Genomic DNA, 57,671 nt, shown 5'->3' with positions numbered 1-57,671 from the left:
TTCCTGCGCGGCGCGCTGGAGTTCGGGTACGAAGCGCCGCACGGCCTCCGCCGGATTGATGGCCTGTTCCAGATAGATCACGTTCAGGCTCGCGAGCACGCGCCCATGCGCCTCGATAGCCGTTGCGAGCGCACCGATCTTGCGCTGGTCCGCCCAGTCGCCATGGTTCGAGCCAAAGCCGTCCGCGCGGGTCTGGCGCACGAGATTGCGGATAAAGGCCTTGTCGCCGGCGAGTTTTTGCTGCTGTTCGCCGCCGGCACCGGCGCGCAATAGTTCGAGAATGTCTTCGCGCTCCGCCTCGGGGCACATGGCGAAATACACGCGCCCCGCTGCCGTGAGCAGGATCGGCAGGCGGCGGCCCACCATCGCGCGGTGAAACGACAGCGGGCTGAAGCGGTGCGTGGTTTCGCGGATCACCATGGAGTCGCCATCCGGCGTCGTGAGGTCCGATGGCCACACGGTGCGCTGGAGCATTTGCGCCATGATCGGCGGCGCGATGGTCGCGATCAGCTCGTCGTCGGTGAAGCCTTCGCTCAGGCCGCGCACGTTCATCGTCAGACGAAAGCTGTCGTCGGAAGCGCTGCGGCGCACGAACTTCTCCTCTACCAGGGTTTCCAGCAGGCGCCTCACGGTCGTGCGGTGCAGACCGGTTGCCTCGCTCAGTTGCTGGCTCGTGGCGCGCCCGTTCTCCATGGCGTTGAGCGCCTGGAGCACCTGCAGGCCGCGCGCCAGACCCCGCACGTTTGCATACTTCGTCATCGAAAATGCCTTAAAAATCAACTGTGTGCATTCTATGCACATTTCTCTAAAAATGTTGAGCGCACATCGGGCGGAACCTAGACTCGCTTCCATTCACCGGACTGTGACAAAACGTCCAACCGGGTGATCCGTTTTCAGGCACCCCCTGTCAGCATCCGCAGCGGCCCCATAAGTCGCGCGAGAAGGAGACACATGAACACCCCCCTCGCCCACGCGGCGGATACCGTCCGCCCTCGCCAGATTGCCACCGACGTCGCCATCATCGGCGCGGGTCCGGTCGGCCTCATGATCGCCAACATTCTCGGCCTGCAAGGCGTGCGTGTCACGCTCGTCGAGAAGCTCGACCAGATCATCGACTACCCGCGCGCAATTGGTCTGGATGACGAAGCATTACGCGTGTTCCAGTCGATCGGTCTGGCCGACGCGCTGCTGCCGCACACCACGCCCGACCACTGGATGCGCTTCGTCACGAAGGACGGCCATTGCTTCGCGTCGATCGAACCGCGCACCGACGAGTTCGGCTGGCCGCGCCGTAACGCGTTCATTCAGCCGCTTGCAGACCGCGTGCTCTATGAAGGGCTCGCGCGCTTCGAGCATGTGAATGTGTTGTTCGGCCACGCCGTCGACGCATTCGAACAAGACACGCAGGGCGTGACGATCGACGTGAGCGATGCGAGCGGTGAGCGCCGCTCGATCCGCGCGGCGTACCTCGTGGGCGCGGACGGCGGCAACAGCTTCGTGCGCCGCGCGCTCAATGTGCCGTTCGAAGGCCGCACGAAGCCGAATCAATGGATCGTGGTGGACGTGCGCAACGACCCGATCGGCTCGCCGCATATCTACATGCATTGCGATCATCAGCGCCCGTATGTGTCGGCTGCGCTGCCGCATGGCATTCGCCGCTTCGAATTCATGGTGATGCCGGGCGAAACGGAAGAAGAACTCTCGAAGCCCGAGAACCTGGCCGCGCTGATCCGCAAGGTGGTGGCCGACCCCGACAAGGTCGACTACATCCGCAAGCGCGTGTACACGCACAACGCGCGTCTAGCCGAAACGTTCCGCGTGGACCGCGTTTTGCTCGCGGGCGACGCCGCGCACATCATGCCCGTGTGGCAGGGCCAGGGTTACAACAGCGGCATTCGCGACGCGAACAACCTGGGCTGGAAGCTCGCGATGGTCGCGAAGGGCCAGGCCGACGGCCGCCTGCTCGACAGCTATACCGTGGAGCGCCGCGCGCATGCGCGCTCGATGATCCACCTCTCCGAAGTGGCGGGCGATATCTTCGCGCCCACCACGCGCTTTGGCGCGCGCTTTCGCGACACGTTCGTGCGCTGGATGAATGTATTCCCCTCGGTCAAGCGCTATTTCGTGGAAATGCGCTTCAAGCCGATGCCGCGCTATGAAGCGGGCGTCGTGCTGCTGCCGCCGCCGCAGAAAACGGGTGGCTGGCTCGCAAGCCTGCTGGAGCGCTCGGGCAACTCGGCGCCGGGTCGCCTGCTCGGCTTGATGAGCCAGAAGCGCGACTCGCTGATCGGCCGTCTCGCGTATGGCCGCGATCCGCTCGCGGCTTCGCCCGTGGGCCGCATGTTCATTCAGCCGCGCGTGCGTCTTGCCGATGGCCGCGTGGTGCGCCTCGACGACGCGATCGGCAACGGCTTTGCGGTGCTCGCCTGGGGCGCGGACCCGACCTTCGGCCTTACGCCGCAGGCTCGCGCGCTGTGGGAGCGACTGGGTGCGCGCTTTATCTTCGCGAAGCCCGACGTGCAGCTCGAATACGCCGACGACGTGCCCGAGGGTGTGCTCGCGCTCGGCGACGCGCAGGGGCGCCTGAAGGAGTGGTTCAGCCGCCTGCCCGAGTCTGTGGTGCTGCTGCGTCCGGACCGCTTCGTCGCGGGCGTGTGCACGCCGCAACAGGTATCGGACTCGATCGTCGAACTCGCGGGCAAGCTCGGCATCACCGAAGCCGCCTTTCACGAGGCGAGCGCCGCTGCCCCGCAAAGCCGTCCCGTGCGCGGCGTAGCCGTAGCGCGCACAGCAGGAGCATGAGCATGCCGATTCACCTCGAATGTCTTTCGCACACGCCGTTGCACGGCTATTTCGATCCGCTGCCCGAAGTGGTGGAGGAAGTCGAACGCGTAGGCCGCGCCGCGCGCGAACGCGTGGAAGCGTTCAACCCCGACCTGATCGTTGCGTTCGCACCCGACCACTACAACGGCTTCTTCTATGACGTGATGCCGCCGTTCTGCATCGGCGCGCGTGCCGAGGCCATTGGCGACTTCAAGAGCATGGCCGGTACGCTCCCGGTGCCCGAAGACCTCGCGCACAAGCTCGCCGAAAACGTGCTCGAAGCCGATATCGACGTAGCGCTTTCGTACCGCATGCAGGTCGATCACGGCTGCGCGCAGGCGCTGGAAGTGCTCACCGGTGGCCTGGATCGCTACCCGGTCATTCCCGTGTTCATCAACTCCGTGGCGCCGCCCATGGCGACGCTGCGCCGCGCGCGTTTGCTCGGCGACGCGATTGGCCGCTTCTTCTCGCGCAGCGACAAGCGCGTGCTCGTGGTGGGCTCGGGCGGCATTTCGCATGAGCCGCCGGTGCCGGAACTGTGCAGCGCGACGCCCGAAGTGGCAGAGCGTTTGATCGCGGGCCGCAACCCGACGGCCGACTCGCGTGCCGCGCGCCAGGCGCGCACCGTGGCCGCGGCGAAGTCGTTCACCGCGGGCGACAGCCATTTGCATCCGCTGAACCCCGAATGGGACCGCGCGTTCCTCGCGCGCCTTGAATCGGGCGAGTTGACGTCCGTGGACGGCATGACGAACGCGGCCATTACGCGTGATGGCGGCAAGTCGGCCCATGAAATCCGCACGTGGGTTGCAGCGTTCGGCGCGTTGGCCGCCTACGGCCCGTATCGCGCGACGCTGGACTACTACCGCGAAATTCCCGAGTGGATCGCGGGTTTCGCCACCATGCACGCCACGCCCGACGCGGCTTGATCGATCAATACGGACTCCGGAGAATCAACATGTCAGATTCAAAACTCGCTGCGGCACTCGCTGCGCGCCTGCGCGAAGCGGAGACGTCGCGCAACGTGATCGAGCCGGTGCGCGGCGAAATCGCGATTGACGATATCGCCACCGCCTATGCCGTGCAGCAAGCCAACGTCGACCTGCGCGTGTCGGCCGGCGAGCGCATCGTCGGACGCAAGATCGGCCTCACGTCGCTGGCGGTGCAAAAGCAACTGGGCGTCGATCAGCCCGATTTCGGCGCGCTGTTCGCGTCGATGGCTTACGGCGACGCCGAAGCCATTCCCCTCTCGCAACTGATCCAGCCGAAGGTGGAAGCGGAAATCGCGCTCGTGCTGGAGCACGACCTCACGTTCGAAAAGCACACCTTCGTCGATATCCTGCGCGCGAGCGCCTATGCGCTGGCGGCTATCGAAGTGGTGGACAGCCGCATCCAGAACTGGGACATCCGCTTCGTCGATACGGTGGCCGACAACGCTTCGAGCGCGCGCTTCGTGGTGGGCAGCCGCCCGGTGCCGCTCTCGCAGGTCGACCTGACCGCTTGCGCGATGGAGCTTTCGCGCGAGGGCGTTGTGCTCTCGCGCGGCAACGGCGCCGCGTGTCTCGGCAATCCGCTCAACGCCGCCGTGTGGCTCGCGGACCGCATGGTCCAGCTCGGCACGCCGCTGCGTGCGGGCGATGTGGTGCTCACGGGTGCACTCGGGCCCATGGTCGCCGTGAAGGAACCCGGCACGTACACCGCGCAGATCGAAGGCCTCGGCAGCGTTCGCGCGACTTTCTCCGCCTGATACAGGAATTCATATGGCTTCCGAAAAACTCAAGGCCGCGATCATCGGCTCCGGCAATATCGGCACGGATCTGATGATCAAGATCATGCGCAACAGCAAGCATCTGGAGATGGCGGCGATGGTCGGCATCGACCCGAACTCCGATGGCCTCGCGCGCGCTGCACGGCTTGGCGTGGCCACCACGCACGAAGGCGTGGTCGGCCTCACGCGCCTGCCGGTGTTCGACGACATCGACTTCGTGTTCGATGCGACCAGCGCGGGCGCACACGTGAAGAACGACGCGCTGCTGCGCACGCTCAAGCCGTCGATTCGCGTGATCGACCTCACGCCTGCCGCGATTGGCCCGTACTGCGTGCCCGTCGTGAATATCGACGCCCACATTGAAGCGCTCAACGTCAACATGGTCACATGCGGCGGCCAGGCCACGATTCCGATGGTTGCAGCAGTGTCGCGCGTCGCGAAGGTCCATTACGCCGAGATCGTTGCCTCGATCAGCAGCAAGTCGGCGGGCCCCGGTACGCGCGCCAACATCGACGAGTTCACCGAAACGACTTCGAGAGCGATTGAAGTGGTGGGCGGCGCCGCGAAGGGCAAGGCCATCATCGTGCTGAATCCGGCCGAGCCGCCGGTCATGATGCGCGACACGGTTTATACGCTTTCCGAAATGGCCGACCGCGAGAAGGTCGAGCAGTCCATCGAAGAGATGGCCGCGAAGGTGCACGCCTACGTGCCGGGCTATCGCCTGAAGCAAAAGGTGCAGTTCGACGAGATTCCCGCGAGCGCGCCGCTCAACATTCCGGGCCTTGGCAAGTTCAGCGGCCTGAAGACCTCGGTTTTTCTCGAAGTGGAAGGCGCTGCGCATTATCTGCCCGCGTACGCAGGCAATCTCGACATCATGACTTCCGCCGCGCTCGCCACCGCCGAACGCATGGCGCAGACGCTCTTGAGCGTGCAAGGAGCGTAAAGCGATGAGCAAGAAACTCTATATCTCCGACGTGACGCTGCGCGACGGCAGCCATGCCATTCGCCACCAGTACTCGATCCAGAACGTGCAGGACATCGCCCGCGCGCTGGACAAGGCGAAAGTGGACAGCATCGAAGTCGCACACGGCGACGGCCTGCAAGGCTCGAGCTTCAACTACGGCTTCGGCGCGCACAGCGACCTCGAATGGATCGAAGCCGTGGCCGACGTGGTCACGCATGCAAAGATCGCGACGCTGCTCTTGCCCGGCATCGGCACGATTCACGACCTGACGGCCGCGTACAACGCGGGCGCGCGTGTGGTGCGCGTTGCCACGCATTGCACGGAAGCCGACATTTCGAAGCAGCATATCGAATACGCACGCGAACTGGGCATGGACACGGTGGGCTTCCTGATGATGAGCCACATGACCACGCCGGAAAACCTCGCTGTCGAAGCGAAGAAAATGGAAAGCTACGGCGCGACCTGCATTTACGTGGTCGATTCGGGCGGCGCGCTCACGATGAACGACGTGCGTGACCGCTTCCGCGCAGTGAAGGCCGTTTTGAAACCCGAAACGCAAACGGGCATGCACGCGCACCACAACCTCTCGCTGGGTGTGGCGAACTCGATCGTGGCCGTGGAAGAAGGTTGCGACCGCATCGATGCATCGCTTGCGGGCATGGGTGCGGGCGCGGGCAATGCGCCGCTCGAAGTGTTTATCGGCGCGGCGGAACGCATGGGCTGGAATCACGGCACCGATCTCTACACGTTGATGGATGCCGCCGACGACATCGTGCGCCCGCTGCAGGACCGCCCGGTCCGCGTAGACCGCGAAACGCTCGCGCTCGGCTATGCGGGTGTGTATTCGAGCTTCCTGCGCCACTCGGAAGTGGCCGCGAAGAAATATGGCCTGAAGACGGTCGACATTCTCGTCGAACTGGGCAAGCGCCGGATGGTGGGCGGTCAGGAGGACATGATCGTCGACGTGGCGCTCGATCTGAAGAAGCGCCAGGAAGCATTGCAATCCTGATCAAGCGCGCCGCGCATCGCCTTTCGGGTGATGTGCGGCGTTGCCACATATAGCCGCCGGAAAGAGTGGCTTGCTTATACATACGGAGACTTTTTATGACGTCGCGAAACAGTAGTGCTGGAGGAATTGCAACGAGCAGCAAGGCAACCATTGCCCTGTGTCTGGCGATTGCGCTGCTCGAAGGGCTGGACCTGCAATCGGCGGGTGTCGCGGGACCGCGCATGGCGAAGGAGTTTCATCTCGCCGTGGCGCAAATGGGCTGGGCGTTCAGCGCGGGTGCGATTGGCCTCTTGCCGGGCGCGGCGCTGGGCGGGCGGCTTGCCGACCGCTTCGGCCGCAAGCGCGTGCTCATGTGGTCGGTCACATTGTTCGGGCTGTTCTCGCTCGCCACGACCATGGTGTGGAATTTCGAAAGCCTGCTGGTCGCGCGTCTGCTCACGGGTCTCGGTCTCGGTGCGGCCATGCCGAACCTGATCGCCCTGTGCGCGGAGGCGGCGGGTGAGCAGCAGCGCAGCACGGCGGTGGGCGCGATGTACTGCGGCATGCCGTTCGGCGCGGCGATCGCCGCCGTGATCGGCATGCTCGGCACGGGGGACGCGAGTTGGCGCCACGTGTTCTACGTTGGCGGCCTCGGTCCGATCGTGATGGTGCCGTTGCTCGGCGCATTCCTGCGCGAGTCGCAGCAATTCGTGGCTACGCAGGCTTCGAAAATGGTAAAGGAAGGTGCGCCGAGCGTGGCGCAAGCGCTGTGGCGCGAGGGCCGCGCACGTACGACCATCGCGCTGTGGATCAGCTACCTCGGCACGCTGATCGTGCTGTACTTCCTGATGAACTGGCTGCCCTCGATGGTGCTGGCGCGCGGCCTCACGCGCGTGCAGTCGAACCTGGTGCTGATGCTGTTCAACATCGGCGGCGGTATTGGCGCTGTTGCGATCGCAACGATCATGGATCGCTTCGGCCGCCGCGGCACGGTGATCGGCATGTACATCGGCGTTGTGGTGGCGCTCACCGTGCTCGCGGGCGCGGGCGGTGCAGGCTCGACGGCCGTGGGCGGCCTGCTGTGCGGCTTCTTTATCGTGGGCGGCCAGTCGGTGCTTTACGCACTCGCAGGCCATGCCTATCCCACGGAAGTGCGCGGCACGGGCGTGGGCGCAGCCGTGGCCGTGGGACGTCTCGGTTCGATTCTCGGGCCGCTCGTGGCGGGCCAGTTGTTCGCACTCGGTCAGAGCCCGTCGATGCTGGTGGGCTCGAGCATTCCGCTCGTTGTGATCGCGGCGCTTGCCGCGCTGAGCGTGGTGGGCGCATTCAGGCAGCGCGACGCATTGGGCGCTCAGGGCGCATGAATTTGAAGGGGAGAAGGCATACGCTTTCTCCGGCATGGGTTATCACGTTTTAAAGGATGGTCAACATGACTGGTACGGCACAAGCAATCACCGAAGCCTCGACGAGCCAGTTCGCCCGCGTGAAGGACGGCGAGGTCGAGTTCCAGATTCACTACAACGACGCAGGCGTTGGCGCCGAAACCGTTGTGATGCTGCACGGCTCGGGTCCGGGCGCGAGCGGCTGGGCCAACTTCAACCGCAACGTCGAGCCACTCGTCGCGGCCGGCTACCGCGTGATCCTGATGGACTGCCCGGGCTGGAGCAAGAGCGACCCGATCGTTTGCACGAGCTCGCGCTCGGACCTGAACGGCCGCGTGCTCAAGGGGCTGCTCGACGTGCTCGACATCGAGCGCGTGCATATTCTCGGCAATTCGATGGGCGGTCACAGCGCCGTTGCCTTCGCGCTGGCGAACCCGCAACGCGTGGGCAAGCTCGTGCTGATGGGCGGCGGCACAGGCGGCCCGAGCAACTTCGTGCCGATGCCGACCGAAGGCATCAAGCTGCTGCAAGGTCTCTATCGCGATCCGACCATCGAGAACCTCAAGCGCATGATGAACGTGTTCGTGTACGACGCGAGCGCGCTTACCGACGAGCTGATGCAAACGCGCCTCGACAACATGCTCGCGCGCCGCGACCACCTGGAAAACTTCGTGAAGAGTCTCGCCGCGTTCCCGAAACAGTTCAGCGACTACGGCGCGCGCCTTGGCGAAATCGCCGCGCCCACGCTCGTGATCTGGGGCCGCGACGACCGCTTCGTGCCGATGGATATCGGCCTGCGGCTGCTGGCCGGCATGCAGAACGCGCAACTGCACGTGTTCAACCGTTGTGGCCACTGGGCGCAGTGGGAGCACGCTGAAGCGTTCAACCGTATGGTGATCGACTTTTTGAAGCACTGAAGCACGCGTAAGCAGTTGCAGCAACGAAGCGGCGCACCTCATGGTGCGCCGTTTTCATTGGGGGGCTCTGGCCTCCCGTGAGGAGCCATTTCAGCGCGGTTGTGTCTTTGACAGCATGCCGCACGTAGCCGAAGGTCTTTTCCTTTCTCGTCGAGCCTCAATTTGCCGGAGGGGCCTCGAAGCCAACGTCGATCTGTTGCGCTCACAACATCTTAACAATCATGTAACACAACTTACATATACTTTCCGCGACTTAAAAACTGTCGGGTATACCCGGCATATAACAAGGAGAAGTTGTGAAAAATGCACGGTTGCGCAGGGGCACGCTCACGATACTGGCAAGTATCGGTGTAATGGCAGGGTTGTCTGCCTGCGGAAGCAGCGACAGTGGCTCGAACGGGCCGAAGGTCACTGGCCAGGTGCTCGGCAGCTATATCCAGGGGGCGGCGGTCTGCCTCGATGTGAACAACAACGGCAAGTGCGACCAGGGCGAGCCTGTCGCGCGCTCGGATGCCCAAGGCAAGTTCTCGATCACCGATACGAGCAACGGTGCCTGGAAGTATGTCGTTGCTGACCTGAATGGTGCAGCGGAGAACGACGCATCGGGCAAGAACATGGGCACGACGTTCAACAGCACGGCTACGTTCCGTTCGCCGCGTGGTGTCAGTTCCGTGAGTGCGATCACCACGGAGCTTTCGCAACTGATTGACAGCGGCCTGTCGCAATCGGATGCTCAAACGCAACTGGCGAGCAAGATCGGCACGACGCCGGACGCCCTGCTGGGCGACTTCAACACCAACGGCAACACCGCGGTGAAGGCAGCGAGCGACCAGTACATTGCAACCGTCGCTTCGAGCAAGGCGATCAAGCACGTCTGGGTTATCGTGCTCGAAAACAAGAGCGCGGAATCGACGTACGGCACGACGGCCTCGGATTCGAATCAGGACCCGTATCTGAAATCGTTGATGCCGCAGGGCACGTTCCTCTCGAACTACTACGGCACCGGCCACGTTTCGCTGGACAATTACATCTCGATGGTCTCAGGTCAGCCGTCGACGCACGACACCGAAACGGACTGCTTCCAGTTGTGGTCCGATATCGTCGACGCCGGCAGCGACTCGGCGAACGCCAAAGTGCTCAAGGCAGGCACGGACGCAAACGGCCATCAAAGCGGCGGCTGCGTATTCCCGGCTCGCGTTCAGCATATTGGCAATCAGATGGAACAAGCCAAGCTCACGTGGCGCAGCTACAACGAGGACATGGGCAACGACCTGAACCGTGACGGCACGAGAACCTGTTCGTTCCCGCGCCGAACCGCCCAGCTCGCGGGCGCCGACCCAACGAAGGCTGTGGATGGCACGCAGGCCGCGCAGGCTCCTTCGGCCTCGGGTGACAAGCCGGGCGATGAGTACGCGACGCGTCACAATCCGTTCCCGTATTTCCATTCGACCATCGATGATCTGGCGAACTGCGACGCGCACGTGGTCAACCTGCAAGACGACCTGGCAACGGATCTTCAGTCGATCGACACCACGCCGAACTTCTCCTTCATCACGCCGAACCTGTGTGACGACGGTCATGATGGTGACGGTACGGGGACTGCGGGCAAGGGCTGCGCAAACGGTCAGCCTGGCGGTTTGGCTTCGATCGACGCGTTCCTGAAGAAGACGATCCCGATGATCCAGGCTTCGCCCGCCTACAAGCAGGACGGCCTGATCATCATCACCACGGATGAAGGCGTCGTGACCGGACTGACGCCGACAACGCAAGTCAGTGCTGATGGCAAGACGCTCTCCCTGCTGGAGCCGGAGATGGGCAACCAGTGCCCTGGCTGCAACCAGCAAACGGGTCCGAACGTGACGCGCCCGGAACAGGTCACGATGTCCACGCTGCCTGTGGCTGAAGCAAGCCTGCTCGGTATCAACCCGGCGACGCTGCCTGCATCCGTGCAGAACGTGTCGATTGCGTTGAACTACCTCGGTGTCGGTGGCGATCAGATTGGTACGCTTTTGCTGTCGCCATTCATCAAGGGTGGTCACGTGGACAGCACGGGCTACAACCACTACGCGCTGCTGCGATCGCTCGAAGACAACTTCGGCATGGGCTCGTATCTCGGCTACGCCGATGATGCGTCGCTCAAGCCGATCTTCACGTCGGCCAACATCGATAACCGCTAATCCCTGGCGGTCTCACAAGAACTCTGTTGTCTTTGCCCGGTTCTCTGTTCGAACCGGGCTGTTTTTTTATCCGTCATGCGCCAATTTCCTTCAAAGGCTGTTTTCGCAACGGCCCTTTGCATTTTCCTTCTGTCCGCCTGCGACAAACATGCAGCGGACGCTCAAGCCGCCCCGGTCAAGGCAGGTGCCCCTGATCTGGCAGCGATCGGCAAGGCAGCGTTCTTCGATCCGTCGCTGTCGGCTTCGGGCAAGCAGTCATGTGCCTCCTGTCACAGCCCCGCGAATGCCTATGGGCCGCCGAACGGTCTGCCTGTTCAGTTAGGCGGCCCAAACCTCGATCGAGCCGGACTGCGCGCGGTGCCGTCGCTGCGCTATCTGCGTGCGGTGCCTTACTGGACGTACACACAAGCAAATAGCCTGAAAGAGCGTCTCGAGGATGGAGATAATCAGCCCATCGGCGGATACACCTGGGACGGGCGCTACAACACCCCCGCGGATCAGGCTGCATTCCCCCTGCTCAATCCGGATGAAATGGCCAATAGCAGCGCGGATGACGTGGCGCAGAAGTTGAGCAAAAGCGCTTACGCACAGCCGTTCCGGGACGCATTCGGTCAGGACATTTTCTCGCGACCGGCCCAGGCGCTGGCGGACCTTGGAAAGGTATTGCAGGCGTTCCAGTTCAATGATCCGTCGTTCGCGCCGTACTCCAGCAAGTTCGACCGTGTGCTCGACGGCAAGGATCAATTCACGCCACAGGAAGCGCACGGATTGATGCTGTTCAGCGACCCGGACAAGGGCAACTGTGCAAGCTGTCATTTGATCAACAAAGGCGCTCACGGCTCGCATCCGGCACTGACGGATTACAACTTCCAGACGCTGGGCGTGCCGCGCAACATGGACATTCCGGCCAACCGCGATCCGAACTTCTTCGACATGGGGCTATGTGGGCCACTGCGTGAAGACCAGACGAAGCAGCAGAAGTGGTTCTGTGGAATGTTCCGCACACCTACGCTTCGCAACGTCGCCACGCGACGCGTGTTCTTCCACAATGGCATGTTCCATACACTTGAAGACTCGATGCGCTTCTATGTTGAGCGCGACACGAACCCGGAGAAGTGGTATTCGAAAGACGCCCACGGCCATGTCGTGAAGTTTGACGACCTGCCGAAGAATCTGCGCAGTAACGTGGATATCAAGACGGAGCCGCTGACGAATCACCGGGGCGGCAAACCGGTCTGGTCGGACTCGGATGTCCGCGACGTGGTGGCGTTCCTGAATACCCTGACCGACGCGGACGCAAAGACAGTGCCTCGCTAACGTTGCGCAGAGAAAAGAAAAACCCGGTCAGTTTTTGAACCGGGTTTTTTTATATGCGATTCGCTACGGCTTTTGTGTGACGAAAGAGTGCCCCGCAACTAAAGACAAACCCGCATTAGCGTAAAACGAAACGATTCGCCATTGACAAATTAAACCTGCCCCACCTATGATCGGCTCACTGCCTGGAGACGCGCGCACCGCAAGCGTCCCGGCGAGCCGCGCAAGGCGCGCAAGACGCCGCGCATCAACGGTTTGCCCGGTTCCGACCGGGTGAGCCGCAGTCATGTTTGGAGACAGGCAGATGCCCCAATCGATTGCCACGGACCGCGGGTCCGAAGCCGCGCGCACGTATGCCGCGCCCGCGCTGAATCCTTCGCAGCAAGACGACGCGCTGTATCGCAAAGTGTCGGCGCGCGTCATTCCGTTCCTGTTCGTTTGCTACGTCGTGTCGTTTCTCGACCGCATCAACATCGGCTTCGCGCAATTGCAGATGAAGCACGACCTGGGCTTCAGCGACGCGATGTACGGCCTTGGCGCCGCTGTGTTCTACGTGGGCTACGTGTTGTGCGAAGTGCCGAGCAACATGTTGCTCGCGCGCTTCGGCGCGCGCCGCACGTTCATGCGCATCATGCTGCTGTGGGGCATTACCTCGACCAGCATGATGTTCGTGGCGAGCCCCACGCAGTTCTACGCGCTGCGCTTCCTGCTGGGCGTGTTCGAGGCGGGCTTCTTTCCGGGCATCGTGCTCTATCTCACGTACTGGTATCCGGCGCGCCGCCGCGCGGCCGTGTTCTCGATCTTTTTCGCGGGCGTGGCGGTGGCGGGTGTACTGGGCGGCCTCATCTCGGGATGGATCATGCGCGACCTGGCCGGCGTGGCGGGTCTTGCGGGCTGGCGCTGGATGTTCCTGATCGAAGGTCTGCCGGCCGTGCTGCTTGGCCTCATGGCGGCGTTCTGGCTCGTGGACGGCCCCGAGAAGGCGAGGTGGCTGACCGATGCGGAGAAGGCCCACCTCCTCGCGCAACGCGACGGCGAAGGCGATCACGCGCATTCCACGCGCTCGTTTGGAGCGGCGCTGCGCAACCCGCGCGTGTATTTGTTCGCGTTCATCTACTTCTCGCTGACCTGTGCCTCGCTCACGCTGAACTTCTGGATGCCGCTCATGATTCGCGACTTCGGCGTGCATGACGTGCTGGCGATCAGCCTCTACACCGTCATTCCAAATGCGGTGGGCGCGGTGGGCCTCATGTGGATCGCGCGCCGCTCGGACCGGCGTGGCGAACGGCGCTGGCATTTCGCGGCGTGCACGATAGGCGGCGGCGTCGCATTGGCGCTGCTCACGCTGCATCTGGCGAGCTTCGCCGCGATGATGGCGATCCTCTCGATCGCAGCGGTGCTGATCTTCGCCGCGTTGCCGATCTTCTGGGCAGTGCCTTCGGCGTATCTCTCGGGCAAAGCCGCAGCAGCGGGGATCGCGCTCATCAGCAGCATTGGCATTACGAGCGGCATTGTGAGCCCGTGGGCGATCGGGCTCATCAAGACGCATACGGGCAGCATGGATTACGCGCTCTATCTGCTCGCGGCGCTGCTGGTGGTCAGTGGGGCGGCGTTGGTGGCGGGTGTGCCGGCGGTGAAGGCTGGCCGCTGAGGTGGGATGCCCTGCGTTGCGGGGCAGTTTGATTTGAGACGGCGGTATGGTCCGGGCAAACTCATTCATCGAGGATACCCGTGCCGTCCCCCATCAAACACACGCAGTCATATCTGGAAGGCGCCGATCGCGCCTACGCCGCAGGCGATTGGCAAAGCGCATTGGAGCTTGCCGACAAGGTCATCGAGGCGAATCCGCGCAACAGCGACGCGCTCCACAGGCGCGGGCTGCTCGCGCTCGCCATGGGCTCACCGGCCGAAGCACAACACTGGCTGAGGCGCGCCGTTCAGCTACTCCCGCACCCCGTGTACTGCAACAGCCTTTGCGTGACGCAAACGCGTCTGGGTGACTACGCGGCGGCGGCCGAAACGGCGCGTCTCGGCCTGCGGCGCGCCCGCGAACGCTTTCCGGCAGTCGATACATCGCTGCTTTCGTATAACCTCGGCGTCGCCCAGCAGCTCGACGATCAGCCCGCCGCGGCGGCGCAGAGCTACCGTCAAACCCTGGCGCGTCAACCCGATCACGCGGCGGCGCATAACAATCTCGGCACGGTCACGAAGGATCTTGGCGATCTCGCCACCGCCATCGCCCATTTCGAGCGTGCTATCGCACGCGATCCACGCAATGTCGAAGCCCACAGCAACCTGGGTCACGCGTTGCTTGCAGCGGGCCGTTACGAAGAAGCATGGCCATACTTCGAGCAGCGCTGGGCGAGTTTTCAGGTGGGAGAGCGTCCAGCGGCGCAGGGTGCCCCCACGCTGCCAATTCCGCGTTGGCGAAGCGGCCCGCTCCCAGGCGAGCGCCGTTTGCTCGTGCTGCACGAACAGGGCTTTGGCGACGCGCTGCAATTCTGCCGCTATCTGCCCATTGCGCTCTCGCGCGGCACGCGAGTTGGCTACGTCTGCCCCAAGCCGTTGCGGCCGTTGCTCGAACAGTCGCTTTGCACGCGTTGGCCGAATATCGTGCTGCTCGACGAAGTGCCGTCAGACCTTGGCGCGTGGGACGCCTATTGCTCACTGCTCTCGCTGCCGATGCTGCTCGGCACGCGCCTCGACAACATTCCCGCGCCTATACCGTATCTACACGCCGAACCGCAGCGCGCGCGCATGTGGGCCGATCGGCTCCGCGCGTGTGGCGACGACATGAAGCCGCGCATCGGCCTCGTTTGGGCGGGCGGTCATACGGGCACGGCGGCTGATCGCCGACGCAGCATCGCGCCCGATGCGTTTGCGAAGCTGCTGTCCTGGCGAGGCGCGCACTGGATCAGCCTGCAAAAAGCCGAAGACGCATCGAAGCTATTGCCATCGGTATATCGCGAGCAAATCACCGACTGGATGCATGAAGCCAGCGACTTCGCCGATACCGCGGCGTTGATCGACGGCCTCGATCTCGTCATCTCGGTCGATACGTCGGTGGCGCATCTGGCTGCTGCAATGGGCAAGCCGGTATGGCTGCTCAATCGCTTTGCCGGCTGCTGGCGTTGGCTGCGCGATCGCGACGAAAGCCCGTGGTATCCGGGCCTGCGTCTCTTCACGCAGAAAGAGCGAGGCAATTGGGACGACGTACTAAACCGCGTGCTCGACGCGCTCGCCACACGCTATCCGGTGAACGGCAACCCCATCACGAAGGCTTGAGCAGCGTGCGCCACTCCGGCAGCCTGCCTTTTTCGTCTAGCGCCGCGACGAGCGGCGCAGCACGTTCGGCCAGCGCCTGCTGAACGTTCGCAATGGCGTTGGCTAGTTCGCTCGACATGCCGAGGCCGTCGAGCATGGCCGCCGCCTCGCGCATTTCCTCGGAGCGCCGCTGGCCATGCTCGACCACGCGGCCAATCAAGTACGACTCATAGCCCGTGTCCCAGCCCATGCCTGGGAAGCTTGCCGCAAGCGAGGCAAGCACGCGGTCGTCCACGCCGAACTGCTTCGCGGCGAGCATCGATTGCACGCACATCGCTTCCATGCCTTTGATCATGATGCTGCGGCACAGCTTGATGGCGGAGGCGAGGCCTACCTCGGCGGCCACGCATTGTGCGCGCATGCCGAGCGCGTTGAGCACTTCGGCGGTGTGCCCGGCAACGCGTCCGCCCAGCAGCATCGGCACGCGTATGCCTTGCGGCGGCACGGGCGCCATGACTGCGGCCTCTACGTAATCGGCGCCCACGCGCTCCACGGCCTGGCTGTTGCGCTGCTTGACGGCGGGCGAGACGGAGTTCAGGTCGATAAATGTTTGACCGGCAAGCAAATACGCGGCGCATGCGCTCGCCACCGCTTCGGCCTGGCTCGCCGTGACGGCGGAAAACACGAGCTGTGCGCCCATTAGCGCCGATGCGAGATCGTCGGCGACGTGAGCGCCGCTCTCGCTCGCGCGTTTGAGGATCGTCTCGCGCGTGGCGCTGTCCTGTAGCTTGATGTCGTAAGTCGAAACGTGCAGTCCTGCTTGCGCGAGCGCGTGCGCAAAAATCGGCCCCACTTCGCCAAAGCCAATGATCGCAACGCGCGTTACCGGCTGTTGGGTTTGCTGTTCCATGCTTGACACTCTCTCGATGGCGTTGATGAAGAGACAAACGTTGCAGGCTCACACGCGAGGCTCGCTGGCCTGAACCGGCGGCGCCTCCACGTGGGCCGTGTGCCGCCGGTTCATGTGGGATTCGAACTTGTTCTTGTCGAACATCTTCTCCCATTTCGACAAGACGAGCACGGCTACCGAGTTGCCAATCACATTGGTCGTGGAAGTCGCAATGGCAAGCACGCGGTCGATGCCGAACAGCAAGCCCACGCCGGCAAGCGGCAGCGCGCGCGAGGTCTGGATGGTGGCCGCGAGCTTGACGAGCGCGCCGCCTGCAGCGCCCGCTCCGCCCTTGGACGTGAGCATCATCACCGCGAGCAGCGCGAGTTGTTGCGTGAGGCTCAAAGGCGTGTCGGTCGCCTGCGCGATGAAGCCGACGCCGCAGGCCATGTAGAGGCACGCGCCATCGATATTGAAGCTATACCCCGCCGGCAGCACGAAGCCCACCACGGCTTCGTCGCAGCCCGCCTGTTCGAGCTTGCTGACGAGGCGCGGCAGCGCGACTTCGCTCGCGGCCGTGCCCATCGCGAGAATGGCTTCTTCCTTGATGAGCGAAAGGATCCTGAAGATCGAGAATCCAGCCAGGCCAGCCACGACGCCGAGCACGACGAACACGAAGCACAGCGTGCTTGCGTAATAGGTGAGCACATAGCGCAGCAGGAAAAGCAGCGTGACGCTGCCGTAGCTGCCCACGGCCGCGGCCATTGCGCCGAATGCGCCAATTGGCGAGAGCCGCATGATGAAGCCGAGCATCTTGAAGACGACCGTTTGCGCTTCCTCGATCAAGCGGAACACGACCCAGTCGGGCTTCGCGCAAGTGGCGAGCGCGAAGCCCGTGAGCAGCGAAACGAACAGCACGGGAAGAATGTCACCGCTCACGAACGCCGAGACGAGCGTATGCGGAATGATGGAGGTGAGAAAGTGCGTGAACGAGAAGTCGCCGGTCGTGCCTGCCTTGATTGCTGCCGCGGCGCCTTCGCTTGCGCTGAGTGAGCGTGCATGGAGCCCGTCGCCGGGGCGCACGATATTGACGACCGCAAAGCCGGTCAGCATGGCGAGCGTGCTGACCACTTCGAAATAGAGCAGCGTCTTCACACCGAGCCGGCCAAGGCGCTTGAAGTCCTTGATGTGCCCCACGCCGTGCACGACCGTGCAGAAGATGATGGGCCCGAGCATCATCTTCAGTAGCGCGATGAAGCTCTCGCCCAACGGTTTCATTTTCACGGCCTCGTGCGGCGCGAGCAGGCCGAACGCAATGGCCAGCGCGATCGCAATCAGCACCTGGATGTACAGCTTGCGCAACAGCCTCACTGTCTCCTCCGTTGTGATTGTTCATACGGAATTATGGAGGGGGAGGCTGGTCTTCAGGCTTTGCGAAACGTTAATAAAGCCATCTGTTCTATTTATCGATATGGCTTAAAACATGCGTTGTGCGTGCAGCAAGATTCATTCCGCAGTCACTGCTGCCCGGCAAGCTCCTCCAGCAGCCAGTCGCGGAACGCAACCAGCACGGGGTGGCGCTGAGCACGCTCCGGGTAGACCAGGTAGTACGAACGCGAGCTTGGCACCGCCTCGAACGGGCTGAGAAGCCGGTTCTCATTCAATTCGTCTTCGACCAGCATGCGCGGCACGAGGCCCACGCCAATGCCGGCGACGACCGCCTGGATCAAATGCGAGGTCAGCTCGAAACTCGGGCCCGGGCGCAGCGCGTCGTGAGGCAAGCCGAAATGCGCGCACCATTCGCGCCATGCGTCGGGAAAGCTGCGCACGCGCAGCAGCGTGAGGCCGTCGAGCGATTCGATGGTTGGCGCAGCGGCCCGTCGCTTCGGTTTTCTCGCGAGCGGCAACGCGGTGGGGTTGCCAACCAGCACCAGCTCTTCCGCATAGAGCCTGTGCGCCGTGACGTCGGGCCAGCGCCCGTCGCCTACCACGATGGCGGCGTCGAGATCCTGAGTCGAAAAATCGGCCGCCTCGATGCGCGAGTCGAGATCGATCTGCAAATCGGGGTGTGCCTGATAGAAGCGGTGCAGGCGCGGCAGCAGCCATTTGGCACCGAACGTCGGCAGGGTCGCAACGCGCAACTGCGTTTTCGGCGCGTTCGCCGTGAGGGCTTGCAGCGTCGCGCTACGGATCAGCGTAAGCGCGTGAGAGATCTCGGCCATATAGGCTCGGCCGATATCGGTCGGGACGATGCGTTTGCCCTCGCGCGTGAAGAGCGGCAGGTCGAGCATCGCCTCGAGCGCTTGAACCTGGCGGCTCACAGCGCTCTGCGTGAGCGACAGCTCCTCGGCGGCACGCGTAAAGCTCTCATGGCGGGCGGACGCTTCGAACGCGAGCAGCAGCGACATGGAGGGCGTGAGCTTGCGGTAATTCATTCATAAACCTCATGATCAACCCAACCATTTTACGTTTGCCCGGTGCCGGTTGGGAGGCGACAATTTCATGCCAGAAAGGGCCATATTGCGCCCAGCACGAGATTTCGAGAGCCACATGACCATTGCCCAGCTTACCATCGGCGAATTCGGCAGCCCCCTGATCCGTCAATTTTTGCATGAACTGGAGGCGTCGGGTTTCGAAGGCGAAGTGGATGCGAGCCATGCCACGCGCACGGTGCTGGCCACGGACAATTCGATCTACCAGCGCTATCCCCAGGCGGTGGCGTTCCCGCGCCACGCGCAGGACGTCGCACGGCTCGCGAGCCTGCTCGGGCGCGACACGTTTCGCGGCGTGGCGGTCGCGGCGCGCGGCGGCGGCACGGGTACGAACGGGCAGTCGCTGACCGAAGGCGTCGTGGTCGATATGTCGAGACATATGAACCGGATCCTCGAAATCGATCCGGTGGCGCGTACGGCGCGCGTGGAGGCCGGAGTGGTCAAGGATCAGCTCAATGCCGAATTGAAGCGCCACGGGCTCTTTTTCGCGCCGGAGCTGTCGACGTCGAACCGCGCGACCATCGGCGGCATGATCAGCACGGATGCGAGCGGGCAGGGCAGTTGCACCTACGGGAAAACGCGCGACCACGTGCTCGCGCTGGAAACGGTCCTCGTCGGCGGTGAGCGTCTGTCCAGCGCACCGGTCGATCGGACCGCACTCGGCGCGCTTTGCGCGCGCAAGGACAAGGTTGGCAAGGTTTTCCGCACCGCGCGCGACATCAGCGAGCGCGAAGCCGGTCTGATACGCGAGCGTTTTCCCGCGTTGAACCGTTGCTTGACGGGTTATGACCTCGCTCATCTGCATGACGGCGAAGGGCGCTTCGACATCAACAGCGTGCTGTGCGGCTCGGAAGGCACGCTCGGCTTCATCGTCGAGGCAACGCTGAACGTGCTGCCAGTTCCCAGGCACGCCGTACTCGTCAATGTCCGCTATGAGAGCTTCATGGATGCCCTGCGCGATGCGCGCGCGCTGATGGCGCATCGCCCGCTCTCGATCGAAACCGTGGATTCCACGGTGCTGCGGCTGGCGCGCGAGGATATCGTCTGGCAAAGCGTGGCCGAGTATTTCCCCGCCGACGAAGGAGTGGAAGGCGGTGCGAACGGCATCAACATGGTCGAATTCAGCGGCGACGACGCGGACGCATTGCGCGCGCGCGTGGCGGCGTTCGCCGAGCACTTGGGCGCGGACGCGAGCGTGAAGCGTCTCGGCCATACGATTGCCGATGGCGCGGCGGCAATCAATCGCGTCTATGCGATGCGCAAGCGCGCGGTGGGCTTGCTGGGCAATGCGCGCGGTGCGAGCCGCCCGCAGCCCTTCGTGGAGGACACGGCCGTGCCGCCCGAAAATCTTGCCGACTACATTGCCGAGTTTCGCGCGCTGCTCGATGGTTTCGGTTTGCGTTATGGCATGTTCGGCCACGTCGATGCGGGCGTGCTCCACGTGCGCCCCGCGCTCGACATGCGCAATCCCGACGAGGCCGCGCTCGTGCGCCCCATTTCGGATGCCGTGACTGCCTTGACAATGAAGTATGGCGGCCTGCTGTGGGGCGAGCATGGCAAGGGCGTGCGCTCCGAGTACGTGCCCGAGTATTTCGGGCCTTTGTATCCGGCGCTGCAGCGGCTCAAAGCGGCATTCGATCCGCACAATCAGCTCAATCCAGGCAAGATCGCGACGCCTGCGGGCACGAGTGCGGCGCTGCTGAAGATCGACGCGACGACACTGCGCGGCGAACTGGACCGGCGCATAGACGAGCGCGTCTGGCAGGCCAACGCCGACGCCGTTCATTGCAACGGCAACGGCGCGTGCTACAACTTCGACCCGAACGACGCCATGTGTCCGTCGTGGAAAGCCACGCGCGAGCGCGTGCATTCGCCAAAGGGCCGGGCTTCGCTGATGCGTGAATGGTTGCGCAGGCAACAAGATGCCGGAGCGGATCTTGTCGCGCCGCCGGTTGCGGCGGCGTTGCCGGTGCGCATCGTCAATAGCGTGCGCAAGCACCAGGGCGAGCAGGACTTCTCGCACGAGGTTTATGACGCCATGGCGGGTTGTCTGTCGTGCAAGTCATGCGCGGGGCAATGCCCGGTAAAGGTAAGCGTGCCGGAGTTTCGCGCGCGCTTTCTGGAGCTTTATCACACGCGCTATTTGCGTCCGCTGCGCGACTATTTGATCGGCGCGCTCGAATTCACCGTGCCGCGCGTGGCGGCGGTGCCTGGCGCAAGTGGCGCGTACAACGCGTTGATGAGTGCAGGTCTCGTCAAATCGTTGCTCGCACGCTGCATTGGCCTTGTCGATAGCCCGTTGTTGAGCCGTGTGTCATGGCGCGGGGTGTTGCGCAAGTCGGGAGCGGAGATCGCGACGCCCGAACGGCTCGCATCGCTTGGCGAAGCCGAACGCCAGCGTAGTGTGATCGTGGTGCAGGACGCGTTCACGCGTTACTTCGAGACGCCGGTTGCCTCCGCGTTTCTCGAACTAGCCGCGCATCTTGGATTCAAGGTATTCGTCGCGCCTTATTTCCCGAACGGCAAGCCGCTGCACGTCCAGGGGTTTCTGCCGCGGTTTCGCCGCGCCGCGCGGCGCAATGCGGCGCAACTGGCCACGCTTGCCAGCTCGGGTGTGCCGCTCGTCGGCATCGACCCGGCCATGACGCTCGTGTACCGCCAGGAGTACCGCAAGGTGGATGGCATCGAGGCGGCGCCAGAGGTGCTGCTGCCGCAGGAATGGTTAATCAGCGTAATGCACGGCGCGCTGCGCAGCCGAGAAACGGCGCATCGCGCGACGGCGTCGTTCCGCCTGCTGCCGCATTGCACCGAGCGCACCAACGCAAGCGCCGCCACGCTCTTGTGGAAAGACGTATTCGCCGCAGCGGGCCTCGCGCTCGCGACGCCGGCTAGCGGGTGCTGTGGCATGTCGGGCACCTATGGCCACGAGGCGCGCAATCGCGCGACTTCGGAAGCGATCTTCGAGCAATCGTGGGCGCGGCATGTCGATGCGGCATCTACGGCGGCGCAAGGGGCGGAAGAACTGATCGCCACGGGTTATTCGTGCCGCTGCCAGGTGAAGCGCTTGCGCGGGCGTCAGTTGCGTCACCCGGTTCAGGTGTTGCTGGACGCCCTGCGCTGAAGCAGATCAATAGTCCCAGCGGCCCCGGTCGTGCCACTCGCGTTCGCGCCACTGCCGTTCGCGCCATGCGTGCTCGCGGCGTTCGTGCTCGCGCCACTCGTGTTCGCGCCACTGCCGCGCGCGCCAGTCGTCGTCGCCTCTCCAGTCGGTCTGGATGGGAGCCGGGGCATAGACCGCGCCTGGCACGCCAACGCCCACGGCGACATCCACATGGGCCAATGCAGCGGTCGAAGCCGCCAGTGCCGTTGCGCCCAGTACCAGGCCGAGAATGGTCTTCTTCATATCGCGACTCCTTCGCACGTTGTGTGCGTTCTTGATGAGCACGGTTCGGAGTCTAGGCGTCGCCCCCGGACACAGGTGAAACGGTGCTGCGAGATTCGTAACAACGAGTTAAGCGCGCGCCGCGGTGTTGCCATGAGCATCGCGCAGCGCATTGTTCAGTAGCACGATGGATTTATCGTGATGCAGCGCCTACACTCGAAGGCGAACCGCGAGTCGAGCCGGTGTTTATTGCGTCCCCGCTCCAGCCAGCTTTTTGCACCCGATGCCAAAACGAATCTTGTTTGTCGACGACAACCGCGACGTCGCAGATGCGCTTGCGGCGCTCGTCGAGTTCGAAGGCCATCAAGCCCAATGTGCGGCAGATGGACAAGAGGCCCTGCTCGTTGCCGGGTCGTTCCTTCCCGAACTCGCCTTCGTGGACTGGAAGCTGCCTGACATGAGCGGCGGCGAGCTGGTGAGTCAGCTTCAGCTCAACCCCGCTCTGTCGAATACCCGGTACGTTCTGCTCTCGGGTCACACCGATCCGGATATCGCGGCCAAGGCCGCAGCCGCTGGTTTCGTTAAATGTCTGACGAAACCGGTGCGGCTCGAAGACCTGCTGGCCTGCCTGTGACGCCGGTTGTGCGTTGTAGCTAACTCGACCGGTTCCACCGGAAGCCGGGAACAATAATTGCGCACTTCGTCTCACTCGTGGCGAGCCTCGAATCTCCACGAGCCTCGTCGTTCCGGTATTCCGCAGCGTCTCCTCGGAGCAGAGTCGCGTCATGAACAAGGAAGTTCCACCGCAGATCGAGCGCCCCTCGACCCGCTGGCCCGGTGAAATGGCGGAGCGCATCGCCGCGTTCGACTGGAGCGATACGGCGCTCGGCGCGCGCGCAACCTGGTCGGCCAGCCTCGTTGCCGCGATCAACATGCTGCTCGCCGCGCCTTCTCCGCTCGTCATGCTATGGGGCCGCGAAGGGACGATGGTCTACAACGACGCCTACGCGGTTTTCGCGGGCGGCCGGCATCCGTTCCTGCTGGGCAAGCCTGTCGAAACCGGCTGGCCAGAGGTGGCCGCGTTCAACCGGAATGTCGTCGATACGTGCCTGGCCGGCGGGACCCTCGTCTTTCAGGACAAGCAGCTCGTGCTGTATCGCGAGGGGCACGCCGAAGACGTCTGGCTGGACCTGAGCTATAGCCCGGTTTTCGAAGACGACGAGCGGCCGGCGGGCGTCCTCGCCATCGTGTTCGAAACAACGGCGAAGATGCAGGCCGAAAAGCAGCGCAAGGTGGCGGAAGACGCGCTGCTGCAACTGACCCAGACACTGGAGCAGCGCGTAGCCGAGGAAGTGGGCGCGCGCGTGGCGATGGAGGAGCGGCTGCGTCAGGCGCAAAAGCTGGAAGCGATCGGCAGTCTCACGGGCGGCGTGGCGCACGATTTCAACAACGTCTTGCAGGTCATTTCCGCCAACCTGCAGCTCATCGAGCTTTCGACGAAGGGCAACGCCGCGCTCGAGCGGCGCGTGGCCGCGGTTAGCAACGCGGTGTCGCGCGGTGCGAAGCTTGCCGCGCAACTGCTGGCCTTTGCGCGCAGGCAACCGCTCGCGCCGGCCGTTCTGAACCCCTTCCGGCTGGTCGAAGGCATGGCCGAGATGCTTCACCGCACGTTGCCGGAGACGATCGAACTCGCCATTGTGCCGGCGCACGAGAGCTGGAATATCTGTGCGGACCGCAGTCAGCTGGAAAGCGCGCTGTTGAATCTGGTCATCAACTCGCGTGACGCAATAGACGGACCAGGACGCATCGGCGTGTGCCTCGCGAACGTCGACGCACGGAACGATGAAGCGGCGCGCAGTGACGGCGTGCCAGCAGGCGAATACGTTCGCCTGCGCGTTTCGGACTCGGGCTGCGGTATGCCCGAGCACGTGAAAGCGCGCGTGTTCGAGCCGTTCTTCACCACGAAGGCCGTGGGCCAGGGCACGGGACTCGGCTTGAGCATGGTGCATGGGTTCGTGGCGCAGAGTTCGGGCCACGTCTTCATTGAAAGCACGCAAGGCCAGGGCACTACCGTCAACCTCTATTTCCCGCGCAGCCTGGAAGCGGAATACGACGCGTACAAGCCAGGCGTTGCGAGACAGGAGCGCGGTGGCGAGACCATTCTTGTTGTCGAAGACGACGCGGAGGTTCGCATCGCCGCGCTCGAAATGCTGGCGCAGCTCGGCTACAAGGTGCTCTCCGCGCAGGACGGCGAGCACGCGCTCAAACTGATCCAGAGCGGCCAACGTTTCGACCTGCTGTTCACCGATGTCGTGACGCCCGGTACGGTGAGAAGCAGCGAACTGGCTCGCATTGCGAGCGGGCCGCCTTATCACGCCGAGGTCCTGTTTGCCTCCGGCTACACACGCGACGTTATTTTCCACGATGGCAAGCTCGACGAGGGCGTTGCGCTCATTAGCAAGCCTTATCGATTCGATGAGCTTGCGGTTGCCGTGCGCAACGCGCTCAACAAGGCCGATTGATTGACGTTGCCGCCTCGTCAGCCCTTCATGCCGATCTGCGCGCGCCCGAGCGGCGTCAGGTCGTCGACGGTTGCGCGCCCAACGAAATCGACTTCGAAATGATCCGTCGGGAAATCGGGCGGGCTCTTGCCTTCGAGGAAGCTCGGCAACTGCCGTGCGAGATACGCGTCGTTCTTGGCGCAAGACGGCGCGGAAGCGATGTACATCACGTTGCTGTAGCCTTTGCCGCGATGCGCATCTTCCACGGCATGAATGACGTCGCTATGCCAGAAGACGGTGTCGCCCGGCTGCATCAGCGGAATCGACGAAAGCGCGTGGAAAAGCGGCGCGTGGTACTCCGGCTTGATCGACAGCGCGCGGCCCGGCATCGCGCCGCACAGGTCGTCGTCCGCAATGTCGTCCTGCAGCGCGCGCAGCAGGATATAGACCATCGCGTTCGCAATGGGCACGAGTTGCAGCGTGCCGTCGCCGGGGCCCTGCTGCGTGAGCGCCGTCCAACCTTGAAACGTGCGGAACATTGAGCAGACAGCGGGTGACGGAATCTCTTCGACCTCGGTGCGCCACGCGGCGTCGAACGCGTCATAGTCGCGCCAGTTTCCGGAGAAGACGTGGCGATAGACCTTGCGGAAGTTCGCCTCGATCCAGCGCTCGACCGAGCCGCCGTCGCAGTGGGCGGAGAGGCCAAGCGACTCGGAGCCAGGCGGGCGGCGGCGCAGCCGGTCCGCATAAACCGGCACGTGATCCGGGTCGAAATGCACGCGGCCTTCGCTCTCGGCACGCCACAGCCGGTTCAGGAACACGCGCGCCTGTGTGAGCTCCGGCGACTGGCGCGCGAGCACTTGCGGCTTCGACCAGTAAACGCCGTAGATCTGCGGCTTGCTCGAGGCCAGCTGGCCGAAGTATTTGTCTTCGGCGCGATGAAGCAGCTTGCGGTCGAGGTCGTTGCGCTCGACATAGTCCGCAATGTCGTCGTCCCACTGCGCGACGCGCGATCGGTCGAACACCTTGCGGATCACACAGGCGCCGCGCGCCTTCACGAGCGCAATCTGCTCCGCGCTAACCCGGTTGCCGACGATGTCCGAAAACGCAATTTCGGGGATCACGGGCTCACCCCGGTCGCGAAGCTGGGCAATGCGATGCGCCTCTTCCTGCATGGCCGATTCGACTTCGGCGAACACCGCCTTGTAGTTGGGCAGTTTTTCCCGCAGTTCCTGCTTCGCCCGGCGAATAGCCGCGGGCAGGTCGTCGATATGCAATGCCATTTCGTTGTCTCCACCGTGGTGTTTTCGAATGATGGGAGCGTACGCCGGCGCGGCCTTAGCCAGTGATATTATCGGGTCAATCTTTTTGTACTTTCAGCCATGAAAGCAGCGTACGAGCACGTCGACTTCGGCAGCAGTTGTTCGGTGCGGGTTTACCACCGGCGCTTGCCGCGCATTCCGTTCGAATGGCATCACCACCCGGAATACGAGCTCACGCTGACGATGAACAGCCAGGGCAAGCGCTATATCGGCGACTCGGTCACCGTTTATGGCGCAGACGATCTCGTGCTCGTGCCGCCGGACATGCCGCACACCTGGTCGTCCAATCGCTCGATCGATCCTGCGGATTCGCAGGTGGCCATCGTCATCTGGTTCGAAGGCAACTGGGTGCAGCGGCTCGCCGACGTTTGCCCGGAATACGCGAGCCTGCGCAACCTGTTGCGCCGCGCGGCCTGCGGACTCGTCTTCGAAGAAGGCGCCGGCGCGCATATGCGCGGTTATCTTGAGCGTCTATTGTCGGCGGACCCGCGCGAGCGTCTGGCTGCCGTGCTGGATATCCTGGTCTGGTTGACCGGGTTGCCTGCCACCCAGCTCGCGACGCCCAGCGCGTTCGAGGGTCGCGTTGGCGCATCGTCAGGCTATGAGCCTGAGCAGTTGAACCGCGTGCTGGCGCTAATCGAAACGCAGTTCTCGCAACCCTTGCGGCTTTCCACGCTCGCCAAGGCCGCGGGTCTTTCTGAGCGCACGCTGACGAGACATTTCGTGCAGCACACGGGCGAAAGTGTGGGGCAGTACATCGCGCGGGTTCGAATCGGCCATGCCTGCCGGATGTTGACCGAAACGCAGCTGCCCGTTTCCGTGATCGCCGCGCGCTCAGGCTTCCCCAACGCGGCGAACTTCAACCGGCAGTTCAAGGCCACCAAAGCGCTCACGCCAGTGGCTTACCGGCAGCAATTCACGAGCGCGAAACGCGCCGAAGATCATGTGGCGCCGCCGCTTACGGAGCGCTCGCCATCGCTCGAACTTGCGCGGCGAACGGCGAGCAGAAAGCGTCGCGTGCGCCGCGCCTGAACTGCTTGCGCGGGGCGCGCATTGCCGTTTCTATTGCCCAATCGGCCGAGCGCGGGGTTCAGGCATCACGAACGGCCCCGACGTGACCTAAGCGAACCGTAAGCCAGTCGTTATGACTCGCTATGCCTGCTCGTCTCAGCGATTTCCCTGGAGTGCTGTCATTCGCCTCGGGAATGTGTTGATATAGCGAAAAATCGCACGGTCGGACAGAAAATTGCACGCACGATAAGAAATGCCCAAACAAAGGAGACAGTCCATGAGGATGTTGCGCTCGTTGGTGGTTGGTGCGGTTGTATCGTCAGCGTTGGTAGCCGGGGCCGCGCAAGCGGAGACGGTCAAGATTGCCTTCATCGATCCGCTGTCCGGCTTGATGGCATCGCTCGGCACGAATCAGCTGCACAGCTGGCAATACACGGCCGATTTCGCCAACGAGCATAACTGGGCAAACGGCACGAAGTTCGAGGTCGTGGGATTCGACAACAAGCTTTCGCCCCAGGAAAGTCTGACGCTGCTGAACCAGGCCGCCGATCAGGGCATCCGCTATATCGTGCAGGGTAATGGTTCGTCGGTCGGCCTCGCGCTGGAGGATGCGGTGGCCAAGTACAACTCGCGCAATCCGGGCAAGGAAATCGTCTACCTGAACTACGCCGCGGTGGACCCGGCCATGACCAACGCACGCTGTGACTACTGGCACTTCCGCTTCGACGCGAACGCCGACATGAAGATGGATGCGCTCACCACGTTTCTCGCGCGCGACAAGGACATCAAGAAGGTCTACCTCATCAATCAGGACTACTCGTTTGGTCACGACGTCTCGCGCGTGGCGCGCGAGGACCTGAAGAGCAAGCGCCCCGATATCGTGATTGTCGGCGACGACTTTCATCCGCTCGCGCGCGTGAAGGACTTCTCGCCTTACGCCACCAAGATCAAGGCGTCCGGCGCCGACACGGTGATCACGGGCAACTGGGGCAGCGACCTCGCGCTGCTCGTGAAGGCCAGCAAGGACGCGGGCGTGACGTCCAACTTCTATACCTATTACGCAGGCACGACCGGCGTGCCGACGGCCATGGGTGCGTCCGGCGCGGACCACGTGAAATACGTGGGCGTGTTCGGCCCGAACACGTCGAACAATCCGCCGGTGGTGGGCCAGATCATCGAGGGTTACAAGAAGAAGTACAACGACGACTACTACCTGGCGACTGCCTATGCCGCCATCGAAATGCTGAGCAAGGCGATGAACGCGACGAAGTCGACCGATCCCGTCAAGGTGGCCAAGGCCATGGAGGGCATGACGGTGGACGGCATGAACGGTCCGGTGACGATGCGCGCCGCCGATCACCAGGCGCAGCAGTCGCTCGTGATCGCGACATGGACCAAGGCGGACGGCAAAACGGTAAAGTACGACCAGGAGAACACCGGCTATGGCTGGCGCACCGACGTCCAGCTTGGGCCGACCGCGGCAACGCAGCCGACCACTTGCCAGATGAAGCGCCCGGGCTGAGCGTGCTCTCGCTACGACACTTCACAAGGATCATCGGGCAGTGGAATTCCTGACCATCTCTCTGTTGAACGGCATCGGCTACGGGCTGCTGCTGTTCATGCTCTCGTCGGGCCTCACGCTGATTTTCAGCATGATGGGCGTGCTCAACTTCGCGCACGCCAGCTTTTACATGCTCGGGGCCTACTTCGCCTACACCATTGCCAGCAAGATCGGTTTCTGGCCCGCGCTGGTGGTGGCGCCCGTGCTCGTGGCGTGCGTCGGCGCGCTCGTCGAGCGTTTCGGGTTGCGCACCGTGCACAAGTACGGGCACGTGGCGGAGTTGCTGTTCACCTTCGGCCTGTCGTATCTGATCGTGGAGGGTGTGAAGCTGGTCTGGGGTCTCGCCGCCGTGCCGTACGCCGTTCCGCCTGAACTGAACGGGGCGCTGTTCAAGGTGTACACGTCGGAATTTCCGAAGTATCGCGCCTTCATGATGCTGATCTCGATTGCGATGCTCGCGGCGCTGTATCTGGTGTTGACGCGCACGCGCATCGGCCTCGTCATTCAGGCGTCGCTCACGCACCCGGAAATGGTCGAAGCGCTCGGGCACAACGTGCAGCGCGTGTTCATGCTGGTGTTCGGCGGCGGCGCGGCGCTCGCTGGCCTTGCCGGGGTGATTGGCGGCAACGCGTTCGTCACGTCGCCTTCGATGGCCGAGTCGGTGGGCACGATCGTGTTCGTGATCGCCGTGGTGGGCGGCATGGGCTCGCTGCCGGGCGCGTTCATCGCCTCGCTGCTGATCGGCATCATGCAGACCTTCGCTGTCACGATCGATGCGTCGCTCTCCGATCTGTTCTCGCTCGTCGGCATGACGGTGACGGACAGCACGGCGCTCTCGTCGCTGTGGCGCATGCCGGTATCACAGGTCGCGCCGATTCTGCCTTACCTGCTGATGGTGCTCATGATGATCCTGCGCCCGCGCGGGCTGCTCGGCAAGCGGGAGGGCTGAACGATGAAACCGCTCATTCAGGCCGGCGCCGGTTCGGGCATGCAACGCAACGGACTGCGGCAAACCGCGCATTCGCTGCGCTGGATCATTTGGGGCGCCACGGTGCTCGTGATGCTGGTGCTGCCGCTCGTGTTTTCCAGCGGCTTTGCCATCGCGCTGCTTTCGCAGATGGGCATCATGATCATCTTCGCGCTCTCGTACAACATGCTGCTCGGGCAGACCGGCATGCTCTCGTTCGGGCACGCGGTGTACTCCGGGCTCGGCGCGTTCGTGGCGGCGCATGTGCTCAACCAGATCGGCGCGAGCCATTTTCCGCTGCCCGTTTCGCTGCTGCCGCTGGCGGGCGGGTTGGGCGGCATGCTGTTCGGCGTGCTGTTCGGCTATGTGACCACGCGCAAGTCGGGCACCACCTTCGCGATGATCACGCTTGGCATCGGCGAAATGGTGGCGGCGAGTTCGCTCATGTTTCCCGGGTTCTTCGGCGGCGAAGGCGGCGTGCCAACCAACCGCACGGTGGGTCATGCGGTGCTCGGCATCACGTATGGACCGGCGATCCAGGTGTACTACCTGATCGCGGCGTGGTGCCTCGTGTCGATGATCGCCATGTACGCGTGGACGCAGACGCCGCTCGGCCGTATTGCCAACGCCGTGCGCGACAACCCCGAGCGTGCCGAATTCGTCGGCTACAACACGCAGCGCGTGCGCTTTTTCGTGATGGTCCTTTCGGCGTTCTTCGCGGGCATTGCGGGCGGTCTCTCGGTAATCGACTTCGAGATCGTGACGGCAGAGAACGTCGGCGCCGCGCAGTCCGGCGGCGTGCTGCTGGCAACGTTCATCGGCGGCGGAGCGTTCTTCTTCGGGCCGATCATCGGCTCTATTTTGTTCGTGCTGTTTGCGGTGGCGTTGTCCAATCTCACGCCGGCATGGCTGCTTTACCTCGGATTGTTCTTCGTGCTCGTGGTGATGTATGTGCCGGGCGGCGTGTCGAGCCTGCTGATGAAGCAGGTGCCTCTCATCGCGGCGCGCAAGCTGCATCGCATGGTGCCTTCCTATGTAGCGACGCTGGGTGCTGCGCTGATTTTGCTTGGCGCGCTCGTGCTGACGGTCGAACTCGTCTACAAGGTGCAGATCGATCGTGACAACGGCACCGCCATGGCGTTCTTCGGCCTTACCTTCGATGCCGCTTCATGGAAACCATGGGCCGTCGCGGCGGTGCTGTGGGCGCTGGGCGCGCAGGCGGGACGCCTCGCGGCTGCGCGGGTGCGCGAAGCGTGGGATGGCGTGCAACGGGAAATCGCAGGGAGCAACGTATGACGGCCGCACTGGAGTTGCGTGAAGTCCGCAAGAATTTCGGGCGCACGGAGATCATTCGCGGTGTGGACCTGACTATCGCGAAGGGCGAACGCCATGCGCTGATCGGCCCCAACGGTGCGGGCAAGTCGACGACGTTCAACCTGATCTCGGGCCGCATGGCGCCGAGTTCCGGCACGGTGGAACTGAACGGCGTCGATATCGGCGGGCTGCCGCCGTACAAGATCAACCGCATGGGGCTCTCGCGCAGCTTTCAGGTGACGAACATTTTTCATCGCCTGTCGGTGTTCGAGAACTTGCGCTGCGCCGTGCTGTGGTCGCTCGGTTACCGGTATTCGTTCTGGCATCGCCTCGAGCAATTGCGCGACGCGCGCGAGCGCGCCGAAGAAGTGCTCGAGTTGATCGGCCTGCAGGGGCGGCACGACACGCTCGCCGGGCTGCTCACCTATGCCGAGCAGCGCGCGCTCGAAATCGGCATCACGATTGCGGGCGGCGCCGAGGTGATCCTGCTGGACGAGCCCACGGCGGGCATGAGCCGCTCCGAGTCGGATCACGCGGTGGAACTGATTCGCCGCGTCACCATCGGCAAGACGCTGGTGATGGTCGAGCATGACATGAGCGTAGTCTTTGGCCTTGCCGACCGCATCTCGGTGCTCGTGTACGGCGAGGTGATCGCCACGGACACGCCGCAAGCTATCCGAAACAACCGTCGCGTGAAGGAAGCCTATCTGGGCACCACGCTGGACGAACCCGCAGGTGCACATTGATGGCGACCGCCAATTCCATGCTCGAGGTGCGCGGCCTGCATGCGTACTATGGCAAGAGCCATATCCTGCACGGCGTCGAAATGCGCGTGGGCGAGGGCGAGATCGTCGCATTGCTCGGGCGCAACGGCGTGGGCCGCTCCACGTTGGCCAAGGCCATCATGGGGCTCGTGCGGTGCGAGGGGCAGATTTTGCTGCGCGGCGAAGAAGTGCGCGGGCTGCGTACGTTCGAGGTTGCGCACCGGGGCATAGGCTATGTGCCGGAAAACCGCGATATCTTCCCGACGCTCACCGTGCGGCAGAACCTGATGCTCGGCGAAAAGCGCACCAGGTCGCGCCAGAAGCCGCGCTGGCAGTTCGACGACATGTACCGCATGTTTCCGCGCCTGAAGGAGCGCGAGGACACGCCCGCGGGCCTGCTCTCCGGCGGCGAGCAGCAGATGCTGACGCTGTGCCGCACGCTCATGGGCGACCCCGACCTCATCATCATCGACGAACCGACCGAGGGGCTCGCGCCGCTCGTCGTCGCGCAGGTGGGCGAGTACCTGAAGGCGCTGAAGGCGCGCGGCATTTCGGTGCTGCTCGTCGAGCAGAAGCAGGCCATTGCGCTCGATATCTCGCAGCGCGTCTACGTCATGGGGCACGGCCAGATCGTGTTCGAGGGGACGCCGCAGCAGCTCAAGGCCGATGCGCGCGTGCGCCAGGAATGGCTCGAAGTGTAGGGCGCGCTTCGACCGGTTGCTCTGCGGCGCAAATTCCGCCTAGCGTGCAGGCAAGTTATTCGGCGAGTAAACGGGCTGCTGACCGACAGCGCCAAAAAGATCCTCGGGCTGGCCGTTCATACGCTGCCGGATGGTGTCGTTGACGACCATGCCCGCAGGGAAGGCCCGCGGCCCCACTCCGGCGACCAGCCAGCCGCGATCCGCTACCCATTCCCGGTGCCGCGGGCCCAATGGATTGGATTGGACGGCAACGGGAGGCTGCAGGGCGAAGTGCAATCCCACGTCCGCGTGCTGCAACCTGTCCACGATCCAGAGCAAGGCGCCGTCGGAGAGCCCGTGATCGGGATAGCCGCCGCCAACATCGCAATGGCCGCCGGGAAAGAGCGCTTGCGTCACGTTCGGGTTGGGATTCCACAACGTCGGCTCGAACGGCTTGCGTTGCTCGTCGAGCGAGACCGCATGGATGCCTATGCCAATTTTCGGGCTGAGATTCAGATCGCAGAACCGGAACAGATCGATCGCGGACCCCTGATAGTAGATTGGGATGCCGAGCGAACCCACCGTATCCCAAACCGCCACCGCGGCGATGTTCGCATCCACAAAGGAATTGGCGTCCAAAGGCTTGGGGTTGGAGAAGGCGTTATGGATCGTCAAAAACTCCAGCACACCGTCCGCTATCTTCTGGAACGTTGTTTCGTTGCCGTGTCTCCATCGATACCAGGCCGCCACCGCGGTGTCGTAACGATTCTGATCGTCAAGGGCAGCGAGTTCCGGCCGCAGCAGCCCCTGCCCGGCAATCAGTCCCGCCAGCGCTCGCGCGGTGTACGCGCCGCGGCTGAATCCGACGATCACAATGCTGTCGCCCGGCTCGTAGTTGCGCGAAATATAGGTATAGCCACGAGCAATGCGCGCGACGACGCCGACACCGAACGCGCCGCCCGCGACTTTATCGATCAGTTGCTGGGAATTTCCAACCCCGTGAATGTATTTCGCGATTTGTATGGGTTGGCCATTCGCGTCTAAGAGGGCCTTTTCCATCTCGGCGCCGCCCCACACGGTTTCTGGAGGCAGCATGTTCCCATCGAGCCACGCGAAAAGCTTGCATACATTGGTCAGTTCAGGCTGGCATCCCGCTGCCGCTTCAGGAGCGGCGCCATCGCCTTTTCCTGCCGGATCTTCGGGTCCGTTCCACGTGCCGTCTGCGCAAAAGACGATCGTTTTGGACATCGCTGGCTCCTTGCACGCAATTTCGACGTCAAGCTTGTTCGCAATCCTGAGCAACGTGTCCGGCGTGAGCGCCGCAAATGCTGTACGACGTGCGATGCGCGTGCCGAACGTTTGTCCTACAAATATAGCTTCTGCGCCTCCGATTGCGAGGTGCAGGAATGTGCGTTGGCGCACGTACGACAGGAATCGACAGGGCGCGCTCTCGCTGAATCAACTGACCGGGCCTAAGGGCGTCCCGCAGACGCTCCACGTGCACATTCCAGGCGTTGCCAGTGTTGACATCCATTTTTTTTCGGGTAAAAGTGTCGACAGATGTGTGGCCAATCGGCCTTGTCCGCGGAAAGAGAATCCCGGGTTTGCCCGGCAACCGAGGGTGTACAGCCGTTGAGATTGCAGTGGGTTTCGTTGAATCTCGTTAGCTGGTGCTTCTTGACGATCGGAGTGGAACCATGCGTTTTGAACGTAATTCTCTGTCCTTCGATGTCGCCCGAGAGCGTCTCATCAGCCCATTTCCAGGCGCGTACGCGACTGGCAGCGCCGCACAGACCGAACTGAGCACACGTCTCGTCGTCGTTCTGCTTGCGTTCGCAGCGGTGCTGACTGGGGCGTTGCTTTTCATGCTGGTGAGCGGCGTTCACTAGCTCGTGCGTGAATGCCTTCTCGAGCAAGCGCGAGGTCGCGATCTGGGTGTTGTCGTCGTAAGGTTTGTTGGTCTCACTCCGGGCCGGCGCCAGCGTTAGCAAAGCAGGGGAGGAAACTGGGGAAAACTAGAATACAAAAGTGTAGACAATCCGCTAGTCTGATTTCACTTTGAGCCAGGAAAGTGCGGTTGCTTTCAAGCGTCGCGGCAGCGAGAAGCAGCGCCGGGGTCAGGCAGGAACGAAAGCGCCGGGTTGTCCGGGCGCTGAGCGTGCGTAGGTTCTGGGGCTTGCCGCGATGTTGTATCCGGGTGTCGATGTTTCTATTGACGCCATTTTTTTTGCTATAGAGTGTCGACACTTGTGTAGTCTAATTTCCTCATTGACTAAAGGGGTGGCACCATGAAGTTTGCGAAAGAGCTGTGCATCAGCGTTGCCGCGAGCGCGTTGTTTTCCATGGCGGGCGGGGCGCTCGCGCAGACGGTGTCGCTTGGCGCAGTGCTGCCCTTGACGGGAGCGAGCGCTTCGGTTGGAGATGACCAGCGGCGGGGAATTGAGCTTGCTGTCGAGCAGGTCAATGCGCACAACGGTGTGCTCGGGCAAAAGCTGCAAGTGATCGTCGAAGACTCAGGTGGTGTCGCCGCGACCGCGCTGAGTTCTGCACGCAAGCTGGTGTCGGTCAACAAGGTCCCCGTGGTGCTCGGCGAGTTCTCGTCGGGAATCACGATTCCCGTCGGCGAGTATGTGGTCCAGCAGGGCGACGTTCATATCAACATCGGCTCGTCCAGTCCGCAGATTCGCAAGATTGGCAACGGCTCGTTTAGCGTTATCGGGCTGGACGACCTGTCGGCACGTTTCGCAGCAGGCGATGTCTTTGGGCAAAACCTGAAGGACGTGGCGTTCATTGCGCCGAACAATTCGTATGGACAGGGCGTTGCCAACGAGTTCAAGAAGCGCTTCGAATCGCTGGGCGGCAAGGTGTCCTCCGTGGTGCTCTACAGCGAGGGGCAATCGACCTACCGGCGCGAATTGCAGCAGATGTCCCGTTCGTCGCCTCAGGCTTATGTGTACAGCGCCTATGGGCAGGAAGCGGCGACGATCAACCGCGAGGCCTACGAACTCGGCCTGAACAAGCAGAAGTGGTACGGCATCTACTTGACGATGTGCACGAGCGATACCCTGCCGCAAGCGGCACAGGGGCAGGAAGGCCTCGAAGTCGCTTCGGTCGGCGATGGCGGCAAGTCGTACGAGCAAGCGTATCGCGCCAGGTACAAGGAGGCTCCCAAGTCCTCTTTTGGTAGCTATGCATACGACGGCGTCATGGTTGCTGCGGCCGCAATCAATAAGGCCGGTAGTGCCGACCCCGCCAAAATCCGCGCGGCGATGAAGGCAATGCCCGCTTACAGCGGCGCGACTGGAACGGTCGCGTTTGATGAGGGTGGTCAGCGCAAGGAACAGCCGTACGACAAGGTGAAGTTCGATAGCAAGGTCGTTTCCCGATAAGCTTTGCCGCGCTGCCTCGCAGCGCGGTAGCTCCTGGAGAGTTCCATGCTGCAATTTATCGTCGACGCCCTGATACGCACTTCGGACATCATGCTGGTTGCCGTGGGGCTCAGCGTCGTGTACTCGCTGGTCAAATTCCCGAACATCGCGCATGTGCAGTACGCAATGCTGGGCGCGTTCGGTACGCTTGGGCTGACTCGCGTGGGCATGCCGTTCGCGCTCGCACTATTGGGTTCCTGCGTTGGGATGGGCATCCTTGCTGTGTTGCTCAACGTGCTTGTATTCAAGCGCTTGCTCCGCTCAGGCAGTTCAATCGCGATGATCGGCTCGCTCGCCATCTCGATGATTTGCATTGCGGTCGTCCTGGGCGTCGCCGGGTCTCGCCCGTTCCGGTATTCGTCGGGGCTCCCTCGTCCCATCTCACTGGGGTCGACAACCATCTCAATCGATCAGCTCACGTCGATTGGATGTGGTTTTGGCTGCGTAGCGCTGTTGGCTGTGTTGCTCTTCAAGACAGGCGTTGGACGTTCAATGCGCGCGATGTCTTCGAACGCGGCGCTTGCCGCCGCAACCGGAGTTGATGGTTCGCGGGTGGTGAACGGGATTACCTTCCTGAGCGGAGCGCTGGCTGCACTCGGCGGAACCATGCTCGGTCTGACCGAGACAGTCCACGTTGGGCTTGGCACGAACCTGCTACTGCCCGTGTTCGCCGCAGCGATTCTTGGTGGACTGGGTAATCCGCTTGGTGCGGCGGCCGGCGCGCTGCTGATATCAGTCGCGGAAACACTCGTCACGAACCTCGACTTCGGCTGGTTGTTCGGAACGTCGGACGTTTATGTTCCGATTACCTATATCAGCGCGGCGTCGTTCCTGATACTCCTTATCGCACTGTTGTTCAAGCCGTACGGCATCTTTGACCGGGAGGTGCGTCGTGTATAGCTTTCTCTTGCACGTAGCGACGCTCAGTTGCATTTACGCGCTTCTCGCGCTCGGGCTGAACCTTCAGGCAGGATTTGCTGGACTACTGAACTTCGGCTTTGTCGCGTTCGCCGGGGTGGGTGCCTATGCCTCTGCCATCACAGCGTCGCTTGGATATCCCGTTGCGGTCGGAATTCTGGTCGGCGTCGTGGCCGCAATGGTGGTGGGATTCGCCATGGCACGACTAGGGCGGAATCTCGCATCGGACTACTGGGCGATTGCGACTCTCGCAGTCGCTGAACTCATCAGAACCGTGGCGCTCAACGAGAACTGGCTCACAGGCGGTGCACAGGGAATCAGCGGGGTCCCGGAACTCTTCCGAACCGCCGCGGGCGCGCAGAGCGACCTTGCGTTCTTCGCGCTTGCTCTTGCGATGGTGGCGATTGCGTTCCTTGCTTGCATGCGGCTCACGCGCGGCCGGTTCGGCCGCGCAATCCGTTTGATGCGTGAAGAGCCGGCGTTGGCGACGAGCCTTGGATACCAGCTTGTGCCGCTCAAGGTGAAGGCGACAGTCACGAGCGCGGCAATTGCGTCTGTTGGCGGTTCGCTGCTCGCTCACTACATGAGCTTCGTCGGGCCAGACTACATGCTGGCGTCGGAGACCTTCGTCATCTGGACGATGGTCATGATCGGCGGGTTAGGCAACAACCTTGGAGTGGTGCTCGGTGCGGTGCTCGTCGAAGCCATCTACAGCGCCGTGCCGTTCGTCAAAGACTACCTCGACATCAGTAGCGATATCGCTGGTGCGGTTCGGCTCGGCACAATCGGCGTCATTCTGCTCGCGTGCCTTCTTGCCCGTCCGGGTGGCCTGGTTCCCGAAAGAATTCGGAGCGTATCATGAGCACGATGCTTCGCTTGCAAGACGTCTATAAGGCTTTTGGCGGCAACCAGGTATTGACCGGTCTAAACTTCAACGTGCGCCAGGGCGAAATCGTTGGTTTGCTCGGGCCGAATGGTTGCGGAAAGAGTACCGTGCTGAACGTCATAACCGGATACTGTTCCATAGACCGCGGCGTCGTGGAGGTTCGCGGAGAGCGCGTGAGTGGCCTGGCCGCTCATCAGATTGCTGCGAAAAGCGTGCGCCGCACTTTTCAGTTGCCGTCCATGCCAAGCCGAATGACGGTGGCAGAAGTCGTAATGGCTGCGTCAACGCGAAGCCACGGTCTATTCAGCACGCTATGGCGGTCCGCCACAATAAGGCGACTTGAAGAGGAAACGCGTGAACGCGCGCGTCAACTGCTCGATGAGCTACTCCTCACAAAGGTCGCCCATCTTCCCGCTGCGTCCATCTCCGGAGGACAAAAGAAACTCCTGGGTATTGCCTGCGCAATGATGGAACAGCCCTCGCTCTTGTTGCTCGACGAGCCTATGGCCGGCGTTCACCCGAACCTGCGCGCGGAACTCGTCACTACGCTCAAGCGAATCAACAGTCAGGGTATTACCCTCGTCATCATCGAACACGATATGCACTTCATTTCCGAAACGTGCAGTCGTTGTATCGTTCTCGACAAGGGCAGAACGGTTGCCGAATGCCTTCCCTCGGAACTGGAAACCCATGAGAGCGTTGTCGAGGCCTACCTCGGCAAGAAGCCCGGCAGGCAATACCAGGTCGCGGGAGCAGTCGCATGATAGCGGTCAACAACGTCGTCGCTGGCTACACGCGCGAAGTCGACATCCTTCGCGGCATCTCTATCCACGCGCGTCAACTGGAGATTGTGACCATCCTCGGCCCCAACGGCTGCGGTAAGTCGACGCTGCTGAAGACGGTCGCGGGGTTTCTCCTGCCCCGGCAAGGCACGGTCACCTTAGGCGATATCGATATTGGGCAGGTGCCCGTACACAAGAAGATCAGAAAGCACGAAATCGGATTCGTGCCTCAAACGGACAATGTGTTCGGCGCGTTGTCCGTTTGGGAAAACCTCATGCTCGGCGGGCAGTTTATGCAGGAGAAAGACAGGAGGGAGAGGCTCGACGCGTTGTGCGACGCTTACCCGGTGCTCAAAAGGAAACTCCGGGCACGGGCGTCGAGTTTGTCGGGAGGCGAACGGCAGATTCTGTCTCTCGCTCGTGCGTTAATGCCAAAGCCTCGCTTCCTTCTGCTCGACGAGCCTTCGGCGGGTCTGTCGCCCAAAATGCTCGGCGAAGTGTTCGATGCAATTATCGAACTGCGCAATACCGAGCGTATTGGTGTCTTGATGGTGGAGCAGAATGCGACGGAGGCGTTGCGCATTTCCGATCGCACTTACGTTCTCTCGATGGGGCAGGTCGCACTGGAAGGAAAGGCCTCCGACCTGCTCGAAAGCGAAGAGATGCGTCGTCTCTACCTGGGCGGTCGGCCACATTGATCGCTCGCCCGCTCGTGGCACGACGCTATGCACGGCAGCCCCGCCTGGTTGACGGGGCCTCTGAAGTCCACAACAAGATGGTCGTTGCGCGCACGCTCCTCAGAACCGGGAGCGATAGGTGGGCCTGGATGTCCCGTCCCGCCGAACATGCCGCTTCGAAGGAGACACTGTGACACTACGAACCGTAACGCTCGACGACAAGTACACGCTCGACAGCGGGCGCATTTTCCTGACCGGTGTGCAGGCGCTCGTTCGCCTTCCCTTGATGCAGCATCGGCGCGACAAGGCCAACGGCCTGAACACGGCCGGCTACGTTTCGGGGTACAGAGGATCTCCGCTTGGCACTTACGATGCCGAGTTGGGAAAGGCAAGCACGTTTCTCAAGGCGGCCAATGTCGTATTCGTCCCTGGTGTCAATGAGGACCTGGCGGCCACCGCGGTTTGGGGCACGCAGCAGGCCGAAGTTGGCGGAGAAGGGAAGTACGACGGCGTCTTCTCCATCTGGTACGGCAAGGGCCCAGGCGTCGACCGGAGCGGCGACGCCTTTCGTCACGCCAATCTTGCTGGAAGTTCGAAGCAAGGCGGCGTGCTTCTGCTCATGGGCGATGACCACACATGCGAGTCGTCGACCACTTGCCATCAGTCGGAATTCGCGTTGGTCGACGCATCGATTCCCATTCTGAGCCCGAGCGGTGTGCAGGAAATTCTCGACTACGGTCTGTACGGTTGGGCCATGTCGAGGTATTCGGGCTGCTGGGTGGGTCTCAAGTGCGTGAAAGACACAGCGGACGCATCGGCAGCTATCGATGTCGACCTCGACCGCGTCACACCGCAATTTCCCGGCGGTGTGGAAATGCCTGCGGGCGGACTCAACCTTCGGCATCCCGACACGCCACAGGAGCAGGAATTCCGGCTTCACAACTACAAGCTCGATGCCGTTCGCGCGTTCGTTCGCGCCAACGGGCTCGACCGGGTCACGCTGGGCAAGCCCGGTGCGCGACTCGGCATCGTGACGCACGGCAAGAGCTATCTGGACCTTTTGCAGGCGATCGATGACCTGAACGTTACCGAAGCGGACCTCGAGTCCATGGGTGTCGCCATTTACAAGGTCGCGTGCACGTGGCCTCTCGAGCCCGAGGGTATCCAGAAGTTCGCTGAAGGGCTCGACCTTCTCATGGTCGTTGAAGAGAAGCGTAGCCTCGTTGAGTCCCAGATCAAGGACATTCTGTATCGCGCGCCGCACGCGCCAGTGGTGATCGGGAAGCATGACGAGAGCGGCAAGAAACTCTTCCCGGTTGAAATGTCACTGAGTTCGCTGCAGATCGCTATCGCGTTGGGACAGCGGCTGGTGCCGTACGCGCAAGGTCAAGGCATCGTGCAACGTGTCGAGTTCCTGACGGAACTGAGCAAGGTCGAGTTTGCTCCCGAAGCGATGCTGCGCAGCTTTTACTTCTGCAGTGGCTGTCCGCACAACTCCTCGACGGTCATTCCAGAAGGAAGCAAAGCCTACGCCGGCATTGGCTGCAGCTGGATGGCGCAGACGATGGACCGCAACACGATGGGCTACACGCAAATGGGTGCCGAGGGGATGGCATGGGTTGGCGAGGCGCCTTTCTCCCGGCGCGCTCACATGTTCCAGAACATGGGCGACGGCACCTATTTTCATTCTGGACTGCTTGCGGTCCGTGCGGCGGTCGCTGCCGGAACGCACATCACGTTCAAGATTCTGTACAACGACGCGGTGGCGATGACCGGTGGCCAACGGCACGATGGTCAACTCAGTCCGATGACCATCACGACGCAGGTGCATTCGGAAGGCGTTAGCCGCATTGCCGTCGTGTCGGACGACGCGTCGAAGTACCCGGCAGATGCCGGCTGGGCACAAGGCGTGACGATTCATCACCGCTCCGAGTTACAAAAGGTTCAGGAACAGCTTCGCGACGTTGCAGGGGTGACAGTACTGGTCTACGACCAGACTTGTGCGGCGGAGAAGCGTCGCCGTCGCAAGCGCAACCAGTTTCCGGACCCGGCGAAGCGCCTGGTCATCAACGACCTCGTCTGCGAGGGCTGTGGCGACTGCGGCGTGAAGTCGAACTGCGTTTCGCTGGTGCCGCTCGAAACGGAGCATGGGCGCAAACGCGCCATCGACCAGTCGGCCTGCAACAAGGACTTTTCATGCAACAACGGCTTTTGCCCGAGCTTTGTCACGGTACTTGGCGGGAGTCTGCGAAAAGCTGGAACCGTTAAGCCGAACATCGAATTGTTCCCGGCACTGGTCGAACCTGAACTGCCTTCGGTCGAGAACGGCGTCTATTCAATCATCGTGACGGGTGTGGGCGGCACCGGTGTAGTGACCATTGGGGCTGTTCTCGGCATGGCGGCGCATCTTGAAGGCAAGGGCTGCGGCATTCTGGACATGGCCGGTCTTGCTCAAAAGGGCGGCTCGGTATGGTCGCATCTGCGGTTCGGCAAGAGCCCGAGCGCTATCAAGGCTATCCGTATCGCTGCAGGCGGTGCCGATGCCGTACTGGGCTGCGACATGGTGGTGGCCGCGAGCCGAAAGACACTCGCCGCGACGCGAAAGGGCGCAACGCGCATGCTTGTCAACACGCATGAAGTGATGACGGGCGAATTTACGCGTCACCCCGACCTCACGTTCCCAGCGCAGGAACTGCGCAAGGGCATTGCGGATGCCGTCGGTAGTGATCGTGTTGAGTTTGTCGATGCGACGAAATACGCCCTCGATATTTTCGGCGACACGATTGCGGGCAATATGTTCATGCTTGGCTATGCGTATCAGCGTGGTCTCATCCCGATTGGCGCTGAGGCAATCAATGCCGCCATCGAGCTCAATGGCGCGGGCGTCAAGATGAACAAGGAAGCCTTTCTGTGGGGCCGCCGTGCGGCTCAGTCGCCCGTCTCGGCTGAACGAGTACTCGCCGCGGCAAAGCCGGTGCACGAGTCCCAGCGCATGTCGTCATCGCTCGACGAATTTATCGAACGCAAGGTCAAATTCCTGACCGACTACCAGAATGCCGCATACGGCGAGCGCTTTCGCAGGCTCGTTGTCAAGGTTCGCGACTGGGAGCGCACGGTTATGCCGCGTGAGGAGACCGTCACCCGCGCGGTGGCAAGCGGTTATTTTAAGGTTCTCGCCTATAAGGACGAGTATGAAGTCGCAAGGCTCCATTCTTCGCCTGAGTTCGTCGAGAGCATCAAACAGCAGTTCGACGGCGACTTCCGGATTGCATTCAATCTGGCTCCGCCCCTTTTCGCGCGCAAGGACGAATTGAGCGGTGAGCCGCGCAAAAAGGAATACGGCGCCTGGATTCTGCCCGCGTTCCGGATGCTCGCAAAGATGAAGGTGTTGCGCGGAACGGCGTTCGACGTATTTGGCTACACGGGCGAGCGCCGGATGGAGCGAAGCTTGATATCTCGCTACGAGCAAACGGTCGACGAGATTCTCCGTCATGGCACGTCGCGCAATTATCAAACCGCAGTGCGCGCAGCGAGCATGGTGGAGAAGATTCGTGGGTATGGACACGTCAAGGAGCGCAATCTGAAGTCCGTCGATGTCGAATGGACGAACGCCGTTGCCCAACTGTCGAAGTCCGCCGTGATTGAACTCAAGCAGGTCGCTTGAAGCGCGTGAAGACCGCAAAGCGCCTGGCGATGACGGAATCCGGCACGTGATGCGATTCCGTCATCGAAGCCTTGAAACAGGCGGTGTGCTTCGTGGGGAGAAGGCCAGGAAACTGGCCTGCGTCTTGATGTTTATTGCGAGTAAAGCTTCACAACGCCTGCATCCACGACCTTGGCAATTTCTTCCATGCGCCAGGTGATGTGCTTCTCGGTGAGCTCGCGGCAACGTTTCGCGTCGCGAGCCTCGATCGCGTCGAGGATATCGAGGTGTTCCGCGAATGCATCGTGGCCGCGCTGCTCAAGGTCGACCCAACGGACAAAATGAATGCGCGCGTTGATGTTATAGAGCGCGCGAACCATTTCGTTATTGCCGGATAGCGCCACTAGCCGCACATGAAATTCTTCGTCGCGTGCGACCAGTTGAGCGGCAGGAGCCTGCGCGGCCTTGTTCTTCATCACGTCTTTCCAGAACTTGCGCAAGGCACGGACATCTTTGGGGTCGGCGCGCTCGACGGCGAGCTGTACGGCCGATGCCTCGATGCTGCGCCGGAGTTCGAACAGATCGAAGATGTCCTGACGATTCAACTCCCGAATGAAGAATCCCCTGTTGGGCACAAAGGTCAACAGGTTTTCCGCAACAAGGCGGTTGAGCGCTTCTCGAAGGGGCGTGCGGCTCACATCGAACTTCTCTGAGAGTTCGAGTTCGTTCACCCGCTCGCCAGGCCGAATCGTGTACAGGACGGCCATCTCCTTCAAATGCTCGTAGAGGTCATTCACAGTGAGTCCGGCGCGCTTTGGAGCGCTGGTCTCCCGCACGCGCGGCTTGGAATCACGAATGAGCGAAGTGTAGCCAGCCATTGTCTGTTCCCTTTCTAATGCATTACGCCATTTCTATTTCTGTCCGAGCGCCTCGCGCTTCGATTGGCCGATCTCAACATGCGGGCTGTACGTGAGGTGCTACGCGGACGTCTCCCGTCCTTGCTGCCTGAAAGTGTAGGCAATACTGTATTCTACAATACGCGCGCCCGCCGCCAGGCGGTTCCTCCAGGCGCGGGATGGTGCGCACTGCCACCATCCCATTTAACACCGCAATGCTGGCGACACACGCTGGACTTGTGCGTGAGCCATTCGAGATTCAACGGGTAATCAGGACACCAGACCCTCCATCGGGATGCCCGGCGCACGCCCCGCAATCAGGTCAGCAGTGATACGCGCCGAGCCGTGAGACATCGTCCAGCCAATGTGACCGTGACCGGTGTTCAGGTACAGATTGCGATATTTGCGTTGACCAAAGAAAGGCAGGTTGTTGGGAGTCATTGGCCGCAGGCCTGCCCACATTTCAGCGCGCTCGTAATTGCCCCCGTCGGGATAGAGTTCCTGCGTGACTCGCTTCATGAACGCGAAGTCCGACGGCTTATGTGCGGTGTCATACCCGGCAAACTCCGCGGTGGCGGTGACGCGAATCCGGTCCCCAAATCTCGAGATCGCAACCAGGTTGTGTTCGTCGACCGCCGCCACATTGGGCGGTTGAGCGTGTCCTTCGATCGGGATAGTGAGTGAGTATCCCTTGACCGGGTAGATTGGCAAATTGATACCAATGCGTCGCGCGAGTATCGGGCTGTAGCTGCCCAAGGCCAGCACGTACGCATCGCCTTTCACAATGCCCTTGTCCGTGCGCACTCCGGAAATCTCTCCGCCCGAGATCTCGAGCGCTTCGATGCTCGTGCTGTTCAGAATCGTCGCACCTCTTGCGACCACAATATCCGCCAGTGCACGCGTGAATTTCGCCGGGTCGCCCGTTTCGTCCGTTGGGCAATGTATTGCGCCGACAATGCCGTCCTTCGCCGACGAGAGCGAGGGGTCAAGGGAGATCACTTCCTCGCGGGTCAATACCTTGATAATTTGGCCGTCCGACTCAAGGAGCTTCATCTGCGCTACGCCACGGTCCAGCGCCTCCTGACTCCGATGGAAGTAGAGAATTCCCCTGTCATTGCGGTCGTAGCTCACGGATTCAGTCTTGATGACGTCCTGAAGCACGGACTGTGAATAGGCGGCGAGCCGATGTTTGAGCAGCGTATTGCGCCGTGCCTTTTCTGAGTTGCACTCCATCAGGAAGCGCCATGACCAGCTGTACAGTCTCGGATCGGTAGAGAATTTGAAGCGAAGCGCCTGGTCCTTGAGCACTAGCGACTTGAGCAGAATCATTGGCGCTTTCGGTGAAGACCAGACGAATGAGTGTCCTGGCGCAACCATGCCGGCGTTACCCCAGCTGGTTTCGCCGGCGACCACCGGCTGCCTGTCAACGACCGTCACGTCATGCCCGTCCGCTTGCAACTGGTACGCGGTGGTCACGCCGACTACGCCACCGCCAAGCACAATTACCCTCATGATGCCCTCAGTCTCAAAGGTTGAATGACTTCGCGTCGAGCCGCCGTCGCGCTAGAAGTGTCGACACAAATGTATATTACTAACAAAAAAGAAACGCAATGAGAGCTATCGATTACCGGGGACTTTACCCGAATGTGTCGATAAAAGTGTCGACAATTGTGTGTGATGTGGGCTAGTCTATGTGCTGTACTTCACATGACCAGACGGAGGAACCGATGCAAATCAAGCGTTACGAGAGTGGCAAGCGAATGAGTCAGGCCGTTGTCTACGGTGGTTTCGCGTTCCTTGCCGGACAGGTTGCCGATGACCCGAGCCAGGACGTGAAGGGGCAGACCGAGCAGATTCTCGCGAAGATTGACCGCCTGCTGCAGCAGGTCGGCTCGGACAAAACGCGAGTTCTGACTGCAAGCATCTGGCTTGCCGACTACAAGACGTTTAACGACATGAATGCAGTGTGGGACGCGTGGGTGCCAGAAGGCGAGGCTCCTGCTCGCGCTTGCGTTGAATCCAGGCTTGCGTTCCCCCAATACACCGTCGAAATCGGAGTCATCGCCGCAGTCTGATACGGGGCGTATGAGCGAAGCGCTGGTGAGCGCTACATAACCTGGTGTCAGCATGAACGGACAACGTTGAAGGGGCAGGCACAGAATGGAAACCCTTGAAACTGCAGAGCGCTATGTGAAACTCGACTTCACCCTCGATGAGGGGATTTCCCATCGCGCTGCAATCGGTCTGGTCGTTCTTGCGACCGACCACACGATCGAATATGAATGGCGCAAGCTGCTTGCCGTCGAAGGCGTGGGATTCTACGAGAGTCGAATTCTGAATTCGGCAGAAATCACACCGGCGACGCTTAGAGAGATGGATAGCCTGATTGCTCCGGGCGTTGCTGTCATCCGTCCTGGCGAGCGGCTTGACGTCGTAGCGTTTGGCTGCACGTCGGCATCGATGGTGCTCGGCGAAGGTCACGTCATGGAGCGCATCAGGGAGTCCCGGCCCAATGCGGCATGCACGACACCCATCACAGCCGCCAGAGTCGCGCTCAATTCGTTGGGCGCACGACGGGTCGCGCTCCTGACTCCGTACGTGCGCGAGATTACCGAGTCCATGAAGGACTACCTGATCGCTCGCGGCGTGAACATCGTACGAATGGGTTCGTTCGAGCACTCCGACGACAACGAGGTGGCGCGAATCGACGCACAGTCAGTTCGCAATGCCGTTCTCGAACTCGGCCGGCACGATGACGTCGATGCGGTGTTTGTCTCCTGCACCTCTGTTCGGTTGGCAGACGAGGTCGCCGCAATTGAGCGGGAACTCGGCAAGCCGGTCACGTCCAGCAATCATGCAATGGCGTGGCACGCGTTGCGGCTGGGTGGCGTGAAGGACGAGCTGCCTCAGTTCGGACGGCTATTCACTGTGCAAAGCGTCGAGCAGTAGTTGTTGCTTTCGTCGTCGATTTTGAAAGCACTGCGCGAACTACCTGGCGCGGATTCATCGAAGCGCCTGAAAGGGCTGGCTGGTTAGCCGGCCCTTTCTACGACGATAAGCGCCTGTTTGCGAGCGCTTCACCTCAAACAATGCCCGTCGCGTAGTACACAGCGATAACGAAAAAGACGGCCAACGTCTTGATGACGGTTACCGCAAAGATGTCCCGATACGACTGGCGGTGCGTGAGCCCCGTGACTGCAAGCAACGTGATGACCGCGCCATTGTGCGGCAGCGTGTCCATGCCGCCGCTCGCCATGGCGACTACACGGTGCAGCACTTCCATCGGAATATGCGCGGCCTGCGCGCTCTTGATGAAGAGATCCGACATGGCCGCGAGCGCGATGCTCATGCCGCCCGATGCCGACCCCGTGATACCCGCAAGCGCGCTCACCGAAACGGCGGCGTTGACGAGCGGATTCGGGATGCTCTTGAGCGCATCGCTCACCACGATGAAGCCGGGCAACGCCGCGATCACACCGCCGAAGCCATATTCGGAGGCGGTATTCATCGAGGCCAGCAGCGCCCCGGCCACTGCCGCCTTCGTGCCGTCCGCAAAGCGGCTTTTCACGCGGCCGAACGCCGTGACGATCACGAGCACGATGCCGGCGAGCAGCGCACCCTGAACCGCCCAGATCGCCACGACCTGTTTGACCGTGGCCGTGACCGGCGTATGAATGCCGGGCAGCACTTCCGGCGGCACGGTGACGGTGTCGCCGTACCAGACGGGAATCCAGTGTGTGAGCAGGAAGTTCGCCACACCGACCAGCACGAGCGGCGCAACGGCCAGCACCGGGTTGGGCAGGTGCTCGGTCTTCACGTGCTCGGGTTCGTTCACGAGCGAGGTGCCGTAGCCTTCGCCCTTCGCCATCGCGGCGCGGCGGCGCCATTCGAGGTACGAGAGGCCGACCACGATGATGAAAAGCGAACCGGTCACGCCCAGCGCGGGCGCGGCCCATGCCGTGGTCTTGAAGAACGTGGTCGGGATGATGTTCTGGATTTGCGGCGTGCCGGGCAGCGAATCCATCGTGAACGAAAAGGCGCCGAGCGCAATGGCGCCGGGCATCAGGCGTTTGGGAATATCGCTCTGGCGATAGAGTTCGGCGGCGAACGGGTACACGGCGAACACCACCACGAAGAGCGAAACGCCGCCGTACGTGAGCAGCGCGCACACGGCCACGATCACGGCGTTGGCACGCGAGCGGCCGATATAGCGGATGGCGGCGTGCACGATCGCTTCGGAGAATCCCGATAGTTCGATGACCTTGCCAAATACCGCGCCGAGCAGGAACACGGGAAAGTAGAGCTTCACGAAGCCCACCATCTTTTCCATGAAGATGCCGGAAAAAACGGGTGCAACAGCGGCGGGCTCGGTGAGGAGGACCGCGCCGAGCGCGGCGATGGGCGCGAAGAGGATCACGCTGTAGCCGCGATACGCGGCGAGCATGAGGAACGCGAGGGCGGCGAGAACGATAACAAACGACATGGAGTCTCCTGCGGATCGATCGTGTTGCGCGATGCGGTTTTTAATGCGGCACGGCCATGATGCGTCGCAGCGATTGTAGCGAATGGATGTGTCTCGTTATTGCGAGCGTGGCCGCGCGGTCCTATCGTTGCGCAAGAGAGCGAGCCGGAATGAGCCGATGAGGGGACAGTCGATGAGTGCGATGGGTATGCGAGGCAAAAGCGGCGCGCGCGCGTGGGCGGTGCAGACAGCGCGGCTTGCGGTGGCGCTTGCCTGCGTGGGCGTTTTCGCGGGCTTCTGGGCGCATGCAGCGGCGCAGTCGCAAACCGGAGCCTCGGCGCCTGCGTCGGGCACGGCGGATACCCAACGCAAGAACTGGTACAACGACCCGTTCTTTGCGCTGTCTAGCGCGATCGGCGCCTGCCCGCAACCGCTTGGCCCGCTGATGACGAAAGCCGAAGCCGACGACGACGCCCACTATCGCGTGGAGCGTGGCACGACGTGCTGGCTCGCGCACAAGTGCTCGAAGCCGAACTCGTATCTTTACGACGCCGACATCGCCGCGGCGATTCGTCAGCAACTGCAAGGCGATGCCCTGTTTGCGGGCACGAGCATCTGGATCACGGTGCAGCGCCGTTTTGTCTATGCGGAGGGCTGTGTGGGTCCGGGCTTCGACAGCGCGGCGCTGGAGCGCAGGCTCTCTGCGATTGCCGACGTCGAGCAGGTCTTCGTGCGCGTGAGTTCGGACCCGCGCGGCGCACTGCCTTACAAGACGCTCTCGAGTGCGCCCTGAGCGCGCACAGTGTGCGCTCGCGTCGATGCATCGCACATGGCTCGCGGCATGGCACAATCGCAACGTCGAAAAACTAGAAGCCCATCGGGTGCTCCAAATGACTCTTCCTGGTTCGTCGTTGTTCCGTTTGCGCAGATTGCCGTTCGTGGCAGGCGCGTTGACCTTGATCGCAGGGCTTGGTGCGTGCAGCAGCGGGCCGCCGCTGTTCCTGTCGGACGGCCGACCGACGGTCCAGGTCCAATGCCCGGCCTCGGGCGATCGCGATTCTTGCGCGCAGCAGGCGCGTGCTCGCTGCGCCGGCGCGGGTTACGACACCGTGACGTCATCGACCGACAACGGCAACTACACACTCGTATTCGCTTGCCGCAAGGCTCAATAAGCCTCGCGCCGCTCAGCCCTCGGCGGCGGCGCCCGTGCCACGCGCCGGCAGATTCAGCAAAAGGCGCAGCAGGTCAGGCTGGCGGCGCGTCGCCGTCTTCTGAAAGATCGATTGCAATTGTTTGCGCACGGTGTCGTGCTGCACGCCCACGTGTGCGGCGATCTCCTTTTGCGTGAGACCCTCCGCGAGCAACAGCGCGATACGGCATTCGGCCGGCGAGAGGTCGAAGGCCGCGGCGAGCACTCGTTCGTCGACTAGCGGCGCGGATCGCGGGTGATAAAAGGTCAGCGCCGCGAAGGCGCGCAATTCCGAGGCCGAGGGGTCGTCGGCCGTCACCACGTTGTAGAACGCGTAGAGCACCTCCTGCTGGCTCGCAGCAGGCTTCGCCAAGGCTTGCTCATGGCCCGGCTCGTCATGGGTCTGGCCGTGCGGGTGCGTTGAGGCGGCGCCGTCGGGTGCGAGCGCCGCGACCGTGCCTTCTACAGCGCCGACAATGCGTAACGCGCGAAAGCGCGCCGCTGCCGCCCGCGCGCCGCTTGTGCGGCTACGCAGCCTGGCCTCGCTTACGGCGATGTCCTCGAGCAGGCGCGCGTGGTGGGGCGCCGCGAGCGTGAGCCGCCGTCCGCGCACCCGCACGAGCGAGGTCGCTTTCAGAAGCCGCTGCGCGGGCTCGTTGCTATGGAGCACCTCGCCCAGCGCACTCACGAGCATGGCTGGCGGGCGTGAGCGGTTTGCAAGCGCGTCTACGTTCAAGGTAAGGCGGCGCGTATAAAGGCGCACCGCGCGCACGAGGTGCGGCGTGAGCCGCTCGAGCAGTTCGCGGTGCTCGGCCGGGAGCGGACCCGCCTCGGCGCCCGCGCTGCACGCGAGCATGACCGTGAGCCCGTGCTGTTCGAGCAGCTTGCACAGCGCCGCGCAGTGATGGCCTTCCTCGAGCGGACCGAGTTCGAGGCCGGGTGCACAGTCGCCTTCTGCGCAGTCGAATTCCACGTCGCAATGCAGCCACTTGCCCGCCGGGAAAGCACGCAGCCATGCAAGGCGCGCGTCGTCGCGGTAGAGCGGCCGAATGCGCTCCAGCGGTTCCGCACCGGAGAGGGCAAAACCGTCGCTCCAGGAAAACAGATCGCGCTGCCGTTCAAAGGCAAACAGATGAATCGACGCCACGCCAATCGTTTCGCGCAATTGCGCGCAAAAATCCTTCCAGGCGCAAGGATTATCGAGTGTGTCGTAAATAAGGTGCAGCAGGCGATCGTATTGTGATTCGTTTGTTGTCACGCCATTCTCGTCGTTCGCATTGTGAAAGACTATCGGCAGCAAAATGCGCTCCGCATAACGTTCCACAATTGAGGAATATACAGATGCAATACCCCCCGTTAATCTGCTTTCCGATATGGATGCGGATACAACCGTCAGCGTGGACGAGCGGCTTTTGAATTTCCGTGCGGTATCCAACGGATCGGCGGGCTCGCTGGCCTTATTCTGGTCTGACAGTACGAACAAAAGCCGTAAATCCGCTGCGGCGTGCATTTTGTGCGGCCGGAAGGCGCGATTACCAAACTGACCGATTATCCGCTGCGTGCGGAAAAGCGGCGATGCGATGAAAGTGAGTGCGCGCTATTTGCGCGCGCTCGATAAAATTTGTCATTACCGGGGGCAGCGATGAATCATCACCAACTCGAAAAGGACATTGAGCATCTCGAGCACATCATCGGGCGGCTCTCCGGGCGCGACCGTATTCCGCTCTCTTATTGGCGCGGCCGTCTCGAATCGGTTTCCAGTGAGAACCTCGTGCCTTCGCAGATGCTGCGCGTGAAGCGGCTCAACGAAGCGTTGCGTGCGCTCGAAAGCCGTCTGTCGCACGAATCGCTGCAGCATCGCGAGCGCTAACGCCAACGCTTGCGGCAGTTTTGTAAAAAAGCGCCCCTTCATCGTCGCTCCTGCTCCAAACCGGTCACAATGGCAGTCTCGTGACCGAACTGGAGATGACGTTTCATGCCGAGCTACAAGCAATTGACCGCCCAGCTGGAGAAGCTTCATAAGGAAGTTGCTGCGGCGCGTGAAAAGGAAATCGACCAGGCGATCGCCGAGATCAAGGAAAAGATCGCGGAATACGACATCACCGCGGAAGAACTGGGTTTCGTGACCCGGCGTGTGGGCCCCGCGCGCAAGAAAGCGCTGCCGGCCCGCTACATGAACCCGAAGACCGGCGAAACCTGGAGCGGCCGTGGCCGTGCGCCGGGCTGGCTGGCGGGCAAGAACCGCGAACGCTTTCTCATCAAGGAATAACGGGCCGATCCTCACCGGCCCATACAGGCGGATATGCCAGGGTGCGTGAAGCACCCGGCGCGAGAGCCGCCCCCGCTTCAAGCCTCCCGAAAAAGCTCACCTCACACGTTGTGCCGCGCGCAGCGGCGTGCCGCAATGAGCGGGGCCAGAGCGTCAACGCTGCGGTCGCATGCCTGACGCGAAAGGAAATTTTCGTGAAAACGGGGGGCGTCTCGCGAGCGTGCCGGGTGCATAACAGCGCTGACAATGCCCTCGCATCGAGGTCCTGTAAAAGCTCACCTTTGGCAAAGCTGCGCCAGCCTGCACGTCTAACCCGTTCGAACCCCATCAAACCTTTAGTCGGCGGGCCGAATGCCGTGTATCATTCGGTCCCGGCGCCTTTTCGCTTTTTTTGCGCGGACATCCCGGGACATTCCCGATCGCTCGTGCTATTTGCCGCGCGTCGCGGTCCGCACAGGATCGCCCTATGCGCCGCAAGCGTTGCTTGAAAACGCGCCCGCAAGCGCCGCCGCGCTCGCCGCAACCCCCGCCGCGCGGCCCGGTTGCCCGAATTCATCAGTGATACCCGCCCTATCCATGTCAGTAGCCGAACTCAGACGCCGCCGCACGTTCGCGGTCATTTCTCACCCGGACGCGGGCAAGACCACGCTCACCGAAAAACTGCTGCTGTTTTCGGGTGCGATCCAGATCGCCGGTACCGTGAAGGGCAAGAAGAGCGGCCGCTTCGCGACCTCCGACTGGATGGAGATCGAAAAGCAGCGTGGCATTTCGGTCGCAAGCTCGGTCATGCAGTTCGAGTACGGCGACGCCGTCATCAATCTGCTCGACACGCCGGGCCACGAGGACTTCTCGGAAGATACTTATCGTGTGCTGACGGCCGTGGACGCGGCCGTGATGGTGATCGACGGCGCGAACGGCGTGGAAGCGCAGACGCTCAAGCTGCTCGAAGTCTGCCGCAGCCGCAAGACGCCCATTCTCACGTTCATCAACAAGCTCGACCGCGAAGTGCGCGAGCCGCTCGACCTGCTCGACGAAATCGAGCAGCACCTGGGCGTGGCCGCCGTGCCGTTCACCTGGCCCATCGGCATGGGCAAGGAATTCCAGGGCGTGTACGACATCCAGCGCGACCAGGTGCGCGTGTTCCGCGCAGGCCAGGAGTCGCTTGGCGGCGCGGTGGAAACGCTGCAAAACATTAGCGAAGAAGAAGGCGAAGCGCGTTTCGGCTATCACTGGAAGCGCACCAAGGAAGAAGTCGAGCTGATTACGGGGGCGACGCCCACGTTCGATCGCGACGCCTTCCTCGCGGGCGAGCAGTCGCCGGTGCTGTTCGGTTCGGCCATCAACAACTTCGGCGTGAAGGAAATTCTCGACGCGCTGGTCGATCTCGCGCCGCCGCCGTCGCCGCGCATGGCCGTGCAGCGTCCGGTCTCGCCTGAAGAAACGAAGTTCACCGGCGTCGTATTCAAGGTGCAGGCCAACATGGACCTCGCGCACCGCGACCGTGTGGCGTTCATCCGCGTGTGCTCGGGGCATTTCGAGCGCGGCATGCAGTTGAAGGTCACGCGCAACAACAAGACCTTCCGCGCCAACAACGTGGTGAGCTTCCTGTCGCAGCGCCGTGAAACCGTGGCTGAGGCGTACCCTGGCGACATCATCGGTATTCCTAATCACGGCACGCTGAGTCTCGGCGACACGCTCACCGAAGGCGAAGACCTGCAATTTACGGGTCTGCCGTTCTTCGCGCCGGAAATCTTCCAGACCATCGAAGTGGTCGATCCGATGCGCGCGAAGCAGCTGGGCGAAGCGCTCAAGCAGCTTGGCGAAGAGGGCGCGATTCAGGTGTTCCGCCCGATCCACGGCGGCGCAACGATTCTGGGCGCGGTTGGCCAGCTGCAGTTCGAAGTGGTGTCGCACCGCCTCGCGGCCGAGTACAAGGTTGCCGTGCGCCTGATGCCCGCGCGCTATCGCCTCTCGCGCTGGGTCACGTGTGACGATCCCGCAGAACTGCGCCGCTTCACCGATTCGTACGAAGCCCGCATGGCCTACGACGCCTCGAACGCGCCGACGTATCTTGCCTCGCACGTCTCCGAAATCGAGGTCGCGCAAAAGGCCTGGCCGAAGATCGTGTTCAACGAGCTGCGCGAGCATTCGGGCGCGCCGTTCCGCAAGTCGATGTAAAACACGCGGCGCGCTCGCGCCGCGTTTTCAAACCAGCGAAGTTCTTTCTCGCGCATCGTCGTGGCGCACGCCCCAGGGGGCGTGCGACGCCATGCCGCCGCATCTGCGCGCATACGCGCCGGGCGAAAAACGCGCATCGCCTGCGCGCTTGCCCTATCCTCTTCTCGTAACGATAAACGACGACAAACCGGCGCTTGCCCGTACGGCCAGCGCGTGTCCGACCGACGAGGAGTGCCTGTGACCGTACGCAATCTCGATGCGGTATTCCAGCCCAAATCCGTGGCCGTGATCGGCGCTTCGCAGCGCCCCGGCAGCATCGGCAGCATGGTGTGGCGGCGGCTGATCGAAGGCGGCTTCACGAGCCCGCTGTGGGCCGTCAATCCGCGCCATGCGGGCGATTTCGAAGCCTTCGACGGCCGCCCCGTGCTTGCCGACGCAGGCGATCTGCCCGAAGCGCCCGGCGTCGCCATCATTTGCACGCGGCCCGCCACGTGGCCCGCGCTCGTGCATCGCCTCGGCGGCATGGGCACGCGCGCGGCGATCATCGTCGGCGAGGTGCGCGACGAGGCCGATCAGGCCGACCTGCGCCACGCGCTGGCGGCGGCGCGCCCGCATCTGCTGCGCATCGTCGGCCCCGGCAGTCTCGGCGCGCTCACGCCCGCGCTCAACGCGCAACTGGGCGCGGCGGCATCGATTGCGCGCAAGGGCGGCGTGGCGTGGGTTTCGCAGTCCAACGCACTCACCAACGCCGTGCTGCGCTGGGCCGCGCCGCGCGGCCTCGGCTTCTCGCACGTGATCGCGCTCGGCGACGAAGCCGACGTCGATGTGGGCGACGTGCTCGACTATCTCGCGAGCGACCCGGGCACGCGCGCCATCCTGCTCGAAGTGGACACGATCCGCGCGGCGCGCAAGTTCATGTCGGCAGCGCGCGCGGCGGCGCGCAACAAGCCCGTGCTCGCGTTGCGCAGCGGCCGCGACGACAAGGGCGACGCGCTCTACACGGCGGCGTTCCGGCGCGCGGGCCTCGTGCGCGTCGATACGCTCGACGACCTGCTCGACGAAATCGAAACGCTTGGCGTGGGCCGCGTGGCCGCGAGCGACACGGCCACGCTCATCACGAGCGACCGCGGCGTGGCGACGCTTGCGCGCGACGCCTTCATGAAGGCCGGCGACACGCTCGCGCGCTGGGATGACGAAGCGCTTGCGGCCATCCAGGCCGCGCTGCCGCATGCGCAGACGGGCAATCCGCTCGTGCTCGGCGACACCGCGAAGCCCGAGCACTTCGGCCTCGCGCTGCAAACGCTCGCCACGCACCGCTCGAGCGGCACGGCGTTCGTCGTGCACGCGCCCACCCACAGCGCGCCCGTGGACGCGGTGGCGCGCACGCTGATCGAGCAGCAGCGCTATGCATATCGCGGCATGCTCGCCTGCTTCTTTGGCGGCGTGGACGAGAAAACGCGCGACGAGTTGCACGCGCACGGCATTCCGGTGCACACCACTCCGCGGCGTCTGGCGCGCGCGTTCGCGCGTCTCGTCGATTACCGGCTGGGCCGCGAGCTATTGATGCAGACGCCCGAAACGATGCCGGCCCAGGGGCCGGCCGCGATCGAGGCCGCGCAAGGCGAGGCGCGCGCGGCGCTGGCGGCTGGGCGCACGGAACTGAAAGGGGACGAAGCGGGCAGATTGCTGGCCCTGTTCGGGCTCGTCACGCAGGCGCAGGACGAGCCGGGCGTGAAACCGGTGGTGGACGTGACGGTGGAGTTTCGCGACGACGACAACTTCGGCCCGGTGTTCCGTTTCGCCGCGCCTTCGCCGGACGATTTTTCCCCGCCGCTGCGTGTGTATAGCCTGCCGCCGCTCAATCCCGTGCTCTCGCGCGACATCGTCGCTCACTCGCCGTATGCGCGCTACGCGGCGCCCGAGCCGACGCTCGCGGCGCTCACCGAGCTGTCGCAGTTCGTGTGCGAGGTGCGGGAGGTCGTGGGCTTGCGTTTGACGCTGCGCGTGCTGCCCGAGGCGGTCGTGGTTGTCGCGCCCTGCCTGCAGCTCGCGGAAAAGCGCAGCCGTTTCGCGATCATGCCGTATCCGCGGCGGCTCGAAGAAACGCTCGACTGGCACGGCGAGCGCCTCACGATCCGGCCGATCCGTCCCGAAGACGAGGCCATGCACCGCACGTTCGTCGAATCGATGACGCCCGACGATTTGCGCTTGCGCTTCTTTTCGGCGGTGCGCAGCTTCGATCACTCGCAGCTCGCGCGCATGACGCAGATCGACTACGACCGCGAGATGGCGCTCATCGCGCTCGTGCAGGGAGAAGACGGCCAGCCGCGCACGCTGGGTGTGGTGCGCGCGGTGGCCGACCCGGACAACGAGACCGCCGAATTCGCGGTCGCGATCCTGTCCAATCTGAAGCGCGGCGGCCTTGGCCGCCTGCTGATGGCGCGCATCATCGAGTACGTGCGCTCGCGCGGCACGCACTGGCTGCTCGGCGAGGCGCTGCGCGAGAACGCGCCGATGATCGGCCTCGCGCGCGCCTGCGGCTTCACCGTCACGCCCACGGAAGACCCGGGCGTGGTCGGTTTTCGCATGCCGCTCGACTAAAGCGGCAGCGTCAGGCGGCCAGCTTCGCGAGCGCGTCGTCGATCTGGCCGCGCGTGAGCGCGAGCTCTTCGAGCCAGGCTTCGCCGTACTGCGCGCCGGTTTCCTTCTCCAGCCGCGCGATGGTCGCGGCGCAGCGCGCGGCGTCCTTGGGCGTGGCGATGAACGCCTTGACCGACTGGCCGCCCTGGAAGGCCTCGAACAGCGGCGTGCGGATGTCGTCGGGCAGCGCGCGCGTGGTCCACTGATGCGTCTTGCCGTTGAACGTGAGCGAAGGCGGCAGCACGCGCTCCTTGCGCGTGGCCGGAATCAGGCCGAAATTGCGCGCGGCTTCGGCGATCTGCTCGGCCGTGAAAAGCTCCTCGGGAGCGATCTCGAATTGCGCGATGGCGGTTTCGACGGTCTTCATCGCGTCGGCGCGGTCGTCGCGCTTTTTCTGCGCGCGCGCGACGATGTCGCGCAGCTCGTCGGCTTCTTCGGGCGTGATCGTGAAGCTCGCCTGTTTCTGCTGAAGCTCGGAAAAGCGCTGGAATTCTTGATCGGTCAGGAGTTTCGCCATGGGTTTTCGAATGCGCGGCCGCCTTGCAAGGCGCACAGGTTTTTTGAGAGGGCCGCCATTCTAACCGTTTTGCGTGGCGGCCTTCCATTTGCGCGGAACGGGCAGGCATGCTCGCGCGGCGCACATGTAGGACGTGTCCGATTTCATCATGCGATGGCGCTCCCTATCATCGCCGGATGAACTCATCGCGCCCCTCATCTCAAGCCGATTCGCGTCCGGAGGCTTTGCTTCAACGCGGCATCGGGCACCTGAACGACGAAAAATACAGCTTCGCCGAAGCGCTGTTTCGCGAGATCCTCGCGCAGGACCCGCATCATGCCGAAGCGCTCCATCAACTCGGCGTGACGCTCGCGCGGCAATCGCAGTTCGAGGCAGCCGAACACTGGCTGCGCGCGTCGCTTGCCCAGCGCGATAGCGGGTCGTGCCGGCGCGATCTCGCATGGACGCTGTTATGGCAGGGCCGCGACGGCGAGGCGATCGAAGCGTATCGCGCCGCGATCGGCGCGGGCGTGCGCGAGGCGCGCGTGTTCAGCAACCTTGGCAATCTGCTCAAGAAGCGCAACTCGCTGTTGCAAGCCGAGGCCTGCTACCGCGAGGCCATTGCGACGGACGCCAGCTACGCGCTCGCCTACAGCAATCTCGCGATGCTTCAGCAGGACGCCGGCCAGCTCGAAGCCGCCGAGGCAAACCTCAAGCAAGCGCTCACGCT

48 protein-coding genes (2 of these 48 cut by a window edge) are annotated in these 57,671 nt (G+C 62.8%); 36 read left to right on the top strand and 12 right to left on the bottom strand.

Going from position 1 to position 57,671, the window contains the following annotated elements; all coding sequences use genetic code 11:
• Positions 1 to 759, bottom strand: the 5' portion of a protein-coding gene (locus tag U5A58_RS29755; protein ID WP_321964098.1) for a DNA-binding transcriptional regulator. 45 nt of this gene lie to the left of the window's left edge; the window shows 759 of its 804 coding nt (coding positions 1-759); it begins with the start codon at positions 757 to 759; its stop codon lies off the left edge, out of view.
• 192 nt (positions 760 to 951) lie between these two features.
• Between U5A58_RS29755 and U5A58_RS29750 the strand changes: the two genes are divergently transcribed.
• From U5A58_RS29750 to U5A58_RS29700, 11 genes are all read left to right on the top strand, one after another.
• Positions 952 to 2,802: a bifunctional 3-(3-hydroxy-phenyl)propionate/3-hydroxycinnamic acid hydroxylase gene (locus U5A58_RS29750; RefSeq protein ID WP_321964096.1), complete on the top strand. Its 1,851-nt coding sequence runs from the start codon at positions 952 to 954 to the stop codon at positions 2,800 to 2,802.
• Positions 2,803 to 2,804: 2 nt separating this feature from the next.
• Positions 2,805 to 3,749 carry a 3-carboxyethylcatechol 2,3-dioxygenase gene (locus U5A58_RS29745; RefSeq protein ID WP_321964095.1) on the top strand — a complete coding sequence of 315 codons (945 nt, stop codon included), beginning with the start codon at positions 2,805 to 2,807 and terminating at the stop codon, positions 3,747 to 3,749.
• A gap of 29 nt (positions 3,750 to 3,778) precedes the next feature.
• Complete coding sequence (mhpD, locus tag U5A58_RS29740; protein WP_321964094.1) at positions 3,779 to 4,567, top strand: 2-keto-4-pentenoate hydratase; 789 nt, start codon at positions 3,779 to 3,781, stop codon at positions 4,565 to 4,567.
• 13 nt (positions 4,568 to 4,580) lie between these two features.
• Positions 4,581 to 5,531, top strand: coding sequence for an acetaldehyde dehydrogenase (acetylating) (locus U5A58_RS29735; RefSeq protein ID WP_321964093.1), 951 nt, complete (start codon positions 4,581 to 4,583; stop codon positions 5,529 to 5,531).
• Positions 5,532 to 5,535: 4 nt separating this feature from the next.
• Positions 5,536 to 6,561 carry a 4-hydroxy-2-oxovalerate aldolase gene (gene dmpG / locus U5A58_RS29730; protein WP_321964092.1) on the top strand — a complete coding sequence of 342 codons (1,026 nt, stop codon included), beginning with the start codon at positions 5,536 to 5,538 and terminating at the stop codon, positions 6,559 to 6,561.
• A 95-nt stretch (positions 6,562 to 6,656) separates the two neighbouring features.
• Positions 6,657 to 7,904 (top strand): 3-(3-hydroxy-phenyl)propionate transporter MhpT, encoded by a 1,248-nt coding sequence (gene mhpT / locus U5A58_RS29725; protein WP_321964091.1) that lies wholly within the window; start codon positions 6,657 to 6,659, stop codon positions 7,902 to 7,904.
• Between the two features lie 65 nt (positions 7,905 to 7,969).
• Positions 7,970 to 8,839, top strand: coding sequence for an alpha/beta fold hydrolase (locus tag U5A58_RS29720; RefSeq protein ID WP_321914401.1), 870 nt, complete (start codon positions 7,970 to 7,972; stop codon positions 8,837 to 8,839).
• A 296-nt stretch (positions 8,840 to 9,135) separates the two neighbouring features.
• Positions 9,136 to 11,016, top strand: a complete 1,881-nt coding sequence (locus tag U5A58_RS29715; protein WP_321964090.1) for an alkaline phosphatase family protein — start codon at positions 9,136 to 9,138, stop codon at positions 11,014 to 11,016.
• 75 nt (positions 11,017 to 11,091) lie between these two features.
• Positions 11,092 to 12,333 carry a cytochrome-c peroxidase gene (locus U5A58_RS29710; protein ID WP_321964089.1) on the top strand — a complete coding sequence of 414 codons (1,242 nt, stop codon included), beginning with the start codon at positions 11,092 to 11,094 and terminating at the stop codon, positions 12,331 to 12,333.
• A gap of 301 nt (positions 12,334 to 12,634) precedes the next feature.
• Positions 12,635 to 13,981: an MFS transporter gene (locus U5A58_RS29705; protein ID WP_321964087.1), complete on the top strand. Its 1,347-nt coding sequence runs from the start codon at positions 12,635 to 12,637 to the stop codon at positions 13,979 to 13,981.
• Between the two features lie 80 nt (positions 13,982 to 14,061).
• Positions 14,062 to 15,615, top strand: coding sequence for a tetratricopeptide repeat-containing glycosyltransferase family protein (locus U5A58_RS29700; protein WP_321964085.1), 1,554 nt, complete (start codon positions 14,062 to 14,064; stop codon positions 15,613 to 15,615).
• Here the strand turns inward: U5A58_RS29700 and U5A58_RS29695 are convergent.
• From U5A58_RS29695 to U5A58_RS29685, 3 genes are all read right to left on the bottom strand, one after another.
• A complete protein-coding gene (locus tag U5A58_RS29695; protein WP_321933954.1) occupies positions 15,602 to 16,504 on the bottom strand; it encodes an NAD(P)-dependent oxidoreductase in 903 nt (300 codons plus the stop codon). The genes U5A58_RS29700 and U5A58_RS29695 overlap by 14 nt on opposite strands.
• 48 nt (positions 16,505 to 16,552) lie before the next feature.
• Positions 16,553 to 17,854: a cation:dicarboxylate symporter family transporter gene (locus U5A58_RS29690; protein WP_321964084.1), complete on the bottom strand. Its 1,302-nt coding sequence runs from the start codon at positions 17,852 to 17,854 to the stop codon at positions 16,553 to 16,555.
• A 146-nt stretch (positions 17,855 to 18,000) separates the two neighbouring features.
• The gene (locus U5A58_RS29685) at positions 18,001 to 18,918 is read right to left on the bottom strand and encodes a LysR substrate-binding domain-containing protein (RefSeq protein ID WP_321964082.1); all 918 of its coding nucleotides are present in this window, start codon (positions 18,916 to 18,918) and stop codon (positions 18,001 to 18,003) included.
• Positions 18,919 to 19,033: 115 nt separating this feature from the next.
• On the opposite strand from U5A58_RS29685, the gene U5A58_RS29680 reads away from it, so the two are divergent.
• Positions 19,034 to 22,096: an FAD-binding and (Fe-S)-binding domain-containing protein gene (locus tag U5A58_RS29680; protein ID WP_321964080.1), complete on the top strand. Its 3,063-nt coding sequence runs from the start codon at positions 19,034 to 19,036 to the stop codon at positions 22,094 to 22,096.
• A 6-nt stretch (positions 22,097 to 22,102) separates the two neighbouring features.
• Here the strand turns inward: U5A58_RS29680 and U5A58_RS29675 are convergent, their stop codons facing one another.
• A complete protein-coding gene (locus U5A58_RS29675) occupies positions 22,103 to 22,378 on the bottom strand; it encodes a hypothetical protein (RefSeq protein ID WP_321914391.1) in 276 nt (91 codons plus the stop codon).
• A gap of 277 nt (positions 22,379 to 22,655) precedes the next feature.
• On the opposite strand from U5A58_RS29675, the gene U5A58_RS29670 reads away from it, so the two are divergent.
• Both U5A58_RS29670 and U5A58_RS29665 read left to right on the top strand, forming a co-directional pair.
• Positions 22,656 to 22,991, top strand: coding sequence for a response regulator (locus U5A58_RS29670; RefSeq protein WP_321964079.1), 336 nt, complete (start codon positions 22,656 to 22,658; stop codon positions 22,989 to 22,991).
• A 151-nt stretch (positions 22,992 to 23,142) separates the two neighbouring features.
• A complete protein-coding gene (locus tag U5A58_RS29665) occupies positions 23,143 to 24,879 on the top strand; it encodes an ATP-binding protein (protein ID WP_321964078.1) in 1,737 nt (578 codons plus the stop codon).
• 17 nt (positions 24,880 to 24,896) lie between these two features.
• Here the strand turns inward: U5A58_RS29665 and U5A58_RS29660 are convergent, their stop codons facing one another.
• Positions 24,897 to 26,141 (bottom strand): DUF1479 domain-containing protein, encoded by a 1,245-nt coding sequence (locus U5A58_RS29660; protein WP_321964077.1) that lies wholly within the window; start codon positions 26,139 to 26,141, stop codon positions 24,897 to 24,899.
• A gap of 99 nt (positions 26,142 to 26,240) precedes the next feature.
• On the opposite strand from U5A58_RS29660, the gene U5A58_RS29655 reads away from it, so the two are divergent.
• From U5A58_RS29655 to U5A58_RS29630, 6 genes are all read left to right on the top strand, one after another.
• Positions 26,241 to 27,212, top strand: a complete 972-nt coding sequence (locus tag U5A58_RS29655) for an AraC family transcriptional regulator (protein WP_321964076.1) — start codon at positions 26,241 to 26,243, stop codon at positions 27,210 to 27,212.
• Positions 27,213 to 27,468: 256 nt separating this feature from the next.
• Positions 27,469 to 28,713, top strand: coding sequence for a branched-chain amino acid ABC transporter substrate-binding protein (locus U5A58_RS29650; protein WP_321964074.1), 1,245 nt, complete (start codon positions 27,469 to 27,471; stop codon positions 28,711 to 28,713).
• 40 nt (positions 28,714 to 28,753) lie between these two features.
• Positions 28,754 to 29,701: a branched-chain amino acid ABC transporter permease gene (locus U5A58_RS29645; protein WP_321964073.1), complete on the top strand. Its 948-nt coding sequence runs from the start codon at positions 28,754 to 28,756 to the stop codon at positions 29,699 to 29,701.
• Positions 29,702 to 29,740: 39 nt separating this feature from the next.
• Positions 29,741 to 31,015: a branched-chain amino acid ABC transporter permease gene (locus U5A58_RS29640; protein WP_321964173.1), complete on the top strand. Its 1,275-nt coding sequence runs from the start codon at positions 29,741 to 29,743 to the stop codon at positions 31,013 to 31,015.
• Positions 31,012 to 31,779 (top strand): ABC transporter ATP-binding protein, encoded by a 768-nt coding sequence (locus tag U5A58_RS29635; RefSeq protein WP_321964072.1) that lies wholly within the window; start codon positions 31,012 to 31,014, stop codon positions 31,777 to 31,779. The genes U5A58_RS29640 and U5A58_RS29635 overlap by 4 nt, the downstream gene beginning before the upstream one ends.
• The gene (locus U5A58_RS29630; protein WP_321964071.1) at positions 31,779 to 32,498 is read left to right on the top strand and encodes an ABC transporter ATP-binding protein; all 720 of its coding nucleotides are present in this window, start codon (positions 31,779 to 31,781) and stop codon (positions 32,496 to 32,498) included. Before U5A58_RS29635 ends, U5A58_RS29630 begins: the two co-directional genes overlap by 1 nt.
• A gap of 39 nt (positions 32,499 to 32,537) precedes the next feature.
• Here U5A58_RS29630 and U5A58_RS29625 read toward each other — a convergent pair whose 3' ends face one another.
• Complete coding sequence (locus tag U5A58_RS29625) at positions 32,538 to 33,725, bottom strand: DUF2235 domain-containing protein (RefSeq protein WP_321964070.1); 1,188 nt, start codon at positions 33,723 to 33,725, stop codon at positions 32,538 to 32,540.
• Between the two features lie 449 nt (positions 33,726 to 34,174).
• On the opposite strand from U5A58_RS29625, the gene U5A58_RS29620 reads away from it, so the two are divergent.
• The 7 genes from U5A58_RS29620 to U5A58_RS29590 all read left to right on the top strand — a co-directional run bounded on the left by U5A58_RS29620 (position 34,175) and on the right by U5A58_RS29590 (position 42,832).
• The gene (locus tag U5A58_RS29620) at positions 34,175 to 34,366 is read left to right on the top strand and encodes a hypothetical protein (protein WP_321964069.1); all 192 of its coding nucleotides are present in this window, start codon (positions 34,175 to 34,177) and stop codon (positions 34,364 to 34,366) included.
• A 399-nt stretch (positions 34,367 to 34,765) separates the two neighbouring features.
• The gene (locus tag U5A58_RS29615; RefSeq protein WP_321914380.1) at positions 34,766 to 35,866 is read left to right on the top strand and encodes an ABC transporter substrate-binding protein; all 1,101 of its coding nucleotides are present in this window, start codon (positions 34,766 to 34,768) and stop codon (positions 35,864 to 35,866) included.
• A 45-nt stretch (positions 35,867 to 35,911) separates the two neighbouring features.
• Positions 35,912 to 36,805: a branched-chain amino acid ABC transporter permease gene (locus tag U5A58_RS29610; protein ID WP_321933945.1), complete on the top strand. Its 894-nt coding sequence runs from the start codon at positions 35,912 to 35,914 to the stop codon at positions 36,803 to 36,805.
• Positions 36,798 to 37,685: a branched-chain amino acid ABC transporter permease gene (locus U5A58_RS29605; RefSeq protein WP_321964068.1), complete on the top strand. Its 888-nt coding sequence runs from the start codon at positions 36,798 to 36,800 to the stop codon at positions 37,683 to 37,685. Before U5A58_RS29610 ends, U5A58_RS29605 begins: the two co-directional genes overlap by 8 nt.
• Complete coding sequence (locus tag U5A58_RS29600) at positions 37,682 to 38,473, top strand: ABC transporter ATP-binding protein (protein ID WP_321964067.1); 792 nt, start codon at positions 37,682 to 37,684, stop codon at positions 38,471 to 38,473. Before U5A58_RS29605 ends, U5A58_RS29600 begins: the two co-directional genes overlap by 4 nt.
• The gene (locus U5A58_RS29595) at positions 38,470 to 39,189 is read left to right on the top strand and encodes an ABC transporter ATP-binding protein (RefSeq protein ID WP_321914376.1); all 720 of its coding nucleotides are present in this window, start codon (positions 38,470 to 38,472) and stop codon (positions 39,187 to 39,189) included. Before U5A58_RS29600 ends, U5A58_RS29595 begins: the two co-directional genes overlap by 4 nt.
• Positions 39,190 to 39,358: 169 nt before the next feature.
• Positions 39,359 to 42,832 carry an indolepyruvate ferredoxin oxidoreductase family protein gene (locus U5A58_RS29590; RefSeq protein WP_321964066.1) on the top strand — a complete coding sequence of 1,158 codons (3,474 nt, stop codon included), beginning with the start codon at positions 39,359 to 39,361 and terminating at the stop codon, positions 42,830 to 42,832.
• Positions 42,833 to 42,963: 131 nt separating this feature from the next.
• On the opposite strand, the gene U5A58_RS29585 is transcribed toward U5A58_RS29590, so the two are convergent.
• Both U5A58_RS29585 and U5A58_RS29580 read right to left on the bottom strand, forming a co-directional pair.
• Positions 42,964 to 43,689 carry a GntR family transcriptional regulator gene (locus U5A58_RS29585; RefSeq protein ID WP_321933942.1) on the bottom strand — a complete coding sequence of 242 codons (726 nt, stop codon included), beginning with the start codon at positions 43,687 to 43,689 and terminating at the stop codon, positions 42,964 to 42,966.
• A gap of 288 nt (positions 43,690 to 43,977) precedes the next feature.
• Positions 43,978 to 45,219 (bottom strand): D-amino acid dehydrogenase, encoded by a 1,242-nt coding sequence (locus U5A58_RS29580; protein WP_321964065.1) that lies wholly within the window; start codon positions 45,217 to 45,219, stop codon positions 43,978 to 43,980.
• A 215-nt stretch (positions 45,220 to 45,434) separates the two neighbouring features.
• On the opposite strand from U5A58_RS29580, the gene U5A58_RS29575 reads away from it, so the two are divergent.
• A complete protein-coding gene (locus tag U5A58_RS29575; protein ID WP_158760630.1) occupies positions 45,435 to 45,782 on the top strand; it encodes a RidA family protein in 348 nt (115 codons plus the stop codon).
• An 85-nt stretch (positions 45,783 to 45,867) separates the two neighbouring features.
• Entirely contained in the window at positions 45,868 to 46,656 is a 789-nt protein-coding gene (locus U5A58_RS29570; RefSeq protein ID WP_321964064.1) for an Asp/Glu racemase, read from the top strand.
• A 133-nt stretch (positions 46,657 to 46,789) separates the two neighbouring features.
• Here U5A58_RS29570 and U5A58_RS29565 read toward each other — a convergent pair whose 3' ends face one another.
• Positions 46,790 to 48,190 (bottom strand): GntP family permease, encoded by a 1,401-nt coding sequence (locus tag U5A58_RS29565; RefSeq protein WP_321964062.1) that lies wholly within the window; start codon positions 48,188 to 48,190, stop codon positions 46,790 to 46,792.
• A gap of 172 nt (positions 48,191 to 48,362) precedes the next feature.
• Here U5A58_RS29565 and U5A58_RS29560 point away from each other — a divergent pair, with 172 nt between their 5' ends.
• Together U5A58_RS29560 and U5A58_RS29555 are read left to right on the top strand one after the other, a co-directional pair.
• Positions 48,363 to 48,962, top strand: coding sequence for a BON domain-containing protein (locus U5A58_RS29560; RefSeq protein ID WP_321964061.1), 600 nt, complete (start codon positions 48,363 to 48,365; stop codon positions 48,960 to 48,962).
• 97 nt (positions 48,963 to 49,059) lie between these two features.
• A complete protein-coding gene (locus U5A58_RS29555) occupies positions 49,060 to 49,341 on the top strand; it encodes a hypothetical protein (RefSeq protein ID WP_321933937.1) in 282 nt (93 codons plus the stop codon).
• A 12-nt stretch (positions 49,342 to 49,353) separates the two neighbouring features.
• Here the strand turns inward: U5A58_RS29555 and U5A58_RS29550 are convergent, their stop codons facing one another.
• Positions 49,354 to 50,616 (bottom strand): helix-turn-helix transcriptional regulator, encoded by a 1,263-nt coding sequence (locus U5A58_RS29550; protein ID WP_321964060.1) that lies wholly within the window; start codon positions 50,614 to 50,616, stop codon positions 49,354 to 49,356.
• 384 nt (positions 50,617 to 51,000) lie between these two features.
• Between U5A58_RS29550 and U5A58_RS29545 the strand changes: the two genes are divergently transcribed.
• From U5A58_RS29545 to U5A58_RS29530, 4 genes are all read left to right on the top strand, one after another.
• Complete coding sequence (locus tag U5A58_RS29545) at positions 51,001 to 51,228, top strand: hypothetical protein (protein WP_321914368.1); 228 nt, start codon at positions 51,001 to 51,003, stop codon at positions 51,226 to 51,228.
• A 105-nt stretch (positions 51,229 to 51,333) separates the two neighbouring features.
• The gene (locus U5A58_RS29540) at positions 51,334 to 51,627 is read left to right on the top strand and encodes an H-NS histone family protein (protein WP_321964059.1); all 294 of its coding nucleotides are present in this window, start codon (positions 51,334 to 51,336) and stop codon (positions 51,625 to 51,627) included.
• Positions 51,628 to 52,203: 576 nt separating this feature from the next.
• The gene (locus U5A58_RS29535; protein ID WP_321914366.1) at positions 52,204 to 53,805 is read left to right on the top strand and encodes a peptide chain release factor 3; all 1,602 of its coding nucleotides are present in this window, start codon (positions 52,204 to 52,206) and stop codon (positions 53,803 to 53,805) included.
• A gap of 237 nt (positions 53,806 to 54,042) precedes the next feature.
• Complete coding sequence (locus U5A58_RS29530) at positions 54,043 to 56,406, top strand: GNAT family N-acetyltransferase (protein ID WP_321964058.1); 2,364 nt, start codon at positions 54,043 to 54,045, stop codon at positions 56,404 to 56,406.
• 10 nt (positions 56,407 to 56,416) lie between these two features.
• Here the strand turns inward: U5A58_RS29530 and U5A58_RS29525 are convergent, their stop codons facing one another.
• Positions 56,417 to 56,962, bottom strand: coding sequence for a hypothetical protein (locus U5A58_RS29525; RefSeq protein WP_321964057.1), 546 nt, complete (start codon positions 56,960 to 56,962; stop codon positions 56,417 to 56,419).
• Positions 56,963 to 57,186: 224 nt separating this feature from the next.
• Here U5A58_RS29525 and U5A58_RS29520 point away from each other — a divergent pair, with 224 nt between their 5' ends.
• Positions 57,187 to 57,671: the 5' portion of a tetratricopeptide repeat protein gene (locus U5A58_RS29520; protein WP_321964056.1), read on the top strand. The gene runs 1,507 nt beyond the window's last position; the window shows 485 of its 1,992 coding nt (coding positions 1-485); the start codon lies at positions 57,187 to 57,189; its stop codon lies beyond the right edge, outside the window.

It is taken from the genome of Paraburkholderia sp. J7 (genome assembly GCF_905220155.1).
GTDB lineage: Bacteria > Pseudomonadota > Gammaproteobacteria > Burkholderiales > Burkholderiaceae > Paraburkholderia.
Note: the sequence above shows the minus strand (reverse complement) of the source record. Positions and strands in the feature narration are given on the sequence as shown.

Coding starts and splice junctions, on each gene's coding strand:
- U5A58_RS29620 (WP_321964069.1), top strand. CDS start 34,175: ATGCGTTTTGAACGTAATTCTCTGTCCTTCGATGTCGCCCGAGAGCGT.
- U5A58_RS29675 (WP_321914391.1), bottom strand. CDS start 22,378: ATGAAGAAGACCATTCTCGGCCTGGTACTGGGCGCAACGGCACTGGCG.
- U5A58_RS29570 (WP_321964064.1), top strand. CDS start 45,868: ATGGAAACCCTTGAAACTGCAGAGCGCTATGTGAAACTCGACTTCACC.
- dmpG (WP_321964092.1), top strand. CDS start 5,536: ATGAGCAAGAAACTCTATATCTCCGACGTGACGCTGCGCGACGGCAGC.
- U5A58_RS29600 (WP_321964067.1), top strand. CDS start 37,682: ATGAGCACGATGCTTCGCTTGCAAGACGTCTATAAGGCTTTTGGCGGC.
- U5A58_RS29745 (WP_321964095.1), top strand. CDS start 2,805: ATGCCGATTCACCTCGAATGTCTTTCGCACACGCCGTTGCACGGCTAT.
- mhpT (WP_321964091.1), top strand. CDS start 6,657: ATGACGTCGCGAAACAGTAGTGCTGGAGGAATTGCAACGAGCAGCAAG.
- U5A58_RS29710 (WP_321964089.1), top strand. CDS start 11,092: ATGCGCCAATTTCCTTCAAAGGCTGTTTTCGCAACGGCCCTTTGCATT.
- U5A58_RS29630 (WP_321964071.1), top strand. CDS start 31,779: ATGGCGACCGCCAATTCCATGCTCGAGGTGCGCGGCCTGCATGCGTAC.
- U5A58_RS29705 (WP_321964087.1), top strand. CDS start 12,635: ATGCCCCAATCGATTGCCACGGACCGCGGGTCCGAAGCCGCGCGCACG.
- U5A58_RS29735 (WP_321964093.1), top strand. CDS start 4,581: ATGGCTTCCGAAAAACTCAAGGCCGCGATCATCGGCTCCGGCAATATC.
- U5A58_RS29575 (WP_158760630.1), top strand. CDS start 45,435: ATGCAAATCAAGCGTTACGAGAGTGGCAAGCGAATGAGTCAGGCCGTT.
- U5A58_RS29535 (WP_321914366.1), top strand. CDS start 52,204: ATGTCAGTAGCCGAACTCAGACGCCGCCGCACGTTCGCGGTCATTTCT.
- U5A58_RS29525 (WP_321964057.1), bottom strand. CDS start 56,962: ATGGCGAAACTCCTGACCGATCAAGAATTCCAGCGCTTTTCCGAGCTT.
- U5A58_RS29560 (WP_321964061.1), top strand. CDS start 48,363: ATGAGTGCGATGGGTATGCGAGGCAAAAGCGGCGCGCGCGCGTGGGCG.
- U5A58_RS29660 (WP_321964077.1), bottom strand. CDS start 26,141: ATGGCATTGCATATCGACGACCTGCCCGCGGCTATTCGCCGGGCGAAG.
- U5A58_RS29685 (WP_321964082.1), bottom strand. CDS start 18,918: ATGAATTACCGCAAGCTCACGCCCTCCATGTCGCTGCTGCTCGCGTTC.
- U5A58_RS29680 (WP_321964080.1), top strand. CDS start 19,034: ATGACCATTGCCCAGCTTACCATCGGCGAATTCGGCAGCCCCCTGATC.
- U5A58_RS29540 (WP_321964059.1), top strand. CDS start 51,334: ATGCCGAGCTACAAGCAATTGACCGCCCAGCTGGAGAAGCTTCATAAG.
- U5A58_RS29555 (WP_321933937.1), top strand. CDS start 49,060: ATGACTCTTCCTGGTTCGTCGTTGTTCCGTTTGCGCAGATTGCCGTTC.
- mhpD (WP_321964094.1), top strand. CDS start 3,779: ATGTCAGATTCAAAACTCGCTGCGGCACTCGCTGCGCGCCTGCGCGAA.
- U5A58_RS29695 (WP_321933954.1), bottom strand. CDS start 16,504: ATGGAACAGCAAACCCAACAGCCGGTAACGCGCGTTGCGATCATTGGC.
- U5A58_RS29610 (WP_321933945.1), top strand. CDS start 35,912: ATGCTGCAATTTATCGTCGACGCCCTGATACGCACTTCGGACATCATG.
- U5A58_RS29545 (WP_321914368.1), top strand. CDS start 51,001: ATGAATCATCACCAACTCGAAAAGGACATTGAGCATCTCGAGCACATC.
- U5A58_RS29665 (WP_321964078.1), top strand. CDS start 23,143: ATGAACAAGGAAGTTCCACCGCAGATCGAGCGCCCCTCGACCCGCTGG.
- U5A58_RS29615 (WP_321914380.1), top strand. CDS start 34,766: ATGAAGTTTGCGAAAGAGCTGTGCATCAGCGTTGCCGCGAGCGCGTTG.
- U5A58_RS29585 (WP_321933942.1), bottom strand. CDS start 43,689: ATGGCTGGCTACACTTCGCTCATTCGTGATTCCAAGCCGCGCGTGCGG.
- U5A58_RS29580 (WP_321964065.1), bottom strand. CDS start 45,219: ATGAGGGTAATTGTGCTTGGCGGTGGCGTAGTCGGCGTGACCACCGCG.
- U5A58_RS29595 (WP_321914376.1), top strand. CDS start 38,470: ATGATAGCGGTCAACAACGTCGTCGCTGGCTACACGCGCGAAGTCGAC.
- U5A58_RS29650 (WP_321964074.1), top strand. CDS start 27,469: ATGAGGATGTTGCGCTCGTTGGTGGTTGGTGCGGTTGTATCGTCAGCG.
- U5A58_RS29635 (WP_321964072.1), top strand. CDS start 31,012: ATGACGGCCGCACTGGAGTTGCGTGAAGTCCGCAAGAATTTCGGGCGC.
- U5A58_RS29750 (WP_321964096.1), top strand. CDS start 952: ATGAACACCCCCCTCGCCCACGCGGCGGATACCGTCCGCCCTCGCCAG.
- U5A58_RS29565 (WP_321964062.1), bottom strand. CDS start 48,190: ATGTCGTTTGTTATCGTTCTCGCCGCCCTCGCGTTCCTCATGCTCGCC.
- U5A58_RS29655 (WP_321964076.1), top strand. CDS start 26,241: ATGAAAGCAGCGTACGAGCACGTCGACTTCGGCAGCAGTTGTTCGGTG.
- U5A58_RS29720 (WP_321914401.1), top strand. CDS start 7,970: ATGACTGGTACGGCACAAGCAATCACCGAAGCCTCGACGAGCCAGTTC.
- U5A58_RS29640 (WP_321964173.1), top strand. CDS start 29,741: ATGCAACGCAACGGACTGCGGCAAACCGCGCATTCGCTGCGCTGGATC.
- U5A58_RS29625 (WP_321964070.1), bottom strand. CDS start 33,725: ATGTCCAAAACGATCGTCTTTTGCGCAGACGGCACGTGGAACGGACCC.